Raw genomic sequence first — 57,671 nt, forward strand, 5'->3', positions numbered from 1 at the left:
CGACCACGCCGCGCAGGGCGAGCCTGTCGCGCCGATGATCCGGCCCGCGCCGACACCGTTCGTCGAGGCGGTCACGCCCGCAGAGACGTCTGGTGCCGCCGCCGACTCCTCCGTCTCCGCCGACCCGCCCGCCGCCTCCGCCGCGTCGGAGCCTGCCGTTTCCGCGCCGCCCTCGGCCGACTCGACTCAGGTTCCGGCCGTAGCATCCGCCGGCATGCCGCTCGCCGGGCTCGCCGCCGACGTCGACAAGACGGTCGTGTCGCCGCGTCCGACCGACGACGATCTCGAGGCGACGGTCGTCGTCGCGCGTCGACGCGGCGTGCGGCGCTCGCTCGTGCTCGACGACGGGCGCACGTTCGCGCTCTCCGGAGCCAGCGTGGTGATCGGACGCAACCCGACCGGCGAGGCAGGGGAGCAGCGTCTCGCGATCTCCGACACCACCCGGACCCTGTCGAAGACCCATGCCCGTCTCGTCGTGCACGAGGACGAGTGGCGGCTGACCGACCTGCATGCCACGAACGGCGTCGTGGTCGTCGGCGACGACGGCACGGAGACGCTGCTCGACCCGGGCGAGAGCGTGGTCGGCAACGGCCGATTCATCCTCGGCGAGGTCGGCATGCACGTCACGGCGGAGCGCGATTCGTGACGCTCTCCTCGGTGGTCCTCAACGTCGCCTCTCTGACCGACACCGGTCTCACGCGCACCGCGAACGAGGATTCCGTCCTCGCGGCATCGCCCGTCTTCCTCGTCGCCGACGGCATGGGCGGACACGAAGCCGGTGACCGGGCGAGCGCCGCCGTCGTGGCCGCCTTCGAACCGCTCCGCGGGCGATCGGTCGTCGTCGACGACGTCCGTGACGCACTCGGCCGCGCCGCCGCCGTGGTCGAGGGCATCGCCGCGCAGCACAAGAGAGGCGCCGGCAGCACGGTCACCGGAGTCGCGCTCGTGGAGCACGAGGGCGCGCCGCACTGGCTCGTGTTCAACGTCGGCGACTCGCGTGTCTACCGGCATCACGGCAATGAGCTCACCCAGCTCACGATCGACCACTCGCTCGGTCAGGAGATGGTCGATGCCGGGGAGCTCCGCCCCGCGGACCTCGAGTCGTTCTCGCAGCGCAACGTCATCACCCGGGCGATCGGTGCCACCGACAGCACCGCCGACAGCTGGCTACTGCCGGTGGTCGACGGCGAGCGGCTGCTCCTGTGCTCCGACGGCCTCAGCGGCGAGGTCAGCGACGAGGGCATCCGGGCGACGCTCACGATGTGCGGGCGACCCGAGACGGCCGCTTCCGCGCTGGTCCGCCGCGCGCTGCAGGCCGGAGGCCGCGACAACGTGTCGGTGGTGGTCATCGACGTGGTCGCGGGAGGAGCCCGTGCGCGACCGGATGACGACACGGGAGGACGCGTCGCGGCATCCGCTTTCACCGACTCCGCGCTCGAGGGGACGACGATCCCGGTGCGAGCGAGGGGTTGACATGTCCGAGGACGACACGAACGTCGAAGAGACGGTCATGCTGACGCGGCGCGAACGCCGGCGAAGCACCGTGAAGGCGGATGCCGTCGGCGACGCGCCCGCTGAGGCAGGAGTCGCACCCGCCGAGGCGCCGGCACCCGCCGACGTGCGCGCGGACGCGCCCGCCGACGTGCGTCTTGATGCCCCCGATGCCGAGGCCGACGCTCTCGACGACGCGACGGTCGTGGTGGCCCGCTCCCGCCCCGTGCGATCGGCGCCCGCAGACGGTGAGCCAGTGGATGCCGTCGCCGAAAGCCCCGAGGAAGACGTGGTCGACGACGCGACGGTCGTCCTGGCGCGCTCCGTACCCCGCCCGCGTGGCGACGATGCCGCAGCGGAGGAGCGCACGGAGGACGAGGAGGAGCCCGCGGAACCCCCCGAGGACTCCCTGTTCCGCGCGCCTCTCGCGCCGACCCCGGCCATCTACCGCCCCCGTCCGGCACCCCTCGCGCCGACGGCACCGCCCGTGGTCATCGGGGCCGCCGCGCCCACCCGCGTCGTGGACGTCGACCGGACGTCGGTCACCAAGCAGGCGCGGCGATGGAGCGTCTACACACTGCTCGCCTTCGCCGGCGCGTGCGCGGTGTCCGTCGCGGGGCTGGTGGGGTTGGGCTTCGTCGTCCTGGGCTGACGCCGTCCGCGCGCGGGCTCAGCGGCGGCTGCTGATGGGCGAGCGTCCGTCGTCGGGGCTCGGTTCGGGCGTGTCGAGCAGGCCCCCCACTCGGCCGGCGTCCGCCTCGTCCGTCGCCGGCGCGTCCTTGCGGCGGCGCAGCACGATGAGGATCCCGAGCACGCCGAGCAGGCTGGCACCGCCGATCGCCGCGAAGAGGGCTGCCTCGCGCGTCAGCAGGAACGGCGAGGCGCCGTGGTCGGGTGTCACCGCGGCCGCAGGCGGCCGCGCCGCGCTCTCCATCGTGTCGAAGTACGGGCTCACCGGCCCTCGGGTGGTCTCGTCCGGCAGGAGCTCGATCGCGGCCGACGGCTGGATGAAGCCCCAGCCGTCGACGTCGTCGCGCTCGTCGGCGTCGGCACGCAGCGCGGTGGCGGTGAGCCGATAGGCCCATCCCGCCGGAGGATCCTCCGGATGCGCCTCGGCGACGAGCGCGGCAGCCGCGCTGACGTACCCGGTCGCGAAGCTCGATGCGGGAGCATCGCCGGCGAAGACGCAGTCACCGCCACCGGTCGCCGCCGTGAGGACGTTGCTGCCCGGGGCCGTCACGCCGACCTGCGGTCCGTGGATCGACGAATCCGTCGCGCGCCCTGACGCGTCGGCCGCGCTCACTCCGAGCGCCTGCTCGTATGCGGCGGGGTACCGAGGAGCATCCTCGGCGTCCGCGTCGGAGAGTCGGTTGCCGCCGCTCGCCACGACGAGGGCGCCCACCGCCGCGGCGTGCTCGACCGCGGCCCGGAGCTCGGAGGAGTCCGAGCTCTGCGACAGCGAGACGTTGATGATGTCCGCGCCGTTGTCCGCCGCCCAGTGGATGCCGTCGGCGAGGCGTCGCGAATCGGGGCCGAAGCCCTTGTCCTCGTCCTGCGGGGAGTTGCTGCGGAAGACGCGCACCGACAGCAGACGCGCGTCGGGTGCGAGGCCGACCACACCGGAACCGGCGACCGGCTGCGCGGCGATCTGGCCCGCGATGGCCGTGCCGTGACCCGTCGTGTCGCTCAGGCCGTCACTGCGCTCGCCGTCACCGACGAGGTCGACGCCGCCGATCACCACGCCGGCGAGGTGCGGATTCGACGCGTCCACCCCCGAGTCGACGATGGCGACCACGATGCCCTTGCCCGTTGCCAGTCGATTCGCCTCCTCGGCGCCGAGCTGCGCGAGCGCGGCGGGCGCCTCGGGACTGAAGACGACGGTGCCCGGCTCGCACGCCTGACCCTGGGTCGCCGTCGACACGAGAGAAGACAGCGGCGCCCCGGGTGTCGAGGTCGCAGCCAGAGCGGATGCCGGTGACGCCGAGCCTGCAGCCAGCGCGCATGCGCTCAACAGCGCGGCGGCGGACAGGACGGCGGAACGAGGCCTTCCGGAGCGCTGGCGCATCACTCGTCCCCGGCGCCCGGGGACTCCCTCGCGGCCTCGGCGCTCAGCGCGGGGCCCGCGGCGAAGAACTCGATCCACGCGTCCGACACATGTCCGATGTCGTCCTGCGTGTAGCCGAGCTGGGTGACGGGGTCGCTCCCCGCATCCTCCGCACCCGCGTCGACCACGGCGTCGGGGATCGCGAACGCGGTACCCGACTCGTCGATGAGCACGGCCATGCCGACCATGTCCTCCGAGGCGCCGCGCACCTGCACGAGGGCCCCTCCGCCGACCGCGACGTTCACGCGTGTGCGCTCCTCGGGCAGTTCCTGCGAGGTCGCGCCGAGAACGGTGCGGGCGTCGTCCGTGACGACGGCGCAGGGAGTCTCACCCGCAGCGAGCGGGGTCAGCGGTTCGGTGGGCCAGTCCGCGCCGCCCGCGTGCGGCTCGGTCGGGATGTCGGCGACCTCGGCCGGCGACACCTCTTGTTCCGCATCCGCCTCTGCACCGCTGCCGAGCAGGTAGAGCTGGTACGCGAGGGGGCTGAGCTGCGCGAGCTCGCCCGTGGCGAGCGCGACGTACCGGAGTTCCGGGGGATCGCCCTGCACGTGCACGATGCTGCCGGCGGTGAGAGCCGTGCCCTCGAGCGTGGCGCCGACCGCGTTCAGCCGGATGGGCTCGAGCTCGTCGCCCGACTCGAAGAGGTTGAGCCAGCGCCCGTCGACCTCGAGGATGTCGCTGGTGCCGAGCCCGACGGCGCGCAGCACCGCGTTCGCATCTTCGGGAGAGACCTGGTGGCGCAGCCCGTCCGCGACGACGAACAGGTCCTCACCCCGCTGGACGACCGCTCCGGTGCCGGTGGAGATGCTCGCCACGGGATCCGAGGCCAGCGACACCGAGGTGCCTTCGCGGTCGTCGATGCACGCCGTCCAGGAGGAGTTGAGCAGAGCATCCGGCTTGGGCAGGTCGTCCGGCGCGCCGAGGATGCCGATGGCGGGGCCGACGGGGATCCCGTCGAGAGCCGACTGATCGGTGCGCACGACCTTGAACTCGCCGGCCGGGATGAGCAGTCGTGCGCTGGCCGTGTTGATGACCGGGTACAGGGTGCCGTCGACCGAGACGTAGCGCGACCCGGTGTCGGTGGCGACGATCAGCCGGTTGTTCTGCCAGTCGCCGGGGAGCCCCGGCTGCATGATGCCCCAGAACACTCCGACCAGGATGACGCCGACGGTCAGGGCCACTCCGGCCACGACCGCGCGGAGCGGCTTCGCGGGATCGAGTTCCTTGCCGCCCGGAGCGCCGCCCGTGAAGGCGGAGAGGAGCCGTCGACGGCTGAAGCCCTGCGCCTCGATCAGGTCTTTCTTGGTCGCCATCGGTCAGACGAGTCCTGCCGTGATGACGCCCAGCGGAAGCAGCAGCGCGAGAGCGATGACCTCGACGGTGTCGCCGAGACGGGTGAGCCTCAGCCGCGCCTTCGGCGTCAGCAGCGTCAGGCCGACGAGCATCACGGTCGCGACGACGAGTACGAGGAGCATCCAGGTGCGTACGTCGGGAAGTGCGAGTGCGACGGTCACGCCGGTGACGGCGAGTCCGACGGCTCCGATGGCCATGAGCACGAGCACGCCGAGGCGGGCGTGGATCTGGCGCGACTGGAACATCATCCCCACGAAGGCGAGCACGCACAGCAGGGCACCGGACACACCGCTCGCTGCGACCAGCGGAGTCGCGATGAGCGCCGCGAGGCCGAGCGCCGCGCGCAGCGCGATGAGAGTGCGGGTGCCCGCGGCGGCGCGACGCTTCACCTCGTCGGCGTCGATCGGCTCGGGCGCGGCGAACATGTCGGCGTCGCTCTGCGGCGAGATGACGCGGATGCGGGTCGAGCTCAGCGCCAGCCAGGGGATGCCGTTCGCGAGCAGCGCCGTCGTCGCGAGCATGATCGCGTAGGGAGCGAGCGCGTCGCCGAACGCTGCCGCGCTCGTCGCGGTGATGCCGATGGATGCACCGAGCGCGATAGGGACGAGGTGGATCTCGGGCTTCTCCTGGGTCACGGCGAGGCTCATGCCGCCGACGACGACCAGCCCGAGTCCGAGCGCGGCCAGCGGCCAGCCCCACATGCTCTGAGCCGGTACGGCGAGGTAACCGGCGAGGCCGCCGTATGCGGCCGCCGAGAGACCGAGCGCGTGGCCGGCTTCGGGCTGGCGCAGCCGCATCAGGACGGCCGCGGCGACGCTCAGCACCACGGCTCCCGCTCCGGCGATGATCGCGGGGAGGAGGGATGTCGGGGGAGTGGCCACGAGCAGGAGGGCGCAGAGCGCGAGGAACGTGAGGCTGATGAAGAGGGCCGTGCGCGAGCTGTCGGCGGGCGTCCAGGAGCCGTGCTGCTCGGCCGTCGCGTCGATGACGGCCTCCACGACGTCGTCGTAGACGCGCGGCTCGCTCATGAGGCCACCCCGGACCAGCGTCAGCAGCTCGCCGTCGAGGATGCCCTGCGCGGCCGCTCCTCGCGCGGGGTCGAGGGGGCTGCCGTCCGCTCGCTGCAGCGCGTAGCCGCCGTGCGTCAGCGTCGGGTCCAGCACACCGAGGCTCCGGGCGAACCCGGGGATGATCTCGACGAGGGGCACCTGCGAGGGCACGCCGACGTCGAGTCGCCGGTCGTCGCTGACGACGGAAAGGCGCAGCACGGTGCCTGCCGCAGTGCTGGTCTGAGTCATGGAACGATGCCCCCTCCATGGTGTGCAGCCGCGAAGAAGGACATGTGGCTGCGCATTCCGCCTCTCACCCTAGTTGAGCGGTGCGACAACGCGTAGTCGTGCGCGGGACCTGTTTCTCCAACGAATGCACAATCTCCGGCCCGGATCGTCAGGAATTCTGGCGATCAGCGGGGATCTGTTCTAACCTGACTCCTGAAACAAATCGTGGGGGGTTGTTTCGAAGTCGTCCCAAGACCGGGATGCGCTCCCCGCACGTGTGTCCTAACGGACCGGAGGGAGTGAGTTATGGCTGATGTCATCTCCGCAGAAGAAGGGGCTCTGCGCCGCGGAGCCCAGGCAGTGCGGGAGACCAAGTCCGGGATCGACCAGCAGACCAAGAAGGTCCGCAGCGAGATCGAGCAGCTTCGCGGATTCTGGACGGGTGCGGCCGCCGCATCGTTCACGACGCTCATGTCCCGTTGGGACGAGCAGGCGCGTCAGCTCAACGAGGTCCTGGTGACCCTCGAGGATGCCCTCGCCGGCACCGAGCGCGACCAGGCTGCGACCGAAGAGGCGCACCAGCAGACCATTTCGGGCCTCGGCTCGATGATGTCCGGCGCCTGAGCGCTCAGATCACACAGGATTCAAGGAGAACATGATGCAGTCGATGTCAGTTCGCCCGGAGCAGGTCAACGCTCTGGCAGCGCAGATCCGCAGCGGGTCGCAGGGTATCCGTTCCGAGCTCGACCGTCTCGAGTCCGAGGTCGGCAAGCTCCGTGCCTCGTGGGATGGTGCCGCGCAGCAGGCCTACGACCAGGCCCAGGCCAAGTGGAACCGTTCGCTGAGCGAGATGCAGCAGCTTCTCACCCAGATCGCGGGCAAGACCGAGGAGATCTCGGGCCAGTACGTGCAGACCGACAAGTCGGCTGCCGGGCGGTTCGGAGCCTGATCCTCCGGCGCGGGCCCGTCGCAGAGATGCGAGGGTCCGCGCCGTCTGCTGTGCCGTCCGGCCCCTGGTCGGAAGGCAGTGCAGACGAGCAGGACTGGCTGTTGTCAACGAGGAGGGTGCGTCGATGAGCATTGCGGTCGACTTCGATGGAGTGTTCGCGGAGCTGAAGCGTCTGCTTCGCGAACTGCAGGAGTTCCCGAGCCCGTCCGAGGTGGCGGTCTCCGAAGGTGGGTCGTCGAAGGCCACGGTCGAGTTCCGGAGCGCTGTCGCGCGTGTCGCCGGGTCGATGAGCGACGCCACCGACAAGACCATCGCCAAGCTCCAGACCACTCACGACGCGATCCGCGCGGCCGTGTCGCAGATCGCCGAGCAGGACGCATCGCTGGCCGACGAGGCGAAGCTGATCGTGTCGCTGCTGGACTCGGCTGTCGCGCAGGATGACGACGCGGGCTCGCCGGTGTCCGGGTCGGGCGCCGGCGCGAAGGGCGGAGCCTCAGGCGGCGTCGCCGCTTCCGCGCCTGCACCGACGGCCTCGCCCGAGCCGGAAGTGGCCGACTACTGATGCGCCGCCGGCGCCGCCCTCTGGCAGCGGCGGTCGGTGCTCTCGCATTGATCGCCGCCATCGTCGCGCCCTCGAGCGCGGCGGCGGCAGCATCCGCCGAATCGGGGCTGTGGTGGTTCGATCGCGGAAGGATCCAGGAGGCCCACGACGCCGGGTTCGACGGGACGGGCATCAAGGTCGCGGTGATCGACAGCCAGATCAATCCCGACGTCGTGGGACTCCGAGGAGCGAACATCACTCTCGATGACGGGTCGTACTGCTTCGACGCGTCGGGTCAGCCGTACCCGGTCGTCTCGGCCGACTACGTCGCCTCGTCGCACGGCACGAGAGTCGCCTCCATGATCGCCGGAACCGGCGAGGCGCCCGCAGGAGGTGCGCCCATCAAGGGAGTGGCTCCCGGGGCCGAGGTGCTCTACTACAGCGCCGGTGTGGTCGACGGCGTCGAGGGAGAAGACGGCAGCGATGCCGAGTGCCTACGGGAGAACGGCGAGCCGCAGGGCGACGACGGACGGTTCGCGCTCGACCGCGCGATCTCGGATGCTGTGGCCGACGGCGCCGACATCATCTCGATCTCGTCCGGCAGCAGCACCACCGTCAGCCAGGGGCTCGCGGAGGCCTATGCCGCCGGCGTCGTCGTGGTCGCCGCCATGTCCAACGAAGACGGCATCACCCTGTGGCCGGCCGCGCTGAACGGCGTCGTGGCGGTGCAGGCGTTCGGCGAGGACGGCAGGATCCAGAACGGGACGAACGGTCAGCCGAACCTCACCGACGACGTCGTCGTGGCGGCGCCGGGCGTCGGCCTGCTGCTGCCCGGGACGCCCGGGTCGTGGGATGCGCAGGAGATCGGGTCGGGCACGTCCTTCGCGACGCCGATCGTCTCCGGGTTCCTCGCGGTCGTCAAGCAGAAGTATCCCGAGGCGACCGGAGCGCAGCTGATCCAGAGCCTCCTCCACAACACCGGGACGAAGGGCGAGCACGAGCCCGAGTGGAACGACAGCACCGGATACGGCGCCGCCTCGCTCACCGGAATGCTCGCGGTCGACCCGACCGAGTACCCGGACGTCAATCCGCTCTTCGACACCGAGGATCCGTACGCCCAGCCCTCGCTCCGCGAGGTCGACGAGGCGAAGGCCGCGCTCGGACTCACAGACCAGACCGCTGCTCCGACGGCACAGCCCGGCGCGGACGAGCCGTCGCAGGGGGCGCCGCTTGCTCCCTGGCTGATCGGCGGAGGGATCGTCCTCGTGCTGCTCGTCATCGGCGGCATCGTTCTCGCGATCGTGCTGACGCGGTCCTCACGACGACAGGCCACCGAACAAGGGGGGAATCATGGCGGGTAAGCAGATGGGCGCAGGAGGATTCGAGGCGGAGCTGAACCGCATCCGATCTCTCGAGGACGCGGCGATCCCGCGGATGTCCGCGGTGATCAACGCCTTCACCTCTCTCGAACGGGCTCTCTCCGCGGTGCGTCTGTCGGAGCACTGGAAGGGTGCCTCGGCAGAAGCCGCGACGGCCGACATCGACGAGATCAGGCAGAAGGTATCCGGCATCCTCGAGACGGTGAAGGCCGTGGACACCGCCATCGCCGACGGGAACTCGGCGCGGCGCGAGATCGCCGCTGCCGAACTGCCCTCCGCCTCGATCGATCCGTTCTGGGCGAATGCGGCCAAAGGCGCATCGGTCGTCATCCACCCGGTGCTCGGTCCGCTTGCGGCAGACAGCGCTCTCGACGCGATCGGCAATTTCCTCGGCAATCAGCGGGAGGACCGCGCCCGGCAGATCGTCGAGGATGTCGAGAAGTCCCTCGTCGACCCCACCGACCGGTTGGAAGCAGCGGCCTCGCGGCTGAACAAGTACGACTACTTCCAGTCCGACACCTCCACGAAGGGCGACACCCCGAGCGGGGGAGCCCCGATCGACAGCCCGCGGCTGAACACGCCACGGGTCGGCGGCGGTCCGTCCGGATACGACCCCATCGGCGGCTCTCAGCCGCCGACCGGCGCCGTCGGGGAGTATCTGCCCCCGACCCCGACGAACCCGACCCCGCCCACCTATCCCCCGACGCCGACCTATCCGACGTTCCCCGTGGACTGGGAGCCCGACCCCGTCGGCCCCGGCACTGACCCGGACGGTACCGACGGCAACGACGATCCGACCGTGGACTCGCCGATCGGCGGCGTTCTGCCCGGTGGCTCCGGCGGCACAGGCGGCGGATACCCGATCACCCCCGGCGGCGGAATCGGCGGCGGTCTCGGAGGGGGCCTCGGCGGTGTCGTCGGCGGCGGTGCCGGAGCTGCGGCGATCGCGGCAGGATCGAAGATCTCCGGCATCGGGAGCATGGGTGCCCTTCGCGGCGGCGGAATCGGCGGCGCCTCGGGTGCCGGAATCCGAGCGGGCGGCGGACTGCTGGGCGGCTCGGCCGCCGGCGGCGGAGCCGGTACGCGCGGCGTGGGCGGAATCGGCGGAGGAATGGGCGGCACGGGTGCCGGTGGCGTCGGTGGTGCCGGCGGGGTCGGTGGTGTCGGCGGTGTCGGCGGTGCCGGAGCGGGCGGCACAGGGTCTTCGGGTGCCGCAGGCTCCGGGATGCGCCCGGGCATGGGCATGATGGGCGGCGCCGGCGGCGCTGACGAGGACGAGAAGCCGAAGCGCTCCGGTCTCGGCGGCCCCATCGCCCCGAAGCTCGAAGACGACGAAGAGCGCGGCCCCCGCGCGAAGAGCGCACAGGCAGGTTCCCGCGACGACCACGCAGGCTGATCCGCGTGGGCGGAAGAGGGGCTGCGCGTCGGTCGTCGCGCAGGGTGGATAGGGTTCAGGTGTGTCAGTCGAGATCGTAGAACGGCGTCGCATCGTCCTGCAGAGCGAAGACCGTCGGATCGACATCTCGCTGCCGCTGGACGAGACGCTCGACGACGCCCTGATCTTGAGCGGGCTGTCCACGGCGGGCCGGTTCATCACGATCGGTCCTGGTGGTTTCGAGATCCCCGGCGACACCGAGTGCGAGGATCTCGTCGACGGCGGGCTCTACTCGCTGATCGACCGCACCGCCCTCCCCGCCGCGGGGGATCGTCCCCGCGCGCTCGCGGCGGCGAGCCGTGTGGACCACGGAGCGAGATGGTGGATGCTCGCGGTCAGCGGCCTGCTCCTGGTCGCCGTCTTCGCACAGGGTGCCGGCGAGCCGCTGCTCCGACTCCTCGTCGCCCTGCTGCTCGTCGCCGGGTCCATCAGCGGCGCCGTGGCGTGGGCTCGACGCGATTCTGCGGCCGGTGTCCGCGGGATCCTCGGTGTCCTCGCGCCCGTCCTGCTCTCCTTCGCGGCCGGTGCGCTGCTGATCCCCGCACAGCTGGAGGCGAGCGGACATCTCGCCACGGCATCCGGCTTCCTCGCGGCGAGCGTGACCACGGCGATCATCGCGGTCGCAGCGCGCGCGCGTCCGATGCGTGCGGCCGCGGGAACGGCGACCGTTCTCCTCGTCGGCCTCGCGGCCGTGTGGGGGCTCGCGCTCCTGCTGCGCTGGGGTCCTGCCGAGGCAGCCGCGATCTCGCTCGGGCTGGTGCCACTCGGACTCCGGGCGCTGCCGAGCAGCCTCGTGAACCTCCCCGAGGGGTACTTCATCGACTACAAGCACTTCATGACGAGCCGCTGGACGGTGCGCGGCGCGATCCCCGAGGCCGTCGGCGTGCTGCGTCCCGACCGGATCACGGCGGTCGTCGACGACTCGTCGGCTCGGCTCATCGCCGGCACCGCGGTCCTGAGTGTGGTCGCCGCGGCGATGACCCCGGTGGCCTTCATCCGTCCGTGGCCCGACGGCCCGATCGTCCTGTCCGGCGGCATCGCCCTGATGGTGTGCACGGGTCTCGCTCTGCTCCTCACCCCTCGGCACACGACGTCGCGCATCCTCCGCTGGCTGCCGCGGGGCGCGGCCGCCGTCGTGTTCGTCGTCGCGGGGCTCCAGGCGGCCGTGGCGCTCGGAACCGGCTTCCAGGTTCTCGGCGCCGTCGCGCTGTTCGCCCTGGGCCTCGTCGCCGTGGCCGTCGTCATCCCGATCGCACGCGGCGCGAGCTCCCTGATCTGGTCGCGCTTCGGTGACGCGTTCGAGTGGCTCGCCGTCGCCCTCGCACTTCCTGCGGCGCTGCTCTACGCGGATTCGCTGTCCCTCGTTCGTGGAATGATGGCGGGATGAGCGGGAACGGCGAACCACAGTCCTGGCCGGGCGGTGGACTGATCCCCCCGATGGCACCCGCCGCGCCCTCTCCGACGGAGATCCCGGCACTGCCGCCGGCACTCATCTCGGCTCCCCCCGGTGTCGACGGCGCCCCCCTGAATGCCGCGGCGACCGCGCCTCCCACGCCGCTCGTGTCGACGCGCGCGCACTCGCGCCGCCCCGCAGACGGACTCGGCCCGGCGTTCCTCGCATCGCCCGCCGGGGCCGGGGCTCGCATCGCCGCCTTCACCCTCGACGTGGCCGTGGTCGTGCTCGCCGCAGCGATCGTGCTCATCACCACGCGCAGCCCGCTGCTCGCCGGACTCGCCGTCGCCGAGTTCGCGATCTTCCTGTGGGTGCTCGAGGCCCGCACGGGACTCACCCTCGGCAACGCCGTGCTGCGTCTGCGCACCGCGCGCGGAGACCGTCCGTTCTCGCCCGGCGTCGGTCGCCAGTTCGTCCGCGGCATCGTCACGGGCGCGGGATTCCTCGTCGCGGTGGGCAGCTGGATCGTCGTCGCGTCGAGCGCCTGGGATCGCAGCGGACGCCGGCAGAGCTGGGCCGATCGCATCGCCGGAACCGTCGTCGTCGCCGTGCCGACGCGCGCCGCTGCCGCAGCAGAGCCGGCACCGGTGCCCGCCCCCGACATCGAAGCACTCGCCCCTCCGCAGGTGGTCGCCCTGGGAGCGCATCCGTCCGCGGTCGACGAGGACTCCGAGCCGACCGACGCGCGTGCCGCCTCGCACCGGCTGGAGTCGCCGGTGGCGCCGCCGCTCGGCCAGGACGCGCCCCTGTTCACCGTCGCTCCGGCTGCCGCACCGCAGCCGGCCGCCGAATCCGCTCCGGCATCCGAGTCGGGAGCACTGCTGCTCATCTTCGACACGGGCCAGCGCGTGCAGCTCGGCCTCCCGCTCGCGGCCAACCTCGGACGAGCACCGGTCGCCAGCGCCCACGACGACCGGCTGGTCATCGTGACCGACCCCGATTCCTCCGTGTCGAAGACGCACCTGCGCATCGAGCACTCCCGCGGACGCACGTGGGTCACCGACTTCGGGTCGACGAACGGCTCCGACATCCGGTCCGATGACGGCCAGACGACCGAACTCGTCGCCGGGGAGCGTGTGCTCCTCGACGACGCCGATCGCGTGCGCATCGGCAACCGCAGCTTCACCATCAGCCTCCTGCTGGCCTCGGACAGCAGCGCCGGAGAGAGAGCATGACAGGACCCCGTCTCGCGCCGCCTCGTGTTCCCTCAGGCAAGCTCCCCGTCCAGGCGCCGCCCGAGCTGCAGCCCAGCGACGGCGGCATGGGGGTGCTCGGCTCTCTGCTCCCGATGCTCGGCAGCGTCGGCGCGATCGTCATGGTGACGATGTCGAACCAGTCCGTGACCGGACTGCTGACGGGCGGGATGTTCCTGCTCTCGTCCCTGGGCTTCGTCGCCGTCAACGGATGGCGTCAGCGCTCGCAGCGCCAGGCGGCCACCCTCGGCTCCCGCCGCGAGTACCTCGCCTATCTCACCGAGCTCCGCCAGAGCGTGCGCGTCGCCGCACGTCAGCAGCGCCGAGCGGGCAACTGGCATCTGCCGGCGCCGTCCGCCCTCCCGTACATCGCCGAGGAGCGCACCCGCGTCTGGGAGAGATCCGCCAACGATCCGGACTTCCTGTCGGTGCGCATCGGCACGAGCGATCAGCCGCTGTGCATCTCGCTGGAGGCCCCGGAGCTCCCGCCGCTCGCGCAGCTGGATCCGGTCGCGGCCTCGGCCGCGCACCGGTTCATGCTCACGCACGAGATCCAGAAGAACCTCCCGCTCGGTGTGACGCTCCGCGACTACGCGCGCATCGAGATCACGGGCGACGAGAACGAGTCGAGGGCACTGGCGCGGGCGATGCTGCTGCACGTCGCGACCATGCACGACCCCGACCTGGTGCAGATCGTCATCGCCGCGGACGCCGGAGTCCTCCCGCAGTGGGAATGGGCGAAGTGGATGCCGCACACGCATTCGCGCACCGTCAGAGACGGACTCGGCGCCGCCCGCATGATCGGATCCCAGCTGTCGGAACTGGAGGACATGCTGCCGGCCGAGGTGCGCGAGCGTTCGCGCTTCGCCCGCGACGGGGCGGCGGCCAAGGTGCCGCACATCGTGATCCTCACCGACGGCGCCAGCACCTCGTTCAACGACATGCTCGTGACCGGAGACGGCGTGCAGGGTGTGACCGTGATCGATCTCCCCGCGCGCTGGGGCGATCTCGACGATCCGAACGCGCTGCGCATCGCGTTCGAGCCCGGCGGAAAGGGAACGCGCGCGGAGCTCGTCAGTCTGCAGGTGCCCAGCCGTCCGTTCGACGCCGATGCGATCAGCATCGTCGAGGCGGAGGCGACCGCTCGTCGTCTGATCTCGCTCTACGCCGGCGGCACCACGGTGACGAAGAAGAAGAGCGCCACCGGCCAGGCGGAGCTCGTCGAGCTCCTCGGGCTCCCCGACGTGCGCGACCTCGACCTCGATGCCGCGTGGTCTCCGCGTCTCGAGCGCGACCGCCTGCGCGTGCCGATCGGCCAGACGGAAGACGGCAGTCCCCTCATCCTCGACATCAAGGAATCCGCGCAGCAGGGAATGGGGCCGCACGGTCTCATCATCGGTGCGACGGGATCGGGCAAGTCCGAGGTGCTGCGCACCCTCGTGCTCGCCCTCGCCATGACCCACTCGCCCGAGCAGCTCAACTTCGTGCTCGTCGACTTCAAGGGTGGCGCCACCTTCGCCGGTATGGCCGACATGCCGCACGTGTCGGCGATCATCACGAACCTCGGCGAGGAGATCTCGCTCGTCGACCGCATGCAGGACGCGCTGCAGGGCGAGATGGTCCGCCGCCAGGAGCTGCTGCGCGCGACGGGTCCGTTCGCGAACGTCGCCGACTACGAGAAGGCGCGTCGGGGCGGACGTACCGATCTCGCGCCGCTGCCGGCGCTCCTGATCGTCGCCGACGAGTTCTCCGAGCTCCTCTCGGCGAAGCCCGAGTTCGTCGACACGTTCGTGAACATCGGACGACTGGGCCGATCGCTCCAGGTGCATCTGCTGCTGTCGTCGCAGCGCCTCGAGGAGGGCAAGCTCCGCGGCCTGGACACACACCTCTCTTACCGGATCGGTCTGCGCACGTTCTCGGCGGCCGAGTCCCGCACGGTCCTCGGAGTACCCGACGCGTACCACCTGCCGACGCAGCCCGGAGCCGGCATCCTGAAGTCCGACACCGAGACGATGACGCAGTTCCGCGCCTCGTACGTGTCGGGACCGCCCCCGCGCCGTCGCCGCCGCGCGGCATCCGGTTCGGCGCAGAGCTCCGGCTCGACCGCGGTCGAGCTGTTCACCGCCGCGCCGGTCTGGCGGGCCGAGACCCCGGTGGACGAGCCCGAGGTGGTCGTCGACGCCGAGCCCGAAGAGAAGCGCAACACGTTCGAGATCGCCGTGGAGCTCATGAGCGGTCGCGGTCCCGCGGCGCACCAGGTCTGGCTGCCGCCGCTCGAGACACCCGCGACCCTCGACCAGCTCTTCGGAGACCTCGTCGAAGACCCTGCACTGGGTCTCATCTCGCCGCGCTGGCGCGGAGCCGGAGCGCTCACGGTCCCTCTGGGCATCGTGGATGTGCCGCTCGAGCAGCGCCGCGAGAACCTCGCCGTCTCTCTCGGTGGCGCCGCCGGGCACATGGCGATCGTCGGTGCTCCCCTCAGCGGCAAGAGCACCCTCGCCCGCACGACGATGGTCGCGCTCGCGCTGACGAACACGCCGCAGGAGGTGCAGTTCTTCGTCATCGACTTCGGTGGCGGCAGCTTCAGCGGCCTGCAGCGGTTCACCCACGTCAGCGGCGTCGCGACGAGGTCCGAGCCGGACGTCGTCCGCCGCACGGTGGCGGAGGTGACGAGCCTCCTCAACGCGCGCGAGGTGTACTTCCGTCAGAACGGCATCGACTCGATCGACACCTACCGGCAACGCCGCGCACAGGGGCTCGCCGACGACGGGTACGGCGACATCTTCCTCCTGGTCGACGGCTGGGGCACGCTGCGCTCGGAGTTCGAGATGCTCGAGCCGCAGATCCAGGCGATCGCGGCGCGCGGCCTGACCTACGGCGTACACGTCGTCATCACGGCTGCGCGGTGGATGGAGATCCGCGCGAACATCAAGGACCTCATCGGCACGCGCATCGAGCTGCGTCTCGGTGACCCGACGGACTCGGAGGTCAACCGCAAGGCCGCCGAGAACGTCACCGCGATCCCCGGACGAGGCCTCAACGTCAACGGACTGCAGATGCTGACCGCGCTGCCCCGCATCGACGGCGTGGATGACGCCTCGTCGCTCGCCGACGGCATCGACGATCTCGTGCAGCGGGTGGCGTCGGCCTGGCACGGACCCGCCGGGCCGAAGCTGCGTCTGCTGCCGAACCGCATCGGTCACGAGGACCTTCGGGCTGTCGCGGCTGCGGCGTCGCCGGACGGATCCGAGCCGCGGGAGATCCTGCTCGGCATCGACGAGGCCGAGCTCGCACCGTTCTCCATCGATCCGTACGAGGAGCCGCTGCTCTACCTGTACGGCGACGCGGATTCCGGCAAGTCCTCGATGCTCCGTGGCGTGGTCCATGAGATCACGCGCCTGTACGGGCCTTCCGAGGCGAAGATCTTCGTGGTCGACTACCGCCGTGCGCTGCTGGGCGAGATCCCGCAGGAGTACCTCGGCGCCTACCTCACCTCGCATGAGATGACGGATGGAGGCATGCGCGAGCTGGCGCAGTTCTTCCAGAGCCGCATCCCGGGCGCGGACGTGACTCCGGAGCAACTGCGCTCGCGCTCCTGGTGGACCGGAGCCGAGGGCTTCGTCCTCATCGACGACTACGACCTCGTGTCGACGTCGCAGGGCAATCCGATCGCCGTCCTCGCGCCGCTGCTCGCGCAGGCGGCCGACCTCGGGCTCCACGTGATCCTCACACGCCGCACGGGCGGTGCCTCGCGCGCGGCCTACGACCCGATCATCCAGCGGATGACGGACCTCGGTGCGACCGGCATCCTGCTCTCGGGCAACCCCGAGGAGGGGCAGCTCATCGGCAAGGTCAAGGCGATCCCGTCCATCCCCGGCCGTGCGCAGATCGTCAGCCGCGATCGCGGGCTGGTCGCCGCGCAGCTGCTGTGGGTGCCGCCGAAGTACCAGTAGGGCAGGAGCGCCGGCTCACGCCGGTCGGCGGCGTCTCACGCCGGCCCGCGGTCCGGCTGCGCCCGTCTGCGATCGAAAGGTTCGAAGGGTGAGGCTCAGCGCACGGCGTCGGCGAGGTGACGCGCGTCGTGGCTCAGCACCTTGACGATGATCCCGTGACGACGAAGCTCGGCAGCGGTGCGGGTGCCTTCCTCGGCATCGCGGCCGAGCGCCTTCATGTTCGCGACGACGAGCACGTCGCCGGGCTTGAGCGTGGCGATGAGGCGCGAGAGGCGGTCGCTCCAGCTCTCGAGGATGTCGGGCGCCGGGTGGCGGAACCCTTCGATCGGAACTCCGAATCGCGTGAGGTCCTCGCGCTGCTCGACGACAGAGGGCATTCCCTCGCGGGAGACGACGAGACCGACCAGGCGAGAGCCGTCGGGTCGGGCCAGCCAGAAGTCGCGGTTCTGCTGCAGCTCGGTGAAGCACTTGGGGCACTCAGCGGCCGCGTGCGGCAGGTGCAGCGGGCTGGTCAGCGCCTCGTCGACGGATGCCGTCGCCTTCATGGAATCAGTCGTCTCGCTCATCGCGCACCTCCGGCTTCCATTCTGCCCTGATCGAGGGCTGAGCGGTGACCGTTCAGGGCGCGGATGCGCGGCTCAGAGCAGCCCGAGAGCCTGCACGGCGTCGCGTTCGCCGATCAGTTCCGCGACGGAGGCGTCGATCCGAGCGCGCGACCACTCGCTCACCTCGAGCCCCTCCACGATCCGCCATTCGCCGTCGATCGACCGCACGGGGAACGACGAGATCAGTCCGGCCGGAACGCCGTACTCGCCATGCGACACGACGCCCGCCGACGTCCAGTCCTCGGAGCCGCGCACCCAGTCGCGCACATGATCGATCGTCGCACTCGCCGCGGACGCGACCGACGATGATCCGCGCACCTCGATGATCTCCGCCCCGCGCTTCGCGACCCGCGGGATGAAGGTCTCGTCGAGCCAGGTCGGGACGTCGCCGACGATCGCCTCGAGGGCGTCGACGACCGGCTTGCCGCCCACCGTGGCGAAGGACACGTCGGGGAACTGCGTCGCCGAGTGGTTGCCCCAGATCGGCACGCGTCGCACCGTGTCGACCGGTACTCCGAGGGTCTGGGCGAGCTGAGCCCGCGCGCGGTTCTCATCCAGACGCGTCAGCGCCGTGAACCGCTCGGCGGGAACCCCGTCGGCGGAGGCGGCGGCGATGAGTGCGTTCGTGTTCGCGGGATTGCCGACGACGGTCACACGCACGTCGGGCGACGCGTGGGCGGCGATCGCGGCACCCTGAGGGCCGAAGATGCCTGCGTTCGCGGCGAGCAGGTCCGCGCGCTCCATTCCCGGACCCCGAGGGCGTGCGCCCACGAGCAGGGCGAGATCGGTCCGGTCGAAACCGACGGCCGGGTCATCCGTCACCTCGACGTGCTCCAGGAGCCCGAACGCCCCGTCCTGCAGCTCGAGGGCCGCACCTTCTGCGGCGCCGAGTCCCTGCGGGATCTCGAGCAGTCGCAGGCGCACCTTCTCGTCCGGTCCGAGCAGGTCGCCGGCGGCGATGCGGAACAGCAGCGCGTAGCCGATCTGGCCGCCCGCGCCCGTGATGGTGATCGTGGTGGTCATGCTCCGAGCCTACGTCCGATGCGGCCTCGCGGGCAGAGTACCCTCGTGGCATGACTTTCAATCCCGACGCCGACGTCTCCGGAAACACCGCACGCAGACGGGGACGCGGCGCCGTCGTCGCCGGCGCGGGCGGCGTCGGCCTGCTCGGGATCATCGCGCTGATCGCGGGCCCGCTCCTCGGCATCGACCTCTCGGGGCTGATCGGCGGCGGCGGTGCGACCGGAGGCGGTTCCGAGCCCGCGGGCGGCAGCGTCATCGAGAACTGCGAGACCGGTGAGGACGCCAACCAGAACGTCGACTGCCGCGTCGCCAGCTCTCAGCTCGCGCTCGACGGCTACTGGGAGGACCAGGTCGAGCCGTACCGGGCGCCCGGGCTCATCATCGTCGACGGCTCCACGCCGACCGGCTGCGGCACCGCGTCGAACGCGGTCGGACCCTTCTACTGCCCGCCCGACGAGACCGTCTACATCGACCCGTCGTTCTTCACCCTCATGCAGCAGCAGTTCGGAGCCTCCGCGGGCAACCTCGCCCAGCTCTACATCGTCGGTCACGAGTGGGGCCACCACATCCAGTACATCACCGGCGTCATGGACCGGTATCCGAACAACGGCACCGGTCCCGACAGCAACGGCGTGCGGGTGGAGCTGCAGGCCGACTGCTACGCCGGGGCCTGGATCGGCCAGATGACGCAGGAGAAGGACAAGAACGGCGTGCCCTACCTCGAGGCGCCGACGGAGGCGCAGCTGCAGGATGCGGTGAACGCCGCCTACACCGTCGGCGACGATCACATCCAGGAGCAGTCCGGCTTCGTGAACCCGGAGAGCTTCACGCACGGCACGAGCGAGCAGCGGAAGTTCTGGTTCGCGAACGGATATCAGAACGGTCTGGGCGTGTGCGATCAGCCGCTCACGCTCGCGGGGGGCGAGCTGTAGGCATCCGGATCGCTGCGTTCAGGCGCGGAGTGCTCTCGTCAGCGTGGCGAGCAGGCCGCCCACCCCGCCGGTGGCGCGATGTCTGGTCAGCCCTTCGCTGACGGCGGCACCGGTGCGCGACGACACGAACCAGGGTGGCTTCGGCAGGATCGACATGCGGCCGCCGCCGTTGACGAGGGGCAGCGAGCGGGGGAAGGGCCGGAACGGGCCGCGGATGACCGAGCGCTCGACGCGATCGAGGAGCAGGGCGTTGTGCACGACGCCGATGCCGCTGCCGACGTCGGCGATCGTGCTGCCGGGGAACGCACCCCAGGTGAGGGTGGGGGTGATGAAGCCGAAGGCCGTCCAGCCGTTGATCGCGATCGATCCGTATCGCAGCGCCGCGATCGCTCGCTCGAAGGCAGGGCCGAGGGACTTCTCGGTGGCGGGGTCGATCAGCAGATTCGCACCCAGCGTGCCCTGCAGGTTCTCGTTCGCGTACGCGACGGCGCCGTCGAGGAACTCCTGGCCGGTGCCCGGCACGGTGACGACGCCCAGTACCGGTGCGAAGTACTCGGTGCGCTGCAGGGCGGTCGGGTCGTCACCGTCGCCGATCTCCACGAGCAGGCGATCGCCGAGCACGAGGGCGTCGGGGTAGGCATCCGTCGCGAGGTCCATGCGCGAGGAGGAGCCCGGGTACCAGGTCAGCCGTTCCGGAGCGTTGGCGTAGGCGCGGCGCAGTGCGGCGCGGAACGCATCGGCCTGCGCCCAGTCCGCGGAGATGATGACGACCTGACCTGCGATGCAGTTGTGTCCGCAGTTCTGCAGACGCATGGTCGCGACGTGCTCGGCCTGATACGCGAGGTCGGCGTCGGTCCAGTCGCCGGGCACGACGATGATGGGGGAGACGCCCCCGAGTTCGGCGGTGATGGGCTTCTTCAGCTGCGGGCGGTTCTCGCGGCGCCTGCGGGTCGCTGCGGCTCCTCTGCCCCAGACGATGGCGTCGAACGTCGCGGCCGAGCCGGTGATGTGGACGTGCGAGATTCCGGGGTGAGCAGTGAGGTGCTCCCCGACCGCGGGACCGCCGCGCACGATGCGCAGGAGGCCGGGGCCGATGAGGGGTGCGAACGCGCGCTTGTAGACGGGCACGAGGGCGTCCTGGGTCGGATTCACCTTGAGCAGGGCGGTGCGGTTGTGCGCGAGCAGTTCGTAGAGGACGTCGAGCACGGGGATCGAGGTCACGTTGCCTGCGCCGAGCACGAGCCCGACGCCGCCCGATGCGGCGGGGGTGCGCTGCGCGAGTCCTGCCGATGCCCTGGCCGCACCGGGGGTGACGCCGGGTTCGAGCCACACCTCGCCCGTGTACCCCGAGAGCAGCAGGCGGTCGATCCCGGTCAGGGGGAACGCGTGCACGCGGGTGCGACCTCCCGGCGCGCGGTCGACCCGGATGCCGTCCAGCGGGTTCCTGCCGTGCGCCAGCCGCGACAGCGTCTCGATGTACGCGTCGAGGGCGCCGAGCGCGCTGTAGGGCCCGCTCAGCCACTCCTCCCCGCGCAGCGGATGCCTGTCGTCGAGGCCCTTCGATGCGGCGGCGGTGGTCGCCCAGTCCTCGGCCGCCGCGGCGACGCTCGTCCGCACTGCTCGCAGCAGCGTGATCCGCTGGGCGAGGGTGAGAGCGGCCCACGTGCGGGTTCCCGTCTGGAGCTCGTCGATCGCGGCGTCGAGGCGGACGCGTTCCGTCTCGCCGAGCTCGGATCCGGTGACCGCACCGGTCGCAGGTGAAACGGGCGGCGTGCTCGCGGAAGTCATCGGCGTCTCCTTCGGTGGGGTTTCAGCTTAGGCGGGGGCGATCTCGACGTCGGCTCGACGCAGGTGGTAGCCGCGCAGCGCGACGAGGCTCGCCGCCATGAGCGCGGCGGGGAGGATGCTGAAGCTCAGCACGATGCCCGTGATGGCGGCGGCCGGCTGTGCGGTCGTCGCACCTGCGACGGTGGACACGTAGCCCGTCGCGGCCAGGGTGAGGGACACGACAGTGGCACCCAGTGCGAATCCCACCGTCTCACCGGCCGTCCACACCCCGGTGAACGTTCCGGCTCGTCCACGGCCATGCCGGTGCTCGTCGTGCGAGATCACGTCGGGCAGCATCGCCATCGGCAGCGACTGCAATCCGGCGTAGGCGACGCCGGCCACCGCGATCGACCCGAACATCCATGTGCCCGGCGTCCACACGGCGAGAGTGAGCGACGCGGCGGCGACGAGGAAGACGGTGCTCGCGACGGCGAACGCCCGTTCCTTGCCGATGCGCCGGGCGACCAGCGTCCACACGGGCGTGGCCAGCAGCGCCGGCCCGACGAGCGCGACGAAGACGAGCGTCACGGCCGCCTCCGACCGCAGCACCCACGTGGCGACATACTGCGCGGACGCGAGCATCGTCCCGGTCGCCAGGGCCTGGAGCAGGAAGGTGGCCAGCAGTGCACGGAACGGCGTGCTGCGGCGCAGTGCGTCCGCACCGGCCGCGTACTGCGCGCGGATTCCCGCGGGCACCTCGACGGGTGAGACGGAGCTCGTCGCCGAGGTGGCGCGCACGACGGCGAGGCGGCGGGCCGCGGCATCCGCTGTTCTCGCGGCGACGAGCATGCCGATCCCGATCGCGAGTCCTGCCACCGCACCCATGAGCAGGTATCCCGTGACCTGGTCGGCGCCGGCGGAGCGCAGCTCGGGACCACCGGCGCCGAACAGCAGGATGGCCGCGGTCAGCACCACCACCCGCCAGCCGAGCAGACGCGTGCGCTCGTCGTAGCTGGCGGTGAGTTCGGCGGGCAGGGCGACATAGGGCACCTGGAAGAGGCTGAACGCCGTCGCGGTCGCGACGAAGGCCAGCAGCACGCACACGGCTCCTGCCGCCGGGCCCCACGAGGGCGGCACCGCGAATGTGAGGGCGAAGAAGACCGGGAGCGTGAGCGCGCCGATCACCATGAGACCCCGGCGGGAACCGCTTCGCGCGAGCTGGCGGTCGGATGCCGCGCCGATGAGCGGGTCGATGAGGACGTCCCAGATCTTCGCCGCGGTCACGATGAGGCCGGCGGCGAGGGCGGCGACGCCGAGGTTGTCGGTGAGGAAATAGGTGAGAACGAGGCCGGGCAGGGTGGCGTATCCGCCGGTGCCGAGCGACCCGGCCGCGTACAGTGCGATCGTTCCGACGGACAGGCGGACGGACGCTCGGTCAGGCCGAGCCTCGGTGCTCATCGCGCCAGTGTATCGGTGGGTACCGCACGCGCGACCCCGGGGCGAGGGCCATCATCGAGCCGCCCGCGCCCGGCGGCAGGACCTCAGATCAGGGCGAGTTCGCGCAGCTTCGACTCGACGTCGGCGTTCGAGGGCTCGACGTGGTGCGAGGAGTCGGGGTACACGACGACCGGGATGCTCGTGCGGCCCGAGATCTCCTTCGCGACGTCGGCGGCGGAGGGGTCGGCGACGAGGTCGACATAGGTGTACTCGATGCCGAGGCCGTCGAGCTGCTTCTTGGTGCGGATGCAGTCACGGCACCAGTCGGCGCCGAACATCGTGATCGCGGATGCTGCGGGAGAGGTCATGAATCCAGCGTACGGTGGCACGGCTGGGGGAGGGCCGGATGCTCGGCGTCGCCGATCACCGCGGGCGCGGAGTCCCGGCGTGCGGCCCGTCGGGCGGGCCGCACGCGAGCGCGTGTCAGCGGGACGCGAGCGCGGGCACGCCCAGGGACGCCCCCGCGGTGATCGCGTCGAGTGCCCGGCGCAGCGACGAGCTCGACGTGTGCGCCGTGTACGGGAAGTACACGACCTCGACGCCGACCTCTGCGAACTCGCGTTCGAGCCGCAGGCCCTTGTCGGTGCCTCGCCAGTCGTCGCCCTTGAAGAAGTGCGTGAACTGCACCTCCTGCCACGAGTCCATCTTCGACGGAGTCGTCTCGACGTAGACGTCGTCGACGAACGAGATGTGGCGGACGATCTCCGCCCGCTCCGCGGTCGGGATGACGGGCTCGATGCCCTTCACCTGCCGCAGCATCTCATCGCTGACGACACCCGCGACGAGGACGTCGCAGTGCTGCTTGGCGTGACGAAGAAGGTTCAGATGCCCGACGTGAAACAGGTCGAAGGCACCAACGGCATAGCCGACGCGCGTCCCCATGATCTCCCCAGATCAGTGATTCCCCAGAGTGCGGATCCCCATCCGCACAGCGACTCCCACAGCCGCATCCCTGCACTCTAGCAGGAACCGGTTTCGCCGCGCATAGGAACCCGTGGAACTATGGATGCCGCAGCGGATGCGAACAGCAGCGAAGGGGGATGCTCGTGACGACAGCGGTCACCGTCATCGTCCCCACGTTCAACGAGCGCGACAACGTCGCGGAGCTCGTCGCACGGACGGCCGAGGCGCTCGCCGGATACGACGCGGAGATCCTCTTCGTCGACGACAGCTCCGACGACACCGCGGCCGAGGTCGCACGCGTCGCCGCCGATGCGCCTCTGCCCGTGCGCGTCATCCATCGCCCCGAGAACACGGGCGGGCTCGGCGGCGCGGTGGTCGTCGGACTCCATGCCGCGGCCGCCGACCTCTGCATCGTGATGGACGGCGATCTGCAGCATCCGCCCGAACTGCTCCCCGCGCTGCTGGCCAGGCACGCCGAGGCCGACGCCGACGTGGTCGCCGCATCACGCTACATCGGCGGCGGCGACACCAGCGGTCTCGGCACCGCCGTGCGCTTCGGGGTGTCGCGCGCGGCGACGTGGCTGACCCGGGCGATGTTCCCCATCCGGCTCTCGCGCAGCACGGACCCGATGACCGGGTTCTTCCTCGTGGACCGCAGCCGGCTCGACCTGCCGGCGCTCAAGCCGCAGGGATTCAAGATCCTGCTCGAGATCCTCGCCCGCACCGACCTTCGCATCGCCGAGATCCCGATGGAGTTCGCCGAGCGGCGGCACGGCACCTCGAAGGCGAGCCTGCGTCAGGGGGCGACGTTCGTCGCGCACCTCGCGAGACTCCGCTTCGGCAAGATGTCGCTGTTCGCCCTGATCGGCGCGATCGGAGCGGCCGCCAACCTCGGCATCATGTGGATGCTGACGGCATTCGGCGTCCCCTACATCTGGGCGGCGATCATCGGCGCCGAGGTCACCATCATCGGCAACTTCCTCCTGCAGGAGCGCTTCGTCTTCGCCGACATGCGCACCGATGCCAGGGCTCTCCGGGTGCGCTTCGCCAGCTCCTTCGCCTTCAACAACGTCGAGGCCGCGCTGCGCATCCCCGTGATGGCGCTCATGGTCGAGACGTGGCACATCTCGAGCGTCCTCGCCACAGGGCTGTCGCTGATCGTGGCTTTCTTCGCGCGCTTCCTGTTCCACTCGCTCGTGGTGTACGCGCCGCAGCGACGGCGAGGGGCGGATGCCGCGGCGTCGGAGCCGAAGCCCGACACGGCGACGCTGCGGGTGATGCGGGCCATCGACGCCGAGGCCATGAAGCCCGGCGAGCTCTGAGCCCCTCGCCTCAGGGGCGTCCCATGCCGACGTAGGTCCACCCGGCCGCGCGCCACGCCGCGGCGTCGAGGCCGTTGCGGCCGTCGACGATGATCCGGCCGGCGGTCAGGGTCGACGCGTGCTCGGGAGACAGATTGCGGCGGTACTCGTCCCACTCCGTGACGAGGATGACGGCGTCCGCGTCGCGCAGCGCCTCGTCCCGGTCCTCGACGTAGGTGAGCTGCGGATGCTGTCGCCGCGCGTTCTCGATCGCCTGCGGGTCGGTGACCGTGACCTCGGCGCCGAGGCCGCGCAGGCGCACGGCGACGTCGAGCGCGGGCGAATCGCGGATGTCGTCGCTGTGCGGCTTGAAGGCGGCTCCGAGTACCGTGATCCGCTTCCCGACCACGCTGTGGTCGAGGGCGTCGAGCACGAGCGTCACCGCCCGCTCGCGGCGGCGCAGGTTGATGGCATCCACCTCGCGGAGGAATCCGACGGACTCTCCGCGGCCGAGCTCTTCGGCACGGGCCGCGAACGCTCTGATGTCCTTGGGTAGGCAGCCGCCGCCGAACCCGATGCCCGCACCGAGGAACCGGCGTCCGATGCGGACGTCGTGCCCGATCGCCTCGGCGAGCTGGGTGACGTCTGCTCCGGTGACCTCGGCGATCTCGGCCATCGCGTTGATGAAGGAGATCTTGGTCGCGAGGAACGCGTTCGCGGCGACCTTGACGAGCTCGGCGGTGGCGAGGTCGGTGACGAGGAACGGCGTGCCCTTCGACACCGCCGGGTGGTAGACCTCGCGGAGGACGTCGGCGGCGGCGTCGCCCGCCTCGCCTGCGGGCACCCCCACGACCAGGCGGTCGGGATCGATGGTGTCCTTCACTGCGAACCCCTCACGGAGGAACTCGGGGTTCCAGACCAGGGTCGCGCCGGTGCTCTCCACGAGGGGCGTCAGATCGGCGGCCGTGCCCACCGGTACGGTGGACTTCCCCGCGACGACGTCGCCGGGCGACAGATACGGGGCGAGGCCCTCGAACGCGCCGTTCACGTACGTGAGGTCCGCCGCGTACCCGTCCTTCTGCTGCGGAGTGCCGACGCCGACGAAGTGGACCTTCGCGCCTCGGGCCTCGGACATGTCGGTGGTGAAGCGCAGGCGGCCGGAGGCGACGCCCTCTTTGAGGATGTCCTGCAGGCCGGGCTCGAAGAACGGGGCGTCGCCCTGTGAGAGGGACGCGATCTTGCGCTCGTCGACGTCGATTCCGACGACGTCGTGACCGATCGAGGCCATCGCGGCAGCGTGCACCGCGCCCAGATAGCCGCATCCGATGACAGAAAGCTTCACGGTGCTCCTTGGTGTCAGACCGCCGGTCGCCCGGTGGTGGTGTTCGTGGCGGAGTCGTCGACGACGACCGGATCGGCGGATCCGCGGGAGATCGAGACGGCGCGCCGGAAGGCGGCGAGGTGCTTGTCCCGGGAGACGGACCACTCGCGGGCGGAGAGGTCGGGGCGAGGCGCACGATCGGCTGCGGGCACGATCGCCTCGCGGAGGGAGTCCGGGGTCAGCTCGCCGTCGAAGAGCAGCACCCAGCCGGGGCCGACCTCTTCGGACAGCGCCCTGTTGACCTCGTTGTCCGGAACGAGCACCGGCCGGTCCACCGAGAGGGCGGCGAGAGCCGTGCCACTGTTGTGCATGTGGCGGTAGGGCAGCACGATCAGCTCGGCGGCCGTCATCGCGTGCACGAGCTCCTCGTCGTCGAGGTACCGGGGATCGATGGTGACCCGCGCATCACCCGCAGCGGTGTCGCGCAGGGTATCGACGAGGTCTGCCGTCGATGGCTTGCCGGCGATGTGCAGCGACGCGCCGGGGTCGTTCACGCGGGTGAACGCACTGACGAGGTCCTCCACGCCCTTGTACCGACGGATCAGGCCCACGTAGCCTATGCGGCCCGGGACCGCGGACCCGCCCATGAACGGGGCGAACCAGTCGCGGTAGTGCCCGTGCTCGATCGTCGTGCCCGGGATCCCCTCTCGGGGCGGCGTCTGGTCGTTCAGCCGGATGTCGAGCGTGGTCATCCGATCGATGCGCTCGAGGACGCCGTGGTCGAACGCGTTGATGTTCGTCGGGCGCTCGAGGTTGTGCACGGTGCGCACGAGCGGGACGCGCGTGATCCGCCAGCGGAGGAGGAGCAGAGAGGTCACTGCTCGCCGCACGGTGCGGCCACGCCAGTTGTGTCCGCCGACGAGGAGCTCGGGCCAGTGGAGGTGCACGACGTCGTATCGACCGAACAGGGCAGATGCCGGGCTGTAGGGCGTGACGTCTGCGACCTCGTTCAGCGAGCGGAACAGCTGGGTGATGTACGGGTTCGTCGTGCTCTTCGGGCGGCGGTAGGAGGCGAGGATGCGCAGCCGGCGGGTCTCGCCCGTCGTCGCGCCGCCGACCGTAGCGTCCCGCATGACATCGCGGTACCAGCCGGAGACCAGGTCGGGCAGCCGCGCGATCGACCACCGGTCGGTCGGGTGGCCTCCGGCATCCGCCGCCTCGCGCATCTTCTCCACGAGGTTGCCGACGATGTCGCCGTCCAGTGACGCGACGTGGCCGTTCGTGCCGGCGAGCGCAGGCGGACCGCCGAGCGGCAGACAGACCACGGGGCAGCCGATCGTGCTCGCCTCGGCGACCACCCAACCGGCCTGATCCCGCATCGAGGGGAAGAGGAAGACCTCGGCGTGGGCGATCGCGTCGAGCACGCGCTCGCGCGGCTGGTGACCGAGGAAGCGGACGCGATCGTCGAGACCGAGGCGATGGACGCGCGCGCGGAGGCGCTTCTCCTCGTAGCCGCCGCCGTAGAGGTCGAGGGTCCAATCGTCCGTGCGGGCGATCGCGTCGATCGCCATGGCCGCGCCCTTGAGCGCGATCAGTCTTCCGGCGAACACGGCCTTCCGCGGCGTGATCTCGTCTGCCCGAGGGGGGAGGTCGTCGAGCGTCGCGTTCGGCTCGACCACGACGGCCGCCGCGCGTCGCGCGAAGTGATCCGCGCCCTGCTGGTTCTGCGCGACGACCAGCGAGGCGCGCCGCGCCACCCGGTCCCCGACGAACCGCCGCACGACGGAGGTGAACGAACCGCGGATCAGCTCGGTCAGAGTGCCTCGGAGCCCCAGCCACCGCGAGAGACGCAGAGCGGGAGGCGTGCTCGCACCGCCGACGGGGCCCCAGACGAGGGGCACATCGGAGAGAGCGACCAGTCCGCACGGCATCCAGTCGTTGGCGAAGGAGACGTGGTGCGCGACGTCGAAGCGGAGCTCGGCGTGCAGGCGCCGTGCCGTGCGGCCGAGGCTCCGCTGCCACGCGGCGTAGTACCAGTACAGGTCCCAGGAGCGGCGCTTCAGACGCATCACCGCGGGAGGGAGGTCGAGGTAGGTCACGTGCAGCCGTCGTGCCAGGACGGGGTCGGCGGCGAGCGCATCCTCGATCGGCTGACGGAAGCGATGCCGGGTGATCACCCACACGTCGTGGTCCCTGGTGGCAGCGCGGGCGAGCTCCCAGCCGGCACGCGCCTCGGGCTCGGCGACCGGTCCGCACGCGTATCCGCCGATGAGCACGCGCGGGCGCCGCGGTGCATCCGAGCGATCTCCCGAACCCATCCAGACTCCCCCTACGTCGTGTGCCCCAGAGGCCCGCGCCTCCCCAGGCGCACGAACCTGTTGAATACTAAGTCATACAGGTCGTCCGGTGAGAGCCTCGCACTCGCGCGCACGGCACCCGACGGGGAGGAATCGGATGCTCGACGGCGACGAACACGCGACGGATGCCCTCTCGGTCGCGCTCTGCATACCGACGTTCCGCAGACCCGACGATCTCGCTCGACTGCTCGCCGCACTGCCCGAGGTGATCGAGACGGCGCGGTCGGAGGTCGCGATCGGGGAGGTCGCCGTGATCGTCGTCGACAACGATTCCGCCGCGAGCGCCGAGCAGACGGTGCGGGCCGCAGGAGTGCCCGCGCACTACGTGGTCGAGTCGGAACGCGGCGTGGTCGCGGTGCGCAACCGGGCGCTCGACGAGGCGGCCGGCCACGACATCGTGGTCTTCATCGACGACGACGAGACTCCGGCCGATGCGCGCTGGCTCAGCCGTCTGCTCGCCACCCGGGTGGAGCACGACGCCACGGTCGTCGCCGGACCCGTGCGCACGGTGACCGACGAACCCCTGGACCCGTGGATCGTCGCTGGCGGATTCTTCGACCGGACGCACCGGGCGGGCCTGCGCACCGGAGCTCCGATCACTCGGGCGGCCACGAACAACCTGCTTCTCGACAGGCGGTTCGTCGCGGAGTCCGGCATCCGCTTCGACGCGAGATTCGGGCGCACCGGCGGCGAGGACTCGCTGTTCACATCGCAGCTGCATGCCGCGGGGGCCCACATGGTGTGGTGCGCCGAAGCGCTGGTGCTCGATCACCTGCCGGTCGAGCGCCGCACCCGCGCACACGCCCTGGAGCGCACCCGGGGCATGGCCAACGCCGGGGCGCGCGTCGCGCTCGCGCTCGCCGCCTCGCGTTCCGAGAGGATCGTGGTCCGCATGAAGGCGATCGTCTCGGGCGTCGTGCGATGGGCCGTCGGCGGCGTGCGAGGTGCGGTCGGTGCGCTGACGCGGTCCGAGCGCCTTCGCGCCACCGGGGCTCGGGAGCGGGCGCGCGGCCGCGGCAGCATCTCGGGTGCCGGGAATCGCACCCGCGACCTATACGGTGGTGGCGGGGTCCGATAAGACCGGGGAGCGGCACGGATGCGGGATCGAGAGACCCGCGGACTAGGGAGCGTGGGGCGGATGCAGGGGCAATCGACGACTTTCGGTGAGGCCTTCGCGAATCTGAAGGCGGCGCAGAAGGGGCATGCGCGCGGAGCGCCTGCCTACTCGGTCTACGTCAACCGCCGGATCGGTCGGGTGTTCGCGGCCTTCGCCCATACGCGGGGATGGACGCCGAATCAGGTGACGGCGATCAGTGCCGTGCACACGTTCGTCGGCATCGCGCTTCTCATCGCCCTCCCGCCGTCGTGGTGGAGCGGACTCCTGATCGCCGTGCTGCTCGCCTGCGGGTACGCATGGGACTCCGCCGACGGCCAGGTCGCGCGTCTGCGCGGAGGCGGCAGCGCCGCGGGGGAGTGGCTCGATCACTTCGTCGACGCGGCGAAGCTGTCGCTGCTGCATCTGGCGGTGCTCGTCGGTCTCTGGCTGCACACCCCCCTGCGCGACACCGCGTGGCTGCTCGTGCCGCTGGCGTTCTCCGCGATCTCGACGGTCACCTTCTTCGGGATGCTGCTGAACGACCTGCTGAAGGCATCACGGGGCTCGGCCTCGACGCACACGCGGGGCGGCGGCACGCTGCTGCGGTCGACCATCCTGCTGCCCACGGACTTCGGGGTCCTCTGCCTCGTCTTCGTGCTGTGGGGCTGGACCGACGGGTTCATCGTCGTCTACGCCCTGCTCGCCGCGGCGGCCCTGGCGTTCCTGGCGCTGGCCTCGGTGCGCTGGTTCCGCGAGATGAAGAGCCTGTGACGTGACGCGCGCGCTCGCGATCATCGTGGTGAACTACGCGTCCTCGGCGCTGCTGGCTGAGAACCTCGCGCGGACGGTCGCCGATGTCCGGCCCGCCCGCGTCGTCGTCGTCGACAACCTGTCGAACGCGCGGGAGCGCGAGGCCGTGAGATCCCTTGCGGAGGAGTCGGGATGGGATCTGCTCGAGCCCGACGCGAATCTCGGGTTCGGCGGCGGGATGAATCTCGGTGCCGACCGCGCCCTGGAGCGGGGGTGTGAGGATCTGCTCCTGCTCAATCCCGATGCCACCATCTCGGCGGACGCCGTGCGCGTGCTGCAGGAGCGTGCCGCGCGGGAGCGGATGCGGGCGTTCGCCCCCACCGTCCTCGACGGTTCGGGGCGGGTGTGGTTCGACGGCGCGGACGTCTACCTCTCCGACGGCCGGACGATGGGCGTGCGCAAGCGCGGGCTGCGGCCGGGTGACGACCGCTGGGAATGGCTGTCCGGCGCGTGCCTGCTCATTCCGGACGAGCTCTGGCGGGCCACCGGAGGATTCGACGAGGAGTACTTCCTCTATTGGGAGGACGTCGACTTCTCGCGGCGCGTGATCGCGGCCGGGGGTGATCTCGAGGTCGTCGGCGAGGCCACCGCGGTGCACGACGAGGGCGGCACGCAGGGTCGCGACCCGTCATCGCGCGCGAAGTCCGAGGGCTACTACTACTACAACATCCGGAATCGGCTGCTCTTCGCGGCCAAGCACCTCGACGACGACGGCCTGCGACGGTGGCGGCGCGGCGCCTGGGCGTCTGCGAAGGAAGTGCTCCTGCGCGGTGGTCGTCGGCAGTTCCTGCGTCCGTGGGGGCCGCTCGGTGCGGCCTACCGGGGGGTGCGCGACGGGCGGCGGCTGTCGATAACGAATCGGCGCGCACTTCGCTCGCCCGCCGCCGGCGTGAGCGACCGGCGGTACAGTGCGAAGAGGGACGTCACCGCGGCGGATGACGGGCAGGGAGAAGCGTGACGGACCAGGAGAGCCCTTCGGAGGCCCCGAGCAAGCGACGCTGGTGGTGGATCGGCGGAGCCGCAGCGGCGGCCATCGCGGTGATCATCGCCATCGGCATCGCGACCGGATGGGGCGGCGGCACAGCCCCGACCCCAGAGGGCTCCGCTCCGGCGACGTCCGCGAGCGGATCGCCGTCGCCATCGCCGTCCGCATCCGATTCGGGCACGCCCGCGCCGGAGGAGGACGCAGAAGAGGTGCCTCCGACAGAGGCGCGCCCGACCGCTCCTCCCGTCGGACTCGATCAGCCGGCCGCACCGGCAGAGGACGTGCGCGTGAGTCTCGAATCGATCGACGCGATCACGGGTCAGGCATCCGTGCCCGGCGAGGTGCAGGGTCCCGCGCTCCAGATCGCGGTGAACGTCGAGAACCTCTCCTCCGAGGAGACGCTGACCGACACGATGATCGTGAACGTCTACTACGGTCCCGAGCGCACGCCGGCGAACATCCTCGTGCGCCCGCGCGAGGACCTTCCGGTGTCGATCGCCGCGGGTGAGACCGGCAAGGGACTCTACGCCTTCAGCGTCCCCGAGGCCGCGCGCGGCCAGGTCGTCGTGGAGGTCGACCTCTCCCTCGACCTCCCTGTCGTGCTGTTCGAGGGCGCCGTCTCCTGACTCACAGCCTCCGCGATGGTGGAGGATCTGACCGCATGCGAGCGAAAACCGATATATCCGCTCTTTACAAGAGCGGCGCCGGGCTCTAGAGTCAAGTAGCTACACCGTTGGGGAATGGTGTGCTTCTTACTGGGGATTGGCCGCTATGCGGCCTCATGGCAATTGGGGATACGTCCATGCGCGCGAACACGCCGTTCTGGAAGTCATTGGCAGCAGTGGTCGTCGCGGCCTTCATCGGGACGCTGCTCGCAGTCGTGCCCGTGGCCGCGAACGCCGCCTCATGGGAGGATCAGCTTCCCCGAGAGGACTGGCCGGAGCCCGTGTCGGCAGACGCACTGCCGACGGTCCAGATCGGCAACGGAGTGATCTGGGGCGTCGAGGTCGCGGGCAACACCGCGTTCGCGGTCGGCGAGTTCAGCACCGCCCGGCCGGCCGGCGCGGCTCCCGGCGTCAACGAGGTGCCGCGGGCCAACTTCCTGGCGTTCAACGTCACGACGGGTGAACTGCTCCCGTTCGCGCCGACCTTCAACGCCGTCGTCAAGGACGCGGCCGTCACCCCCGACGGCACCAAGCTCGTCGTCGTCGGCAACTTCACGCAGGTCAACGGACAGACCCGCAACCGCATCGCGGTGTTCGACCTGGCGACCGGCCAGCTCGCCGCACTGTCGAAGACCCCTGAGCTCAACGGACCGGCCAGCACGGTCGCACTGACCAACACCGTCGCGTACGTCGGCGGCTACTTCAGCGCCGTCAACGGAGAGAGCAGCGCGCGAATCGGCGCGATCCGCCTCACCAACGGAAACATCGTCGCGGCATTCCGCGCCCGCTTCACCGACGCGGACGGCGTGCGCCAGCCGACGATCCCCGACAACCAGGTGCTCGCGCTGACCGTGAACAACGACGGCACCAAGGTGATGGCGGCCGGAAACTTCACCCGCGCGGCATTCGCCAACGGCGCCGGGGGCGCCGCCTACACGACGGCGAACGGTCGGGACGGCAACTCCCAGGGCTACGGCATCGCGATGTTCGACACCGCGGACGGCTCGAAGGCGGTCACCCTCAACGCGAACAGCGCCGTGCGCAACGCCGGCGGCAACGCCTGGATCTTCTCCCTCACCTCCGACGCCAACTACGCCTATGGCACGGGTGGGCACTGGGGCTCCGCAGGAACGATCGAGGGAGCGTTCTCCATCGACTGGTCCAGCGGAAACCTCAACTGGATCGAGGACTGCCACGGAGACAGCTACGACATCGCCTCGGTCGGCGACCTCGTGTACTCCGCGTCGCACTCGCACTACTGCGGCAACTCGGGCGGCTTCTCGCAGGTCGACCAGGGCGGCTGGACCTTCTACCACTCCACGGCGTGGAGCAAGGCGATCGCCGGCACGAACACCGCCGACCCGTACGGCTACCCGGACCACCCCGGCACCGCGCACCCGCAGCTGACGTACTGGTTCCCCTACACGCCCTCGGGCACGTACACGGGCAAGAATCAGGCCGTCTGGACGGTCGACGGCAACGAGCAGTACGTCGTCTACGGCGGGGAGTTCACCTCCGTCAACGGCGGCTCGCAGCAGGGCCTGGTCCGCTACACGGTGAAGTCGAACGCGCCGAACAAGCAGGGCCCGCGCCCGTCGCAGGAGCAGGAGCGTCAGGCGCACGACAACAACCAGACGTTCAACGCATGGTGGGCACCGAAGGTCAACTCCTCGATCCCCGGCGTCCTCCGGGCCTCGTTCCCGACCGTCTTCGACCGGGACGACACCGACCTGACCTACCGTCTCTACCTGGACTCCGAGAACGCGGCCGGGCTCGTCAAGGAGTACAAGCTCGACACGCCGTTCTGGCAGTACCAGAACCTCACGGCGAGCATCACCGGTCTCGCTCCCGGATCCGCGCATCAGCTGAGAGCGGTGGTGAGCGATCCCTACGGCAACACGTTCAAGTCCGACTGGGTCGCAGCGACCGTCGCCGCCGGCACCGCATCGCCCTACCTGCAGAGCGTCGCGAGCGATGACATCGCGCACCTGTGGCGCCTCGGTGAGGACACCGGCGTATCGGCCGACCTCGTCGGCGGCTCGAACCTGAACCTCGCAGGGCGCATGACCCGCGGCCAGACGGGCGCGATCTCGGGTGACACCGACAAGGCGATCGCGTTCAACACGAGCTCGTTCGCGAACCAGAACGACGGCAACGGATACTCCACGGTGGCCGAGCAGGGATCGAACACCTTCACGGTCGAAGCCTGGTTCCGGACGACGTCGACGAGCGGTGGCAAGATCATCGGCTTCGGCAGCTCGCAGACCGGCAACTCCGGGTCGTACGACCGTCAGGTGTACATGAACAACTCGGGGCAGCTGTACTTCGGCGTGTACCCGGGCGACACCCGCACCGTCAGCACGTCGGATTCGTACCGCGACGGACAGTGGCACCACGTGGTCGCGAGCCTCGGCTCGGACGGCATGAAGCTGTACGTCGACGGCGACCTCGAGGCCCAGCGGGCCGACACCACCACGGGGCAGTCCTACCAGGGCTACTGGCGGGTCGGCAACGACAACCTCAACGGCTGGCCGGGCGCCCCGTCGAGCGTGCAGTTCGAGGGCTCTCTCGACGAGGTGGCCGTCTACAACGAGGTGCTGTCGGCAGAGCGGGTCTCGTCCCACTACACGGTGGGCACGACCGGCACGCTTCCGAACACCGCGCCTACGGCTGCGATCGACGCGCCGGCGGTCAACGGTCTCGACGTCGCGTTCACCGGCGGAGGCACCGACAGCGACGGCACCGTCGCGTCGTACGGCTGGGACTTCGGCGACGGCACATCCGGGACCGGGGCGACAGTCTCCAAGACCTACGCGGCCGCCGGGACGTACACCGTGAAGCTCACGGTGACGGACGACGACGGAGCCACCGCCGAGGCCACCACGGAGGTGACGGTCGCGCCGATCCCGAACCAGGCGCCGACGGCGCAGTTCGCGACGCCGGCGATCGACTCGCTGACCGTCTCGGTCGATGGCAGCGCATCGACGGATCCCGATGGGACCGTCGCCGGCTACGCCTGGAACTTCGGTGACGGCGGCACCGCGTCGACCGCGACCGCGACGCACACCTATGCGGCGGCAGGCACGTACACGGTGACCCTCACGGTGACGGACGACGACGGGGCGACGGCGACGAAGACGGCTCAGGTGACGGTCACCAAGGCGGTCGTCGGTCTCATCGCTTCCGACGCCTTCGACCGGACCCTGGCGAACGCCTGGGGCACGGCGGACCTCGGCGGGGCCTGGACGCTCCGCGGGACCGCGAACCGGTTCTCGGTCACCGGCGGGCTCGGAAAGATGACCGTCCCGGCATCCTCGGCGAGCACGCTGTACGCCGACCTCAACGGGGTCAGCAGCGCGAACACGCGGATCGACGCGGTGTTCAGCGTCGATTCGCTGGTCGAGGGACAGTACGTCGCGCTCGTCGGACGCCGGGTCGGCACGACGAACTACATCGCCCGACTGCGGCTGCAGGCCGACGGCGGCGTGAAGCTGTACCTGCTCCAGGACGGCGCGACCGCGATCGCCCCGACCCTTCAGGTGCCGATCACGATCGTGCCGGGTGAGAAGTACGTGCTGAGCATGGAGGTCACGGGCACCAATCCCACGACCGTCAAGGCGAAGGTGTGGAAGCAGTCCGAGACCGAGCCGGCCACGTGGCAGCGGGAGGGCACCAACGCTCTCGCCGCGCTGCAGGTGCCCGGCGCGGTGTCGGTGTTCACCTACGTGCCGAGCACGCCCGCGGGCGGTGGAGTATCGTTCGACTCGATCACCGTCAAGGACCCGACCGCAGCGCAGTGACGATCGAAGGGCTCGAGAAGCAGGCCATGAGATCCGTCACACATGTGCAACTGTATGACGTGGCTCGTACGGCCCACTTCGAACGGATACTCCGATCGGATGCCGGGACGACGGTGCTGTACTCGCAGCGACGCTACGATTTCGACGCCGAGCTGGCAGCGAAGGTCGGGGCTCGCAGAGCGGGAACAGCGCAGGCCTTCTGGTACACGCTGACCCACGACATCGACGTGCTGGAGATCGCGGAGCCGCTCCTCGTGAGAGCGGCTCCGCGATCGCTGGCCGCGATCGTCGGGGCCAGGCTCCGCGCCGGCATCCGCCGTCGCGATGTCGCGGTGGTGACCTACGCCATCGAGAACAAGGACCCGCGCGACGGCTCCGCGAGCCTTCCGGTCGCCGCCCGCGTGAAGCTGCGTCTTCAGCGCCTCTTCGTCCGCCCCGTCTGGCGATCGCTCGACCGGATCGCGTTCGGCACGTCGCAGGCGCAGGATCTCTACGAGCGGCTCCTGGGCGAAGCCCGGGTCAGACGACGGCTGATCCCCGCTCTGCCCGTGGCCGACGGTTCCATCGGGGTCGACGACCAGCGCGCGCCGATCGTCACCTTCCTGGGCGAGTTCTCCGAGCGCAAGGGGTTCCCGCATCTGCTGCAGGCATGGCCGACGGTGAAGGCGGCGTATCCGGATGCGCAGCTGGTGCTGATCGGCAAGGGTGCGGGTGCCGACGACGCGCGCGCGCTCGGTGCTCGCGACGAGGCCGTGCGGGTCGAGATCGACCCGCCGAGGAGCCTCATCTTCGAGCTCCTCGCTCAGTCGAAGGTGCTCGCCCTCGCGTCGCAGCCGAGGCCCCGCTGGCGGGAGCAGGTCGGGCTGCCCATCGTCGAGGCGCTGGAGAAGGGCTGTCTCATCGTCACCACGGCGGAGACCGGGCTGGCGGAGTGGCTCGAGGACCACGGTCACGCCGTCATCGCGGACCCCGCCGATGTCGACGGTCTCGCGCAGGCGCTCATCACCTCTCTGCACAGCAGCCGTAGGCCGGCCGAGATCGTCGCAGACCTTCCCGACCGCGACGGCCGGGCCGAGGCCGAGCGGTGGATCCTCACGGATTCGAGCGTCGCATGAGCATGTGGCGCAATGTCGGCTCGGCCGCCGTGGTGAAGGTCGGGGTCATGGGCCTCACCGGCGTGGTGGGCCTGGTCACCAGCCGCATGATCATCCAGAACTACGGCGTCGAGGCCTACGCGCAGTACGGCCTGCTGTCGAGCCTGCCGACACTCCTGCCGTTCGCCGACCTGGGTCTCGCCGCGGTCGTGATCAACGCGGTCGCGGAGTCGGAGGACCCCCGCAGAGACTCCCGGATGCGGCGCGCGCTTCTCAGCACCGTACGTCTGCTGCTGATCGCCGCGGCGGTGATCGTCGCCGTGGCCTTCCTCCTCACGCTTCTCGACGCATGGCCGGTCATCCTCGGCGAGGGGCTCATGCCCCAGGGCAACCTCGTAGCGGGCATCTGCCTCGCGCTCTTCGGCATCAGCCTTCCGCTGTCGCTCGGCCCGCGCATCCTCATCGGCCTCGGACGCAACACCACCCAGATCGCGACGCAGGTCATCACCGCGCCGCTCATCTTCGTTCTGATCGGGGCCTGCGTGGTCTTCGGCGTGCAGGCCGACCAGTACCTCGCCGTCGCCGCGTACCTCGCCTCGACCGTGGTCGCCATGATCGCGCTGGCGATCGCCGCGCGACTGATCTCGCCGCAGCTCGGCACCCTCGCGCGCGAGGTGTTGCACGTGCGCAAGGCGCCGGGCGTCACCGTGATCAACATGGCCTGGCCGATGCTCGTGCAGCTGCTCGCGCTGCCGGTCGCCATGCAGACGGGTCGGATCATGGTGAGCCACCTGGGCGGTGTGTCCGAACTGGCCGAGTACAACCTCGGCTACCAGATCTTCGGCATCGCCCTTCAGACCATCTCGGCGGCGGGCGTGGCGCTCTGGCCGATCTTCGCCCGGGCCCGCGCGGCCGGTCGAGTGGAGAGCCCCTGGGTGCCTACGTTCTGGTTCCTCGGCGGCGGCCTCGTCATCGCCGGGGCGATGGCGGCCATCTCGCCCTGGCTCGCCGCCACCATCTCGGACGGCGCCCTGGCCCTCTCGTGGCCGCTGATCATCGCCTTCGTGGTGTTCGTCGCGCTGCAGTCGGCGAAGTATCCGGTGGGCATGTACATGACGGACCTCGCCGGGCTCCGCTTCCAGGTGCTGCCGACGATCATCATGATCCCCATCGCGCTGGGCGGGTCCTGGCTGCTGATCCCGCTCCTCGGCGCGGCGGGCAACCTCATCGCGGTCTCCGCCGCTGTCGCCCTCTGCCAGGTCGTCCCCAACCTGATCTACGTGCGTCTGGACGTGCGACGCCGGCGCAGAGAGATCGCTCGGGAGCCGGCGCTGCAGCAGTGACGCGGTCGGCGGGCCCTCCCGCGCTCAGCGCCGAGAGAACCAGCGCGGCTGCTCGTACGCGTACCGCAGCACGCGGTTCTTCGCGAACGCCCGGCTGAGGAGCAGCGACACGGCGATGGCGAGCGCTGCGAGCACCGGCGGGAGCACCGTGCCGAGCACCGCCAGCTCGGGGAGGGGGACCGTGCGTCCGAGAACCCAGACCACGATGAGGATGATCGTCGTGTGCGTGAGGTACACCGGCAGCGTGCGGGTGCCCAGATAGCGGGGCCCTGGCACGCGCGCGAGGACCCGGCTGACCGCCACCCCGGCGAAGACGCCGATCACGCAGCAGACGAAGTAGTAGCCGGGGATCGAGCGGAGACCGAGCGCGGTGCCCGCGAGCGCGACGGCGACCCACAGGACGAAGACGGATGTGAGGACGACGGGTCGCGCGGAGTTGCTCCAGCGGATGATCGCGTCGCGCAGCAGGATCCCGCTGAGGAAGAAGAAGAAGTACTTGGCGCTGCCGATCCACCCGACGTTCCCGACGAAGAAGTCCGACAGCGCCACGAACGACAGCAGGCCGGTGGCGACGAGCTGGACGACGACGGGCAGCCGGCGGATCAGCTTGGCGACGACGAAGAAGATCGCGAGCGCCCAGATGAACCACAGCTCGAACCGCGGGAGCAGCGGAGCCCACACGAGGTCCTTCAGCTGGCCGAGGTAGTTGCCCTCCTGCCCTTGGAGATTCAGGCCGAGCATGAAGGAGAAGGTCGCGATGATGCTCCAGACCGCGAACACCCACACGAACAGTGAGACCTTGGACGCCCACAGGTCTCGCCAGCTCGCGCGCATCCACTTGACGGCGAAGAGGCCGGACATCGTGAAGAAGAGCGGGAGTCGGATCGACGCGATCGTCTCGTCGAAGAAGTCCCATCCTGCGATGCCGAAGCCGGCCTCGCCCAGCCAGTTGGTGGAGTGGAACAGGACGACGAGTGCGATCGCGAGGCCGCGGCCGGCGTCGACCCAGTCGATCCGCTGCTTCACGGGGACGTTCATGCGTCTGCTTTCGGGCGAGGACGCGCTCGGCGCGTCGGCGGGGGCGAGAGCACGTGCAGATCGGCGCGAGGTCGCGCGAAGACGTAGGAGGCGTACCCGATGGCGAGCGACAGCGTCAGCGGCCACAGGCGGAGGGCGGAGTCGAACGGGCTGAAGGGAATGTCCCAGAACGCGCGGATCGCGAGGTACACGAGAAGCGGCGTCAGCGCTCCAGCGACGTACCCCCGCTTGATCGCGGTGACCAGCAGCACGAGGACCGCGACGATCATCGCGACTCCGGCCAGGCCGTACCAGATCCAGAAGTCGCCCAGCACCGAGTGGACTTCGATCCCGGTCCCGAACATGAAGCGCTCGACGTACCCGTTGTTCGGGTCGTATCCGATGCCGGCCATCGAGGACTTCGCCGCCTGGATGTCGTCGTACGTGGCCTTGATGCCCGAGCCCAGACCCCACGGGTACCGGGTGATGAGCGCGACACTCGCGGCGATCTCGGGGCGCCCGCCGACGACGACGCTGCCGCCGCGGGCGATCTGCTCCGCCGTGCGCGCCTGGGTCACCTCGCCGAAGTAGCCCTCGAGGATCGCTCCCTGCAGGAGCATCGCTATGAGACCGCCGGCGGCGGCGAGGGACAGCACGCCGCCCCAGCCGCGTGATCGCCGGGAACCGGTGACCGACAGGCGCTGCCAGATGAGCACGACGCCCGTCAGCAGCAGGAACGCCGAGTTCGACCGCGAGTCGTTGAGGAGTCCGATGATCGCGAGTCCGCCGATCGCGGCGAGGGTCAGCGTGAGTCGGTCGGTCAGAGAGCAGAGCGCGAGGACGAACACGCCGAGCGGCACGGAGAGCGAGAACCGCCAGAAGTTCGGATCGTCGCTGATGTTGAGGGGGATCGATGCCGCGAGTCCTGCGGCGAAGGCGAGGGAGGTCTTCGCGAGCGACGTGACGCGGTGCGCCCAGACGAGGAAGCCGACCACCGCCGCCAGCTGGAGCAGCGCCACCGTCCGCGAGGCGAGGTCGTAGCTCAGCTGCGTGTGATCGATCGAGTTCACCATGGTGAGGATCGCGCCGGACGCCACCGCGAAGATGGCGAGGATGCCGAGCAGCCGCGCCCACGGCATCCGCACCGCCGTGCCGAACCACAGGGGCGAGAGCACGAGAGCGGCGGCGCCGCCCGCCGTCAGCGTGTACTGCACGTCGATGCGCATCGCGATGAGAGCCGTCACCCCGAGGGCGATCGCCTGCGCAGCGGGAGAGCGGATCTCGTTGCGAGGGATGAATGTGGGTGCCGGTGCGAAGACGGGTGCAGAAGACATCGGCACCACCTCCCACCGCCCCAGCAGTCCCACGCGGCCTGCGTGACCCCTGAAGCCTACCAATGGAGATCGGGACCACACAGCGCGGGCGCACCGTCAGGTGCGCCCGCGCCGTGTCAGGGTCCGATCAGGGTGCGATCTGTCCGAGCAGTGCGCCGGTCGCGCCGATCCGGGGCGCGATGGTCGACGGCAGCGGAGACGCGACGCTCGCGACCAGTTTCTGCGCCGAGGCGGTGAGCGTCTGCGCCGAGGTCAGCGGAGATGCTCCTTCGACGAGCTTCGAGCGCTTGTCCCCGCCGGTGTGCGCCTGGAAGTCCGCCAGGGTCTTGAAGCTGCGGGTCCCTGCGGATCCGTTCGCCCAGCAGGCGAAGTTCGCGGGAGCCGTCGCGGTCGCACGGTGGTACAGGTTCGAATCCATCGTGACGCCGAAGTCGTTCCCGTACCAGCGCTGGGTGGTGTCCTGGCTGAGGACCGGGCACGACCCCGTCCCGTAGGAGATGACGTTGTTCTTCACCGTGATGTTCTTGACGACCCAGGGGATCTTGCTCGCCAGGGCCGAGTCGGTCTGACGACGCTCGTCCTGCATGAACCAGATCGACCGGGCGTTGGATGCGAACGTGTTGTTCCAGACCTGCACGCCTCCGGCGTTGTAGATCATGAGCGCGGTGTGGCCCGCACCGGTGAAGGTGTTGTCGGCGATGAGAGCCTTCTCGCTCGCCTCGTAGAGCAGCCCGTATCGGCCGTTGCCGGCGACGGTGTTGCCGACGATGGTGGCGTTGTAGGCCGACATGTCGAACCACAGACCCGAGGAGACGTTGTCTGTGAACGAGTTGTCCTCGATGACGACGTCAGCGGAGGCCGTGATCTTCATGCCTCCGGACACCGGCGCCGGCTTGAACCGCTCGACGTTGTTGCCGTCGACCTTCGAGTTCTTCAGCGACAGGCGATCGGCCTTGTTCGCACCGATGCCCATGAGGCCGTTCTGCGTGACCGTGAGGTTGCGGAACTGGTGGTCCGCCGCCCAGGCGTACAGACCCACGCTCGCGTTGTGGGTGATGACGAGGTTCTCGAGCGTGATCTTCGGCACCTCCGCCGTGACCGCGCCCATCTGGCTCACGGTCGTGGCGTACCCGCGGACGCCGAGTCCGCGCACAGTCGATCCCGATCCGCCGATGGTGAGAGCCTTCTGCAGCGTGCTCGCCTGGACGGTCTTGCCGCTCGGGTTCGAGCCCAGGATCAGCTTCTTCTGCGCGGTGTCGACGAAGAACGTGCCGGCCTTCACCTGCGACGCACTGCCGACCTGTCGCTGCGCGACGCCGTCGATCCACACCTGGTCGGGGTAGCCCGCGTACGGATTCGTGGAATCGGTCCAGCGCGAGGTCTCGTCGGAGCCCTTGCTGAACGACACGCGACGGTCGAAGTTGTGGTTCCATCCGCCCACGGCCCAGGTGGAGCCGGACTGCTGCCAGCCGGTCACCTTCGAGGTGCCGTCGAGCCACACGGCTTCGCCGGGATACGACTGGATGGTGAGCTTCTTGCCGATCGGGATCGTCACCGTCTCGTGGTACGAGCCTCCTCGCAGGACGAGGGTCGACCCGGCCGGAGCCTTGGCGACAGCATGCGCCAGGCTGCCGTACGGCGACTGCGCGGTGCCGCTGCCGGAGCTCGTTCCCTTCGCGGTGACGTACAGCGCACCGGAGGGTACGGCGTACTTGGTCGATCCGACTGCGGCAGAGCCGGATGCCGTCGACGGCGCGGGGTTCGTCGGGGTCGCGGGCGCCGTGGGTGCCGTCGGCGTGGTGGGCGCGGTGGGTGTGGTCGGCGCGGGCTGCGTCGGCACCGTCGGGACGGACGGCTCTGCCGGCTTCGGGGGTGTCGGCGTCGGCTGCGGCGGGGTCGCGTGACTCGCGGTGAAGTCGTCCACCATGATGTCCAGGGCCTGGGTGCCCGACGACAGATAGGCGCCGACGCCGGCGGCACCCGCTCGGCTGATGCGCTCCGCCGAGCGGTCCTTGTGCGTGAGCTGCCATGCCGGCGCGGTCGAGCCGACCTTCCAGATCCGCGCGGCGAGGGACACCTCGGTGTCACCGGTCGCGGAGAACTCGATCGTGAGCCGATCGCTCGCCGTGATGTCGCGCAACAGCACGGTGTCGGTCACGAGCACGGACTCCCGCGAGGTGCTGCCGTCGTAGCGGCTGATGGTCATCGAGACGCGGTTGGACGACGTGATGCGCGCTCGCGCCTGGTACGAGTGCCCGTCTGCAGCGCGCAGAACGGCGGACGTGGTCGCGCCGTTCCCGCTCTTCGGCAGCTCGGACGGCCAGAACGTGAACCTGACCGAGGAATCGAGTTCCGGTGCCGCGGCGAGGGTGTTGACCGCGAACGCCGATGGCTTCAGTCGGAAGACGCCTGCGCCTGCGGCGGATGTGAGCACCGGTGGGTTGATGCTCGACCATGCTCCTCCGGTGGGGGCGGCGCCCCAGCTGGCGGTGCTCGCGCGCTCGAAGTGATCCTCGGCGAACGCGCCGGTCTCTGCGGCGGAAGCGGCGGTCGGGACCGCCATTCCGGCGACCGTGACGGCGAAGGCCACGGCGGCGATGGTGGGAATTCGGGTGAAGCGTCGGGTGTGGGGTTTCGGATGGGTCGCGAAAGTCATAGATTTCCTGAGCAGTTCCGTATCGGGGTCCCCCTGCCATCGCCGAAGGTAGCATCTTCGGCTGGACCGTTACCTGAACGTAACCTAAGCAAAGGCTATGCGCAAGCTGTACGCGGCAGCTTCCGAGACTGCTTCGCGGGCGCCTCGTCCGGCGCTATCGCCGACGCAGTCGACCGCTGTCCGCGGTCGTCCGGGCGCCGTAGCTGCCCACCCCGTAACGGCTCACTCCCCGACGCGGAACACGCGTCAGAACGGCCCCGAGAACGGTCAACCCACCGACCGCTGCAGCGCTGACGACCTTCTCGAGATTGTGCGTTCTCGTCTTGTCGTAGAGCACCGCGAGAAGTGCGCCGTCTGCCTGGTTCCCGAGCCAGGTGGCGTCGGTCACCGCGAGCAGCGGCGCGCAGTCGATGAGGATGAAGTCGAACTCGGCGCGAGCCTCTTCGAGGAGGTCCGTCATGCGCTGGCTGGTGAGCAGCTGGCTCGGATTCGGGGCGTCGGCGCCGCTCGTGAGGACGCTGAGTCCTTCGGCGCCCCATTCCTGCACGGCCTCGCCGAGGGTGGCCTCTCCGATCAGGACGTTCGTCAGCCCGACGCCGCCGTCGAGCTGCGTGTAATCGGCGAGCGACGGGCTCCGCAGATCGGCGTCGATGAGGAGCACGCGTCGCGACGACTCGGCGATCATGATGCCGAGAGCGATGACGAGCGAGCTCTTGGCCTCACCCGTGGCCGCGGAGGTGACGACGACGGACTTGAGCCCGCCGTCGACCTTGAGGAAGTTGAGGTTCGCCGCCACGGCGCGTACGGACTCGGCCTCGATGCCGAGGCGGTCCTTCAACACGGCTGCCGACAGGCGGGTCCCGCGTCGCGTCTCCACGACCTCGCCGAGGACCGGGACGCCCGTGAGCCGCTTGATGTCGGCGCGGCTGCGGACCGTCTGCCACGCGAAGGCGCGCAGGACGCTGAAGGCGATGCCGACAGCCAACCCGCCCAGCAGGCCGAGCAGCACGTAGTTCCGCGTGCTCGGCGCGAACGGGAACCGAGGCTCGTCGGAGTTCTGGATCACCGTGAGTCGCACGGTGGGCTGTCCGTCGGCCTGAGGCGCGACGTCGCGGGAGACGACCGTCGCCAGACTCTCCATCACGGCCTCGGTGATCTTCTCGGCGAGGCGCGGCGAACGACTGGTCGCGCTGACCTCGATGACGACCGAGTTGAGCGGCGACGACGCGGTGATCGTCGAGGCGAGGGCGCGAGGTGTGGTGTCCAGGTCGAGCTCGTCGATCACGGGCTGCAGCACGAGCTCGGAGCGGGCGAGCAGCACATAGGTGGCGACGAGGTTCTGCACGTAGGCGCTGCCCTGGACGAGTTCGGACGTGCTGTCACCGCGATCGCTTGTGACGAGGAGGGCTCCCGTCGACCGATAGGTGTCCGGCGTGAGCTTCGCGAGTCCATAGCCGCCTGCAGCTCCCACGGCTGCCAGGATCACGACCACGAGCCAACTGCGAAGGATGGCTCGCGCGTAGTCGCCGATCGTCATGTCCCCTCCAAGCAGGGCTACTAAGATAACCCCTTGTCCCCTGTCGAGAGTCTAGCCGAGTCGGAGTTCCCGCTGTGTCTGAAGGAGTGCAGGGCAGCCTGCTGGTCGTGTGCGCGGCCAACGTCTGTCGATCGCCCTTCGCAGCCTTCCTGCTCGGTCGAGAGCTGCCCGACATCGAGGTCTCGAGCGTCGGAGTCACGGCGCGCGCCGGTGACCCGCTCTGCCGCTTCACCGAGGAGCGCATCGACGCCCTGGCGGGCGATGCGGACCTCGCGGAGGCGCACGTCGCCACCCGCCTGGATGCGGAGAGCATCGACCGGGCCGACCTGATCCTCACGGCATCCGAGGCGGAGCGCTCCGCGGTCGCCATGCTCGCCCCGGAGGCGCGCCCGAAGACCTTCACCCTTGTCGAGGCCGCGTATGGTGCACGGGCCTTGTCTCCCCTGGCCGCCGACACGACCCTCCGCGAGCTTGCCGTGCAGATGCACGCCCAGCGCGGCCTCGTGGACCTCCCCGAGAAGCGCCGTCGCCACCGTCTCTCGCCGTTCCGCGCGAGCTACGGCATCGCGATCCCCGACGCCCACATCGGCGACACCCGCAAGCACGACGAGGTCTACCGCACCGTGACCGACGCCGTGACGATGTTCGCCGGCGCCTGGGACGGCGCGCGTCAGCCGGTCGAGGCGTCGGACTGACGCACGGCCTTCACGTGCGTCCCGTCGGCGGCGCGCTGGTCAGCGACCGGATGCATCCGCGTGCGGCACGGCATCGACGACCGCAGTGGCGATCAGGGCGCGGTATGCGGACGGCGCATGGCGGCGCAGCGCCTCGACGCGGCTGCCGTCGACCCCGGTGACGACGGCATCCCACCCCGACGCGAGGTCTTCCAGGGCAGATGCGATGGCCTCGGCGCTGCCGGCGGGCACCAGTCGCGACGTCGCGTAGCCGCCCGCCGCCTCGCGCAGGCCGCTGCTGTCGCTCGCGACGACGGGTCGCTTCGCGAGAACCCCCTCGACCGCGGTGTTCCCGAAGGGCTCGTCCACGCGGGACGGAGCGACCAGCACGTCCGCCTCAGCGAGGAACGGCCAGATCTCGGGATGGAAGCCCGCGAAGTCCACATCGACACCCGCGGCGTCGGCCTTGGCGCGGAGCTCCTGCTCGTACCACTCGTAGCCGGAGAAGACCGCTCCCAACAGCGTGACCGTCACGTCACGACCCTGCTCTCTCAGCAGCGCCGCCGCATCGATCAGCAGGTCGGGCCCCTTGCGCGGAGACAGCCTGCCGACGTAGAGCACCCGCAGCGGGCCGTCGACGCTCGCGCGAGGTGCCGTGGGTTCGGCGGGGGAGGCGACGCCGTTGTACACGACGGTCGCACGCCGTGCGAGCGACGGCAGGGCGGCGCGAATCGTCTCGAGGCTGAAACGGCTGTTCACCAGGGTGCGGGTCGATGCCAGGTGCGGCATGTAGAGCACGCGATTGACGAGGCGGCTTCCCGATGCCTCCGCCTCATGGACGTGACTGACCGCCCGCGTCCGCCGCATCCGCGCGACGATCGGCCACTGCGGCGCGATGATCGTCGACACGTACACCGCCTCGGGGCGCAGGCGCCCAATGAGACGCCACGCGGCGATGAATCCCTTGACGGCGTCGCGCACGAGGATCGGAAGCCCGCGCGGAGACAGCAGGGTCTTGCGGAGCACCAGCATCGGAACGACGACGACCTCCGCTCCCGCCTCCCGGAGCGCCTGGTCGAGCAGACCGCGACTCGGAAGCGCCACGACGACCCGGCGACCGGTGGCGACGAGTCCCGTCGCGCTCTCGAGCAGCATCCGATCGGAGCCGAACATCTCGGCACCCGGATGCGCGAGGAGAACCGTGCCGCGGGCTGTGCCCTCCGCGGTCATCGACGTGACCGCTCGACGCCCGACGGCGCGTCCCACTCTTCCGCCACGCGCCGGGCCTTGCGGGCGACACAATGGATCGACGTCTTCGCGGCGAGGGAGCGGGCGAGCGTCTCGTACGCATCGGCGACGTCGTCCCAGCGGAACGCGACGCGCGCGCGGGCGCGCGCGGCGTCTCCCAGGCGTGCGGTCGTCCCGGCATCCGCCTCGGCCTCCTCGAACGCCTGCGCCGCGTCGGCGGGGGAGGAGAAGAACCATCCCTGGTCGTTGAGGACCTCGCGGTTGAAGCCGACGTCGTAGGCGATCACTGCGGTTCCCGCGCCCATCGCCCGGAGAAGCGACGGGTTCGTGCCGCCGACGGAGTGCCCGTGCCCGTAGGTGAGCGCGTGGAAGTAGAGGGCGTCGAGCAGCTCCTGGTCGTAGACGCCGCCGACGAGACGGATGCGCTCGTCGCCCTGTGCCGCCTGCTGGATCCGCTGCGTGTACTCGCTGCTGTATGGCGCGGAGCCGACCACGACGAGGGGGCGTGTCGCCGCGCTGCGGCGGTAGCCCTCGACGATCTCGAGCACATGGTTCTCGGGCTCGAAGCGCGCGACGACGACGTGGTAGCCGCCGGGGGTGAGTCCGAGCTCGTCGATGCGCCCGTCCGCGACCGACTCGAGGAGGGGAGCGCCGTACCGGATCATCTCGGTCGGGACATGGAACTGGTGGGCGTAGTAGTCGGCGATGCCCGGTGCATCCGCGATGAGCGCATCGGCCGTGCGCACGCCGAACTGCTCGGCCCAGCGGTAGTACGCCTTGCCTCGCGGGCCCCACTTCGAGCGCCGCCACTCGAGTCCGTCCATGTGCAGCGCAGTGGGCACACGGCGCAGCCGCAGGAGGGGGAGGAACGGCGAGTTCGCCGCGTTGAACACGAAAGCGGCGTCCGGCCGCCGCCCGAGCATGAGGTGCAGGGTGGAGAGACCGGTGTGGCTGAGCGTCTCGATCTGCTTCACCGGAACGGCGGGCAGGTGCACCACGCGCATGCCCAGGTACTCCTTCTCGCGGGTCTCGGAACCGCGCGTGTACACGACGACGTCGTGACCGCGATCGACCAGTCGCCGACCGACCTCCTCGACGGCCGTCTCGAAACCGCCGTATGCCGCAGGCACCCCTCGTGTCCCCACCATCGCGATGGTGAGGGCATTCCCCTTGCTCATGGACTCAGTATGCCCCGCGGGGCTGCACCATGGCCTTGGCGGTGCGCCACATGATCTGCAGGTCGTTCATCACAGACCAGTTCTCGACGTAGCGGAGGTCGAGGCGCACGCTCTCGTCCCACGACAGGTCGCTGCGGCCGGAGACCTGCCAGAGACCCGTGATGCCCGGCTTGATGTACAGCCGACGGAACACCGTGCCGTCATAGGCCGTGACCTCGCTCTGCAGAGGCGGGCGAGGACCCACGACGCTCATGTCTCCGACCAGCACGTTCCAGAACTGCGGCAGCTCGTCGAGCGACAGCTTGCGCAGGATCCGGCCCACGCGGGTGACCCGGGGGTCGTCCTTCATCTTGAACAGGAGGCCCGCGCCCTCGTTCTGCTCCTTGAGCGCTGCGAGCTGCTGCTCGGCATCCGTCTTCATGGAGCGGAACTTGACGATCTTGAAGGTGCGTCCGTCGCGCCCGACCCGCTCCTGCAGGAAGAACAGCGGACCCGGCGAGTCCAGCTTCACGAGCAGCGCGAGGAACGGCGTGATCACCGCGATCGGAATGAGCGCGACCGAGGCGACCGCGATGTCGAGCGCACGCTTGAGGACGTGGCGACCGCCTTCGTACGTGGGGATCTGCACCTGGATGAGCGGCAGCCCCTCGACGGCGGCGAACGAGATCCGCGGGCCGGCGACGTCGGTCAGGCGGCTCGACAGGACCAGCTCCGCCGCGGTGCCCTCGAGCTGCCAGCTGAGCTTCTTGACGAAGTCCGGCTCGCCCTCCGGCCGGCTCGCGACGATGATCGTGTCGGCCCCGAGCTCGGCCGCGACGGTGGCGACCGAGTTCACGTTGCCGATCACGGGGAAGTGCGTGCCGTCGATGTCGACGTCACGGGCGTTGCCGTCGAGGAGGGTGGCGCCCACCACCTGATACCCCGAGGCGCCGATCGGGTGCAGGGTTCGCGCCACGTACTCGACATCGTCCCTGTTGCCGACGACGAGCGTGCGCGAGGCGAACCGCCCCCGCGCACGCTGCGCCGTCAGCCAGTGCCGCCACATCCATCGGGTGATGAGCAGCGCGAGGACACCGAGCGGCAGGCCGACGAGCAGCACGAGCTGCATCGACCGCCAGCCGAGCACGACACTGAGCATGGCCATGATCCCGAAGGCCAGCCCGCTGGCGTGCACCACGCCGCGGTACTCGGTGGCGCTGGCGCGGAACAGCGCTGCATCACGCGTATGCAGAGCGCTGAGCATCAGATACCACAGCGTGGCCAGCGGAATGCCGTGTCGCAGGGCCTCTTCCCCCGCGACACCGGTCATCAGCTGAACAGCTGCGGTGATCGCGACGGCGAAGAGGATGACCCCGGCATCCGAGATCCGCAGTCGCATCCGATAACGCCGTTCCCACTGACGGCGTCGCTCCAGCGTTGCGGACACGCGCGGTGTGACCACCGTATGCGTGACCGACTTGGTGGTGGCTCGCGGTGCGGCGATCGGCGAGAAGACCGACCCCGTGCGAGTGATGCTCAGAGCATCCTCGACGGAAGTCATGCCGAGGCCCCTTGAGCCGTGTATGTACGCAGAATTCCCCAGTGCGCCATGATTTCCCCAGAATTTCCCCAGACCGGAGACCCCACGTCCCCAGCATCGTCTGCATCCCGACCCCTCGGGTCCTGCTGCATCCGTGATCCCACATCACGGGTTGCGTTCACCGTCCCACACGGTGGTGCTGGCAGCAGGCACTGCAGACTTCGTTCACTCTAGCGGAAGGGATCGTTCAGCGGAAGGTAATTCTCGCGAGTGGAGGAAACGGTATTTCGGTATGCCGAACGACAAGTTCGGCCGCGCCGATATTCTGACCGCGTGACCGCTACGACGACACCTCGTTTCCATTTGAGCCGCATGCTCCCGCGCGACCCGGCTCAGCCGCACCGGTCGGCGAGCATGCTCGAGTTGTTCTTCGACCTGGTCTTCGTGGTGGCGGTGAGCATCGCCTCCGCGCAACTGCACCATGCGCTGAGCCACGGTGACTTCGTGCACGGCATCACGTCGTACGCGATGGTGTTCTTCGCGGTGTGGTGGGCGTGGATGAACTTCGCCTGGTTCGCGACGTCGTTCGACACGGACGACTGGTTGTACAGAGTGACGACGTTCGTGCAGATGGGCGGCGTGCTCGTCCTCGCGGCCGGGATCCCCTCGGCCTTCGAGCACGGCGACTTCACGATCCCCGTCATCGGCTACCTCGTCATGCGCGTCGCGATGATCGCCCAGTGGCTCCGCGCCTCGCGCGGAGCGGGCGAGCTGAAGTCCGCGACCCGTCGCTACGCGTTCGGCATCGCTGCCGTGCAGGTGCTCTGGGTGCTGTTCCTGCTCATCCCCTCGGGCCCGCTGCAGCTCGTCGCCTTCGTGGTGTTCGCGCTCGTGGAGATGAGCGTCCCGGTGTTCGCCGAGTACCGCAGGCAGACCCCGTGGCACCCGCATCACATCACCGAGCGGTACGGGCTGTTCACCCTCATCGTGCTGGGCGAGAGCCTGCTCGCCTCCGCCAACGCGATCATCGACGCGCGGAACGAGCTGGACTCCTTCGTGCCGCTCATCTCCATCTCGGTGCTCACGCTCGTGGTCACGGCATCGCTGTGGTGGATCTACTTCTGGCCGCCTCACCACCGCGCGATCACCTCGTTCGGCCGGTCCCTGCGCTACGGCTATACGCACTACCTCGTCTTCGCGGCGGCCGCGGCGTTCTCGGCCGGCATCGAGGTCGAGCTCGACGTGCTCATCCACGAGAGCCACCTGTCGAGCGTCGCGGCGTCGTTCACCGTCACGATCCCGATCGCGATCTTCCTGCTCGGCGTCTGGTGGATCGCGATCCGCGACAACGCGGATCGCGTCGTGAACACGGTGATGCCGATCGGCGCGCTCGTGGTGCTGCTCGATCCCGTCCTGCCCATCCCGGTCGCGGTCACGGCCGGTGTGCTCGTGGTCATCGTCGTCGTCCTGGTGCTGCATCCGCCGGTGGACAGGCGTCGATAGCGCAGACCTGCTAGACTGATGGAGCAGCGTGTGTCATGGCCCCCCTCTAGGCCGCCACGTCGCCACTGATCAGGGCCATTCCGGACCACGCACGTCGATGCGCGTGGAAACCGCCCTCGATCTCACATCTTCGCGGAGCGCTGCGCGCGCCCGCCGCATAGCAATGAGTATCACCATGAGCACGACCACCTTCTCCACCTCCGATCCGTTGACCTGGAAGCAGGCCGACACCGACGTTCACGTCGCGACGCGTGCCGGCGAGTTCGCCGGTTTCGTCGAGTTCGACGGCAGCGCCCATCTCGTCCGTGACCAGCACGGCGTCGACCTCGGCTCCTTCGCATCCCTCGACGACGCGCAGTCCGCTCTCGAGGACTCGCACGCCCGGAAGACGCGGCCGTCGACCTTCCCGTTCACGCTGCCGCGCGCTCTGCGTCGACGGCCGCGGCGGGCCCGGGCCTGACCGTTCCATAGAAGCGACCTGTGAATCCTCAAGGGGTATGAAAGTATTCCGCGAATCGCATAGGCGCCGGGTTAGCCTGAGGTAAGCGTGGGGCGATCTGCCTTGGGCTTCCACAGCTCAAGGGCTCCAATCGACAGGAGAGCACCATCTCCATTTCACAGGTCGAAAAGACCGCCGCCACCCTCGGTCCGGTACGCCAGACGTATTCCGGAAACGCCGAGATCCCCCCGATGGCACATGCCTACAAGCAGGTGTCGCAGGTCATCCGCGAGACCGGGCTGCTGCAGCGCGCGGGCTGGTTCTACATCTTCGTGGCCACCGGGATCGCCGTCGCGCTCGGGGGAGTCATCACGGGATTCATCCTGCTCGGTGACAGCTGGTTCCAGCTCCTCATGGCCGGGGCGCTCGGCATCATCCTCACGCAGGTGGCGTTCCTCGCCCATGAGGCGGCGCACCGCCAGATCCTCAGCTCGGGTCCGGCGAACTTCCGCCTGGCTCGGATCCTCGCCGCCGGCGTCGTCGGCATCAGCTACTCCTGGTGGGATTCCAAGCACACGAAGCACCACGGCAACCCGAACCAAGTGGGCAAGGATCCGGACATCGAGGTCGACACGATCTCCTTCCTCGAGACGGACGCCGCGAAGTCACGCGGCCTGATCCGCATGATCACCCGCAAGCAGGGGTGGCTGTTCTTCCCGCTGTTGACCCTCGAGGGACTCAACCTCCACTTCCTCGGACTCAAGCACCTCGTGACCAGCAAGAAGGCCAAGGGCCGCTGGATCGAGCTCGGCCTGATCGCCCTGCGATTCGCGATCGTCCTCGTGCCCGTCTTCCTCATGCTGCCGCTCGGCATGGCCTTCGCCTTCATGGGCGTGCAGCTCGCGGTGTTCGGCGTCTACATGGGCGCATCGTTCGCCCCCAACCACAAGGGCATGCCGATCATCGACCCGAGCGCCCGCCTCGACTTCTTCTCGAAGCAGGTCCGCACGTCGCGCAACATCCGCGGCGGCTGGTGGGCGACCTGGCTGATGGGCGGCCTGAACTACCAGGTCGAGCATCACCTGTTCCCGAACATGCCCCGTCCGCATCTCTCCAAGGCGCGCGAGGTCGTGCGCGACTACTGCGCGGCGAACAACGTGCCGTACACCGAGACGAGCCTCGGCCGGTCGTACGCGATCGTCATCGAGTACCTCAACAGGGTCGGCCTCGCGGCCCGCGACCCGTTCGACTGCCCGGCATCCGCACAATTCGGTCGCGCCTGAGCCGCGACGCGCACCCGAGCCTTCTGGGTGCGCGTCGTCCCGGCTGCGAGACGTCTAGAGGATCCCGAGTTCCAGGGCGAGGGTGACCGCGCGAGTACGGTCCGACACACCGAGCTTCTCGAACACGTGCAGAAGATGGGTCTTCACGGTCGCCTCGCCGATGAACAGGTCGCGTCCGATCTGAGGGTTGCTGCGCCCGGCAGCCACCAGTCGCAGCACCTCGAGCTCCCGGGCGCTGAGCGCGGGGCGTTCGCGCCGGTCGGAGCGCATGCGGCTCACGAGCGTGGCGGCGATGGCGGGCGCGAGCACCGTATGCCCTTCCGCGACAGAGCGGATGCCGGCGACGATCTCCTCGTGCGGTGCGGCCTTCAGCAGGTAGCCGCTCGCCCCCGCCTCGATCGCGCCCAGGATGTCGTCGTCGGTCTCGTAGGTCGTCAGCACCAGCACCCGCACCTCGGGCAGCTCCTCGGTGATGCGCGCCGTCGCCTCGATGCCGGACGTGCCCGGCATCCGCAGGTCCATCAGCACCACGTCCGGGTGCAGCCGTGCTGCGAGGTCCACCGCCTCCGCGCCGTCAGACGCCTGCGCGACGACCTCCAGCCCGGCGTCGAGGGCGATGAGCCCGACGATGCCGGAACGGACGACGGGATGGTCGTCGGCGACGATGACGCGGATCATGCGGTCTCCTCTGCGCGGGCGGGCGTGAGTGTGGGCGCCGGCGCGGGGACGCGCGAGCGCGGCAGCGGGATCCGGACGGTGAGATCCGTACCGCGTTCGGCACCGTCCGCGATGACCAGGGTTCCGCCGACGAGTGCGACGCGCTCCCTCATGCCGGCGAGGCCGAATCCGCGGTCCTCCTCGATCGACACGCCGCCCAGACCCCGTCCATCGTCACGGATGCGCAGCTCCGCGCCATCCGAGACGGTGAGGTCGATCGATGCGGCACCCGCTCCGGAGTGCTTGCGGACGTTGGCGAGTCCCTCCTGAGCGCAGCGCAGCAGCACCACCTGCACGTCCCGCGGCAGCGCCGCATCCGACGCCCTCACCTCGACCTGCATGCCCGTCTCGCGAGCGAAGCGGTCGCCGAGACGACGGAGGGCGTCTCGGAGCGAGTCCGCCGAGTGCGCGGGCGAGGTGACGGCGACGAGGGCTCGTGTCTCGACGAGGGCTTCGCGCGCGGCGTCCTCGATCAGCTCCAGCGCCGCGGGCGAGCCGTCGAGTCGCGCGCGCTCGGCGAGCATGACGATGCTGGTGAGACTCTGTGCGATCGTGTCGTGGACGTCTCTCGCCAGACGCGCCCGTTCCTCCGTCGCTCCCGCCTCGCGGCTCGCGGTCTCGAGTCCCGTCTGCGCAGCGGTGAGTTCGGCGAGCAGCCGTTGCCGCTCCGCGCCCCATTCGGCGATGCGGGTGATCCACAGTCCGAGCGCCAGGCTGAACGCGGTCGACAGCCCGGCGGTGAGGAACCCGCCGGCCAACGAGTCGTCGGTCAGCCCGCCCCACGCGGCGTAGGCCAGAGCGACGATGACACCGGTCCCGACGGTGACGAGGATCGCCTGCGTCGTCGAGCGCGAGGTCATCCAGATCAGCGGGAGGATCAGCGTCTGCAGGAGCAGCATGTTCGGCTCGATCAGCACCCCTGCAGCAAGGAGCCCGATCATCAGGACCTGCAGCACCGCGGATACCCAGGGAGAGGGATCTTCGATCCCTTCGTGGATGCCCACGTAGGGACGGGCTCCCCAGGCGTATACGAGGAACACCGCGAGGGCGATGCCGATCATCGCCCAGCGCGACCCCGGGAAGCTCTCGGGGATCGCGAAGGAGAGCCCGGCCACCGCGAGGATCAGGGCGGCGGAGGCGATGTCCCACCCCAGGCGTTCCCGGCGGATGATGCTGCTCATACGACCCACTCTCCCACCGTTCCCCTCGCCGCGACGCCCGAAGGACGACGGACCGAGGGGAGCGGACGGATGCCGCGGCGACGTCATCCGTTGCGGCGGATCCAGCGGAAGGTCACCCGGCTGAGGATGACCCCGGCCACGAGCCAGATCGCGAGCACGATAGCGACGAGGCCGAGGTCCCAGTCGCCGCCCGGCTCGGCCGCTGCGAACGAATCGGGAAGGATCGCGGCGCGCATCCCCTGGGCGATCCACTTCAGGGGGAAGACACCGGCGACGTTCTGCAACCACTCGGGGAGTGACGAGAACGCGATGTAGACGCCCGAGATGAACTGGAGCAGCAGCACCACGGGGATCACGACGGCGGATGCGGTCTTGCCGCTCCGGGGCACGGACGACAGGGCGACGCCCAGCAGCGCGCAGGCGAGCAGCCCGAGCACGAACACCCACGCGAACCGGCCCCAGGCTGCGGCATCCGACGGCAGCTCCACCTGGTAGAGCACCACCGCGACCGTGAGCAGCAGGGCGATCTGCAGGATCGCCGTGACGAACACCTCGCCGATCTTCCCGATGAAGTACGTCGCGGGGGAGATCGGGGTGCTGCCGAGGCGCTTCAGGGTTCCGTCGCTCTTCTCGACGGCGATCTCGATCGACAGCCCCTGCACGCCCGAGAGGAAGATGCCACCGGCCACGAGACCGGGCAGGTAGTAGGTCGCCATGCTGACGGCGTCGGCGCCCTGGCCGACGTCGCCGGTGAAGATGGTCGCGAAGATCAGGTACATCACGGTCGGGAACAGGAAGGTGAAGAAGACCTGGTCTCCGGCACGGAAGTACTGGCGCAGCTCGAAGCCGATCCTGCGGACGCCCAGACGGATGGTGCGCAGGAGCCCGAAGCGGACGGGCGTGGTCACGGCGGTCATGCCGACTCCTTCAGGTCGATGGTGCTGTCGTCGGCGGCGGTTCGCATCTGCGCCGTTCCGGTCGCCGACGCATCCGGTTCCACGACGGTGGGGGCATGCTCGCGAATGAGCTCGAAGTAGACGTCCTCCAGCGTGGGGCGCACCACCTCCAGGGCCTCCGGCTCGCCCTCGGCGCGCAGCAGCCCGGCGACCAGTGCGCCCGGCGTAGACGTCCGGCGCTCGTGCAGTGTCCCGTCGGCATCACGCCAGCGCACCAGCGGAGTGCGGGCCTCGGCGCCCCCGAGCTCGTCCATCGGCCCGATCGCGACGAGCGAGCCCCCGGTGATCACCCCAGCGCGGTCGGCGAGCTGGGCGGCCTCGTCGAGGTAGTGCGTCGTGAGGAGGATGCTGGTCCCCTCGGCCTTGAGCGAGCGGATGAGTTCCCAGAATTGCCGCCGCGCCTCGGGATCGAAGCCGGTGGTGGGCTCGTCGAGGAAGAGCAGCTCGGGTCGGCCGATGATGCCCAGCGCGACGTCGAGTCGGCGCTGTTGACCGCCCGAGAGCCTGCCCGCTCGGGTGCGCTGCTTGTCCTCCAACCCGACCGCGGCGATGACCTCGTCGATGTCGCGGGGGCGAGGGTAGTAGCCCGCGAACTCGGTGAGGAGCTCTCGTACCGTGAAGCTCCCCGCCTCTCCGGTCGACTGCAGCACGATGCCGAGGCGCGCCTTCCAGTCGAGACCGCCGCGCTGCGGATCCACCCCCAGCACCCGGACCTCGCCGGACGTGCGATGGCGGTAGCCCTCGAGGATCTCGATCGTCGTCGATTTGCCTGCGCCGTTGGGCCCGAGCAGCGCGAACGTCTCGCCGCGACGGATGTCGAAGCTGATGCCGTCGACCGCGACGAAGCCGCCGTACTGCTTGCGGAGGTCTCGGACCTCGATCACGCTGTCTGTCATGCATCCCAGCGTCCCAGTGCGGGGGGCGTCAGCGGTAGCGGTCGGGCGGCGGACCGCGGCATCCACCGACCGGTGGATGCCGGCGGCCATGACACGAGGGCGCGAGCGGATCGTCCGCTCGCGCCCTCGGCTGTCAGAGGCGGATGCTCAGCGGGTGGCCTTGTCGTCGGACTCGACGACCTCGATCGTGATCTTGCCGTCGATGGTCTCCGCGTTCTCATCGAGGATCTCGTCGTCGAGGGCCTCGTCGCCGCGGAACTCGTCAGAACCCGCCGTGTCCTCGTCGTCGTCGATCACCTCGGCGTGGACGGTCTCGAGGTCGTCGGCGTCGTCTGCGAGCTCGGCATCGGCACCGGCCGTGGCCGCAGCGGCTGCGCTCGCCGCAGCGGGCGCGGCCGGAGAGGAGGAGGCGACGGTCGTCGACTGCTCGTCGCTGAAGATGCCGTCGGGGCGGATCAGCTCGCGCACCTCGGCCATGAAGCTGGCGAGCTGCTGCTGCTGCCAGCGCAGCTGACGGGCGTGGTCCTCGGCGTCTCGGAGCACCGTGGAGGTGTGCGAGGTGACGGAGTCGACGATCTTCTGCGACTTCACGCGAGCGCGCTCCAGAGTGTCCCGCGCCCGTACCTGCGCGTCGGCCTCGATCGTCTGCGCCTGCGACCGCATCAGGCGCTCGTAGTCGTCGGCCTTGCCCGAGATCCGCTGCGCGTGATCGAGCGATGCCGCGACCTGCTCGTTCGCGTCGGTGGTGATGCGCTCGGCGTGCGCGACCGCCTGGTTGTGCAGCACGAGGAACTCCTGCTGCGCGTCGTCCTGGCGGCGCGTCAGCGTCTCCTCGAACTCGAGGACGCGGGCGTTCATCTCGCGCACCTCGCGCTCGGCATCCGCCCGGAGCTGAGTGGTCTCCCG

General features: G+C 70.0%; 47 protein-coding genes (1 of these 47 running past the window's edge). 24 read left to right on the top strand and 23 right to left on the bottom strand.

Going from position 1 to position 57,671, the window contains the following annotated elements:
* The 3 genes from BN2660_RS07805 to BN2660_RS07815 form a co-directional block, all read left to right on the top strand.
* Positions 1-646 (top strand): FHA domain-containing protein (locus BN2660_RS07805; RefSeq protein WP_141651259.1); only part of this gene is annotated, 646 nt, incomplete at its 5' end.
* Positions 643-1,473 (top strand): PP2C family protein-serine/threonine phosphatase, encoded by an 831-nt coding sequence (locus BN2660_RS07810; protein ID WP_091229735.1) that lies wholly within the window; start codon positions 643-645, stop codon positions 1,471-1,473. The genes BN2660_RS07805 and BN2660_RS07810, both read left to right, overlap by 4 nt.
* A gap of 1 nt (position 1,474) precedes the next feature.
* Positions 1,475-2,143: a hypothetical protein gene (locus tag BN2660_RS07815; protein ID WP_091229738.1), complete on the top strand. Its 669-nt coding sequence runs from the start codon at positions 1,475-1,477 to the stop codon at positions 2,141-2,143.
* An 18-nt stretch (positions 2,144-2,161) separates the two neighbouring features.
* On the opposite strand, the gene BN2660_RS07820 is transcribed toward BN2660_RS07815, so the two are convergent.
* Genes BN2660_RS07820 through eccD form a run of 3 tightly spaced genes read right to left on the bottom strand, consistent with a single transcriptional unit; the run spans position 2,162 to position 6,246 of the window.
* The gene (locus tag BN2660_RS07820) at positions 2,162-3,556 is read right to left on the bottom strand and encodes a S8 family serine peptidase (protein WP_091229740.1); all 1,395 of its coding nucleotides are present in this window, start codon (positions 3,554-3,556) and stop codon (positions 2,162-2,164) included.
* A complete protein-coding gene (gene eccB / locus BN2660_RS07825; protein WP_091229743.1) occupies positions 3,556-4,908 on the bottom strand; it encodes a type VII secretion protein EccB in 1,353 nt (450 codons plus the stop codon). Before eccB ends, BN2660_RS07820 begins: the two co-directional genes overlap by 1 nt.
* A gap of 3 nt (positions 4,909-4,911) precedes the next feature.
* Positions 4,912-6,246 carry a type VII secretion integral membrane protein EccD gene (eccD, locus tag BN2660_RS07830; protein WP_091229746.1) on the bottom strand — a complete coding sequence of 445 codons (1,335 nt, stop codon included), beginning with the start codon at positions 6,244-6,246 and terminating at the stop codon, positions 4,912-4,914.
* A 285-nt stretch (positions 6,247-6,531) separates the two neighbouring features.
* Between eccD and BN2660_RS07835 the strand changes: the two genes are divergently transcribed.
* The 8 genes from BN2660_RS07835 to eccCa all read left to right on the top strand — a co-directional run bounded on the left by BN2660_RS07835 (position 6,532) and on the right by eccCa (position 17,128).
* Positions 6,532-6,849 carry a WXG100 family type VII secretion target gene (locus tag BN2660_RS07835; RefSeq protein WP_067115405.1) on the top strand — a complete coding sequence of 106 codons (318 nt, stop codon included), beginning with the start codon at positions 6,532-6,534 and terminating at the stop codon, positions 6,847-6,849.
* A 43-nt stretch (positions 6,850-6,892) separates the two neighbouring features.
* A complete protein-coding gene (locus BN2660_RS07840) occupies positions 6,893-7,174 on the top strand; it encodes a WXG100 family type VII secretion target (RefSeq protein WP_017831421.1) in 282 nt (93 codons plus the stop codon).
* Positions 7,175-7,298: 124 nt separating this feature from the next.
* A complete protein-coding gene (locus tag BN2660_RS07845; RefSeq protein WP_091229749.1) occupies positions 7,299-7,736 on the top strand; it encodes a hypothetical protein in 438 nt (145 codons plus the stop codon).
* Complete coding sequence (locus tag BN2660_RS07850) at positions 7,736-9,076, top strand: S8 family serine peptidase (protein ID WP_091229752.1); 1,341 nt, start codon at positions 7,736-7,738, stop codon at positions 9,074-9,076. Before BN2660_RS07845 ends, BN2660_RS07850 begins: the two co-directional genes overlap by 1 nt.
* Positions 9,066-10,490: a hypothetical protein gene (locus tag BN2660_RS16850; protein ID WP_141651260.1), complete on the top strand. Its 1,425-nt coding sequence runs from the start codon at positions 9,066-9,068 to the stop codon at positions 10,488-10,490. The genes BN2660_RS07850 and BN2660_RS16850 overlap by 11 nt, the downstream gene beginning before the upstream one ends.
* A gap of 61 nt (positions 10,491-10,551) precedes the next feature.
* Positions 10,552-11,916 carry a hypothetical protein gene (locus BN2660_RS07860; RefSeq protein ID WP_091229761.1) on the top strand — a complete coding sequence of 455 codons (1,365 nt, stop codon included), beginning with the start codon at positions 10,552-10,554 and terminating at the stop codon, positions 11,914-11,916.
* Positions 11,913-13,157, top strand: a complete 1,245-nt coding sequence (locus BN2660_RS07865) for an RDD family protein (protein WP_091229764.1) — start codon at positions 11,913-11,915, stop codon at positions 13,155-13,157. The genes BN2660_RS07860 and BN2660_RS07865 overlap by 4 nt, the downstream gene beginning before the upstream one ends.
* Positions 13,154-17,128 carry a type VII secretion protein EccCa gene (eccCa, locus tag BN2660_RS07870; RefSeq protein WP_091229768.1) on the top strand — a complete coding sequence of 1,325 codons (3,975 nt, stop codon included), beginning with the start codon at positions 13,154-13,156 and terminating at the stop codon, positions 17,126-17,128. The genes BN2660_RS07865 and eccCa overlap by 4 nt, the downstream gene beginning before the upstream one ends.
* Positions 17,129-17,223: 95 nt before the next feature.
* Here the strand turns inward: eccCa and BN2660_RS07875 are convergent, their stop codons facing one another.
* Both BN2660_RS07875 and BN2660_RS07880 read right to left on the bottom strand, forming a co-directional pair.
* Positions 17,224-17,694 (bottom strand): recombinase family protein, encoded by a 471-nt coding sequence (locus tag BN2660_RS07875; protein WP_091229772.1) that lies wholly within the window; start codon positions 17,692-17,694, stop codon positions 17,224-17,226.
* 72 nt (positions 17,695-17,766) lie between these two features.
* A complete protein-coding gene (locus BN2660_RS07880; protein WP_091229775.1) occupies positions 17,767-18,756 on the bottom strand; it encodes a malate dehydrogenase in 990 nt (329 codons plus the stop codon).
* Positions 18,757-18,806: 50 nt separating this feature from the next.
* Between BN2660_RS07880 and BN2660_RS07885 the strand changes: the two genes are divergently transcribed.
* Positions 18,807-19,688, top strand: a complete 882-nt coding sequence (locus tag BN2660_RS07885) for a KPN_02809 family neutral zinc metallopeptidase (RefSeq protein ID WP_091229779.1) — start codon at positions 18,807-18,809, stop codon at positions 19,686-19,688.
* Between the two features lie 18 nt (positions 19,689-19,706).
* Here the strand turns inward: BN2660_RS07885 and BN2660_RS07890 are convergent, their stop codons facing one another.
* The 4 genes from BN2660_RS07890 to BN2660_RS07905 all read right to left on the bottom strand — a co-directional run bounded on the left by BN2660_RS07890 (position 19,707) and on the right by BN2660_RS07905 (position 23,834).
* Complete coding sequence (locus tag BN2660_RS07890) at positions 19,707-21,476, bottom strand: aldehyde dehydrogenase family protein (protein WP_091229781.1); 1,770 nt, start codon at positions 21,474-21,476, stop codon at positions 19,707-19,709.
* 27 nt (positions 21,477-21,503) lie between these two features.
* Positions 21,504-22,913, bottom strand: coding sequence for an MFS transporter (locus BN2660_RS07895; protein ID WP_091229785.1), 1,410 nt, complete (start codon positions 22,911-22,913; stop codon positions 21,504-21,506).
* Between the two features lie 83 nt (positions 22,914-22,996).
* Positions 22,997-23,260, bottom strand: a complete 264-nt coding sequence (locus BN2660_RS07900; protein ID WP_091229789.1) for a glutaredoxin family protein — start codon at positions 23,258-23,260, stop codon at positions 22,997-22,999.
* A gap of 115 nt (positions 23,261-23,375) precedes the next feature.
* Positions 23,376-23,834, bottom strand: coding sequence for an FAD synthase family protein (locus BN2660_RS07905; RefSeq protein ID WP_091229792.1), 459 nt, complete (start codon positions 23,832-23,834; stop codon positions 23,376-23,378).
* 164 nt (positions 23,835-23,998) lie between these two features.
* On the opposite strand from BN2660_RS07905, the gene BN2660_RS07910 reads away from it, so the two are divergent.
* Complete coding sequence (locus BN2660_RS07910) at positions 23,999-25,177, top strand: glycosyltransferase (RefSeq protein WP_255305080.1); 1,179 nt, start codon at positions 23,999-24,001, stop codon at positions 25,175-25,177.
* Positions 25,178-25,187: 10 nt separating this feature from the next.
* Here the strand turns inward: BN2660_RS07910 and BN2660_RS07915 are convergent, their stop codons facing one another.
* Both BN2660_RS07915 and BN2660_RS07920 read right to left on the bottom strand, forming a co-directional pair.
* A complete protein-coding gene (locus tag BN2660_RS07915; RefSeq protein ID WP_091229799.1) occupies positions 25,188-26,498 on the bottom strand; it encodes a UDP-glucose dehydrogenase family protein in 1,311 nt (436 codons plus the stop codon).
* A gap of 14 nt (positions 26,499-26,512) precedes the next feature.
* The gene (locus BN2660_RS07920; protein ID WP_091229803.1) at positions 26,513-28,795 is read right to left on the bottom strand and encodes a glycosyltransferase; all 2,283 of its coding nucleotides are present in this window, start codon (positions 28,793-28,795) and stop codon (positions 26,513-26,515) included.
* Positions 28,796-28,931: 136 nt separating this feature from the next.
* Between BN2660_RS07920 and BN2660_RS07925 the strand changes: the two genes are divergently transcribed.
* From BN2660_RS07925 to BN2660_RS07955, 7 genes are all read left to right on the top strand, one after another.
* Positions 28,932-29,912, top strand: coding sequence for a glycosyltransferase family 2 protein (locus BN2660_RS07925; RefSeq protein ID WP_091229807.1), 981 nt, complete (start codon positions 28,932-28,934; stop codon positions 29,910-29,912).
* 60 nt (positions 29,913-29,972) lie between these two features.
* Positions 29,973-30,701 (top strand): CDP-alcohol phosphatidyltransferase family protein, encoded by a 729-nt coding sequence (locus tag BN2660_RS07930; protein ID WP_091229810.1) that lies wholly within the window; start codon positions 29,973-29,975, stop codon positions 30,699-30,701.
* 1 nt (position 30,702) lies between these two features.
* Entirely contained in the window at positions 30,703-31,698 is a 996-nt protein-coding gene (locus BN2660_RS07935) for a glycosyltransferase family 2 protein (RefSeq protein WP_255305081.1), read from the top strand.
* Positions 31,695-32,351: a hypothetical protein gene (locus BN2660_RS07940; protein ID WP_091229815.1), complete on the top strand. Its 657-nt coding sequence runs from the start codon at positions 31,695-31,697 to the stop codon at positions 32,349-32,351. The genes BN2660_RS07935 and BN2660_RS07940 overlap by 4 nt, the downstream gene beginning before the upstream one ends.
* 176 nt (positions 32,352-32,527) lie before the next feature.
* On the top strand, positions 32,528-36,190 hold the full coding sequence (locus BN2660_RS07945) for a PKD domain-containing protein (protein ID WP_141651261.1): 3,663 nt from the start codon (positions 32,528-32,530) through the stop codon (positions 36,188-36,190).
* A gap of 26 nt (positions 36,191-36,216) precedes the next feature.
* Positions 36,217-37,305: a glycosyltransferase gene (locus BN2660_RS07950; RefSeq protein ID WP_141651262.1), complete on the top strand. Its 1,089-nt coding sequence runs from the start codon at positions 36,217-36,219 to the stop codon at positions 37,303-37,305.
* Positions 37,302-38,627 (top strand): lipopolysaccharide biosynthesis protein, encoded by a 1,326-nt coding sequence (locus tag BN2660_RS07955; RefSeq protein ID WP_091229827.1) that lies wholly within the window; start codon positions 37,302-37,304, stop codon positions 38,625-38,627. Before BN2660_RS07950 ends, BN2660_RS07955 begins: the two co-directional genes overlap by 4 nt.
* A 24-nt stretch (positions 38,628-38,651) precedes the next feature.
* Here the strand turns inward: BN2660_RS07955 and BN2660_RS07960 are convergent, their stop codons facing one another.
* From BN2660_RS07960 to BN2660_RS07975, 4 genes are all read right to left on the bottom strand, one after another.
* Positions 38,652-39,665 (bottom strand): acyltransferase family protein, encoded by a 1,014-nt coding sequence (locus BN2660_RS07960; RefSeq protein WP_091229830.1) that lies wholly within the window; start codon positions 39,663-39,665, stop codon positions 38,652-38,654.
* Positions 39,662-40,978 (bottom strand): hypothetical protein, encoded by a 1,317-nt coding sequence (locus BN2660_RS07965; RefSeq protein ID WP_091229833.1) that lies wholly within the window; start codon positions 40,976-40,978, stop codon positions 39,662-39,664. Before BN2660_RS07965 ends, BN2660_RS07960 begins: the two co-directional genes overlap by 4 nt.
* A gap of 127 nt (positions 40,979-41,105) precedes the next feature.
* Entirely contained in the window at positions 41,106-43,634 is a 2,529-nt protein-coding gene (locus BN2660_RS07970; protein WP_091229836.1) for a right-handed parallel beta-helix repeat-containing protein, read from the bottom strand.
* A gap of 154 nt (positions 43,635-43,788) precedes the next feature.
* Positions 43,789-45,171 carry a tyrosine-protein kinase domain-containing protein gene (locus tag BN2660_RS07975; protein ID WP_091229839.1) on the bottom strand — a complete coding sequence of 461 codons (1,383 nt, stop codon included), beginning with the start codon at positions 45,169-45,171 and terminating at the stop codon, positions 43,789-43,791.
* Between the two features lie 74 nt (positions 45,172-45,245).
* Between BN2660_RS07975 and BN2660_RS07980 the strand changes: the two genes are divergently transcribed.
* On the top strand, positions 45,246-45,866 hold the full coding sequence (locus tag BN2660_RS07980) for an arsenate reductase/protein-tyrosine-phosphatase family protein (RefSeq protein ID WP_091229841.1): 621 nt from the start codon (positions 45,246-45,248) through the stop codon (positions 45,864-45,866).
* Between the two features lie 39 nt (positions 45,867-45,905).
* Here the strand turns inward: BN2660_RS07980 and BN2660_RS07985 are convergent, their stop codons facing one another.
* From BN2660_RS07985 to BN2660_RS07995, 3 genes are read right to left on the bottom strand one after another with little or no spacing between them, the layout of a single operon-like run.
* On the bottom strand, positions 45,906-47,111 hold the full coding sequence (locus tag BN2660_RS07985) for a glycosyltransferase family 4 protein (RefSeq protein WP_255305082.1): 1,206 nt from the start codon (positions 47,109-47,111) through the stop codon (positions 45,906-45,908).
* Positions 47,072-48,271, bottom strand: coding sequence for a DUF1972 domain-containing protein (locus BN2660_RS07990; RefSeq protein WP_176697138.1), 1,200 nt, complete (start codon positions 48,269-48,271; stop codon positions 47,072-47,074). Before BN2660_RS07990 ends, BN2660_RS07985 begins: the two co-directional genes overlap by 40 nt.
* 4 nt (positions 48,272-48,275) lie before the next feature.
* Positions 48,276-49,811, bottom strand: a complete 1,536-nt coding sequence (locus BN2660_RS07995; RefSeq protein ID WP_091229844.1) for a sugar transferase — start codon at positions 49,809-49,811, stop codon at positions 48,276-48,278.
* A 312-nt stretch (positions 49,812-50,123) separates the two neighbouring features.
* Between BN2660_RS07995 and BN2660_RS08000 the strand changes: the two genes are divergently transcribed.
* The 3 genes from BN2660_RS08000 (at position 50,124) to BN2660_RS08010 (ending at position 53,015) form a co-directional block, all read left to right on the top strand.
* Positions 50,124-51,293 carry a low temperature requirement protein A gene (locus tag BN2660_RS08000; RefSeq protein WP_255305083.1) on the top strand — a complete coding sequence of 390 codons (1,170 nt, stop codon included), beginning with the start codon at positions 50,124-50,126 and terminating at the stop codon, positions 51,291-51,293.
* Positions 51,294-51,468: 175 nt separating this feature from the next.
* Entirely contained in the window at positions 51,469-51,753 is a 285-nt protein-coding gene (locus tag BN2660_RS08005; RefSeq protein ID WP_091229850.1) for a hypothetical protein, read from the top strand.
* 146 nt (positions 51,754-51,899) lie between these two features.
* Entirely contained in the window at positions 51,900-53,015 is a 1,116-nt protein-coding gene (locus BN2660_RS08010; protein WP_369690544.1) for a fatty acid desaturase family protein, read from the top strand.
* Positions 53,016-53,069: 54 nt separating this feature from the next.
* Here the strand turns inward: BN2660_RS08010 and BN2660_RS08015 are convergent, their stop codons facing one another.
* The 5 genes from BN2660_RS08015 to BN2660_RS08035 form a co-directional block, all read right to left on the bottom strand.
* On the bottom strand, positions 53,070-53,693 hold the full coding sequence (locus BN2660_RS08015) for a response regulator (RefSeq protein WP_091229856.1): 624 nt from the start codon (positions 53,691-53,693) through the stop codon (positions 53,070-53,072).
* Entirely contained in the window at positions 53,690-54,913 is a 1,224-nt protein-coding gene (locus BN2660_RS08020) for a sensor histidine kinase (protein WP_176697139.1), read from the bottom strand. Before BN2660_RS08020 ends, BN2660_RS08015 begins: the two co-directional genes overlap by 4 nt.
* Positions 54,914-54,996: 83 nt before the next feature.
* The gene (locus BN2660_RS08025; RefSeq protein WP_091229861.1) at positions 54,997-55,830 is read right to left on the bottom strand and encodes an ABC transporter permease; all 834 of its coding nucleotides are present in this window, start codon (positions 55,828-55,830) and stop codon (positions 54,997-54,999) included.
* A complete protein-coding gene (locus BN2660_RS08030; protein ID WP_091229864.1) occupies positions 55,827-56,765 on the bottom strand; it encodes an ABC transporter ATP-binding protein in 939 nt (312 codons plus the stop codon). Before BN2660_RS08030 ends, BN2660_RS08025 begins: the two co-directional genes overlap by 4 nt.
* A 147-nt stretch (positions 56,766-56,912) precedes the next feature.
* Positions 56,913-57,671 carry the 3' portion of a coiled-coil domain-containing protein gene (locus BN2660_RS08035; protein ID WP_091229867.1) on the bottom strand. 708 nt of this gene lie beyond the right edge of the window, so 759 of the gene's 1,467 nt are visible here — the last part of the coding sequence; its start codon lies off the right edge, out of view; the stop codon is at positions 56,913-56,915.

It is taken from the genome of Microbacterium sp. 3J1 (assembly GCF_001049495.1).
In the GTDB taxonomy this organism is placed as follows: domain Bacteria; phylum Actinomycetota; class Actinomycetes; order Actinomycetales; family Microbacteriaceae; genus Microbacterium.

Excerpts from the sequence above, each read along its gene's own strand:
- BN2660_RS07815 (WP_091229738.1), top strand. The coding sequence starts at position 1,475 with ATGTCCGAGGACGACACGAACGTCGAAGAGACGGTCATGCTGACGCGG.
- BN2660_RS07820 (WP_091229740.1), bottom strand. The coding sequence starts at position 3,556 with ATGCGCCAGCGCTCCGGAAGGCCTCGTTCCGCCGTCCTGTCCGCCGCC.
- eccB (WP_091229743.1), bottom strand. The coding sequence starts at position 4,908 with ATGGCGACCAAGAAAGACCTGATCGAGGCGCAGGGCTTCAGCCGTCGA.
- eccD (WP_091229746.1), bottom strand. The coding sequence starts at position 6,246 with ATGACTCAGACCAGCACTGCGGCAGGCACCGTGCTGCGCCTTTCCGTC.
- BN2660_RS07835 (WP_067115405.1), top strand. The coding sequence starts at position 6,532 with ATGGCTGATGTCATCTCCGCAGAAGAAGGGGCTCTGCGCCGCGGAGCC.
- BN2660_RS07840 (WP_017831421.1), top strand. The coding sequence starts at position 6,893 with ATGTCAGTTCGCCCGGAGCAGGTCAACGCTCTGGCAGCGCAGATCCGC.
- BN2660_RS07845 (WP_091229749.1), top strand. The coding sequence starts at position 7,299 with ATGAGCATTGCGGTCGACTTCGATGGAGTGTTCGCGGAGCTGAAGCGT.
- BN2660_RS07850 (WP_091229752.1), top strand. The coding sequence starts at position 7,736 with ATGCGCCGCCGGCGCCGCCCTCTGGCAGCGGCGGTCGGTGCTCTCGCA.
- BN2660_RS16850 (WP_141651260.1), top strand. The coding sequence starts at position 9,066 with ATGGCGGGTAAGCAGATGGGCGCAGGAGGATTCGAGGCGGAGCTGAAC.
- BN2660_RS07865 (WP_091229764.1), top strand. The coding sequence starts at position 11,913 with ATGAGCGGGAACGGCGAACCACAGTCCTGGCCGGGCGGTGGACTGATC.
- eccCa (WP_091229768.1), top strand. The coding sequence starts at position 13,154 with ATGACAGGACCCCGTCTCGCGCCGCCTCGTGTTCCCTCAGGCAAGCTC.
- BN2660_RS07875 (WP_091229772.1), bottom strand. The coding sequence starts at position 17,694 with ATGAGCGAGACGACTGATTCCATGAAGGCGACGGCATCCGTCGACGAG.
- BN2660_RS07880 (WP_091229775.1), bottom strand. The coding sequence starts at position 18,756 with ATGACCACCACGATCACCATCACGGGCGCGGGCGGCCAGATCGGCTAC.
- BN2660_RS07885 (WP_091229779.1), top strand. The coding sequence starts at position 18,807 with ATGACTTTCAATCCCGACGCCGACGTCTCCGGAAACACCGCACGCAGA.
- BN2660_RS07890 (WP_091229781.1), bottom strand. The coding sequence starts at position 21,476 with ATGACTTCCGCGAGCACGCCGCCCGTTTCACCTGCGACCGGTGCGGTC.
- BN2660_RS07895 (WP_091229785.1), bottom strand. The coding sequence starts at position 22,913 with ATGAGCACCGAGGCTCGGCCTGACCGAGCGTCCGTCCGCCTGTCCGTC.
- BN2660_RS07900 (WP_091229789.1), bottom strand. The coding sequence starts at position 23,260 with ATGACCTCTCCCGCAGCATCCGCGATCACGATGTTCGGCGCCGACTGG.
- BN2660_RS07905 (WP_091229792.1), bottom strand. The coding sequence starts at position 23,834 with ATGGGGACGCGCGTCGGCTATGCCGTTGGTGCCTTCGACCTGTTTCAC.
- BN2660_RS07920 (WP_091229803.1), bottom strand. The coding sequence starts at position 28,795 with ATGGGTTCGGGAGATCGCTCGGATGCACCGCGGCGCCCGCGCGTGCTC.
- BN2660_RS07925 (WP_091229807.1), top strand. The coding sequence starts at position 28,932 with ATGCTCGACGGCGACGAACACGCGACGGATGCCCTCTCGGTCGCGCTC.
- BN2660_RS07930 (WP_091229810.1), top strand. The coding sequence starts at position 29,973 with ATGCAGGGGCAATCGACGACTTTCGGTGAGGCCTTCGCGAATCTGAAG.
- BN2660_RS07945 (WP_141651261.1), top strand. The coding sequence starts at position 32,528 with ATGCGCGCGAACACGCCGTTCTGGAAGTCATTGGCAGCAGTGGTCGTC.
- BN2660_RS07950 (WP_141651262.1), top strand. The coding sequence starts at position 36,217 with ATGAGATCCGTCACACATGTGCAACTGTATGACGTGGCTCGTACGGCC.
- BN2660_RS07955 (WP_091229827.1), top strand. The coding sequence starts at position 37,302 with ATGAGCATGTGGCGCAATGTCGGCTCGGCCGCCGTGGTGAAGGTCGGG.
- BN2660_RS07960 (WP_091229830.1), bottom strand. The coding sequence starts at position 39,665 with ATGAACGTCCCCGTGAAGCAGCGGATCGACTGGGTCGACGCCGGCCGC.
- BN2660_RS07965 (WP_091229833.1), bottom strand. The coding sequence starts at position 40,978 with ATGTCTTCTGCACCCGTCTTCGCACCGGCACCCACATTCATCCCTCGC.
- BN2660_RS07970 (WP_091229836.1), bottom strand. The coding sequence starts at position 43,634 with ATGACTTTCGCGACCCATCCGAAACCCCACACCCGACGCTTCACCCGA.
- BN2660_RS07975 (WP_091229839.1), bottom strand. The coding sequence starts at position 45,171 with ATGACGATCGGCGACTACGCGCGAGCCATCCTTCGCAGTTGGCTCGTG.
- BN2660_RS07990 (WP_176697138.1), bottom strand. The coding sequence starts at position 48,271 with ATGAGCAAGGGGAATGCCCTCACCATCGCGATGGTGGGGACACGAGGG.
- BN2660_RS07995 (WP_091229844.1), bottom strand. The coding sequence starts at position 49,811 with ATGACTTCCGTCGAGGATGCTCTGAGCATCACTCGCACGGGGTCGGTC.
- BN2660_RS08005 (WP_091229850.1), top strand. The coding sequence starts at position 51,469 with ATGAGCACGACCACCTTCTCCACCTCCGATCCGTTGACCTGGAAGCAG.
- BN2660_RS08015 (WP_091229856.1), bottom strand. The coding sequence starts at position 53,693 with ATGATCCGCGTCATCGTCGCCGACGACCATCCCGTCGTCCGTTCCGGC.
- BN2660_RS08020 (WP_176697139.1), bottom strand. The coding sequence starts at position 54,913 with ATGAGCAGCATCATCCGCCGGGAACGCCTGGGGTGGGACATCGCCTCC.
- BN2660_RS08025 (WP_091229861.1), bottom strand. The coding sequence starts at position 55,830 with ATGACCGCCGTGACCACGCCCGTCCGCTTCGGGCTCCTGCGCACCATC.
- BN2660_RS08030 (WP_091229864.1), bottom strand. The coding sequence starts at position 56,765 with ATGACAGACAGCGTGATCGAGGTCCGAGACCTCCGCAAGCAGTACGGC.